This is a genomic window from Streptomyces sp. NRRL B-3229, assembly GCF_000719505.1.
GTDB classification, from domain to species: domain Bacteria; phylum Actinomycetota; class Actinomycetes; order Streptomycetales; family Streptomycetaceae; genus Streptomyces; species Streptomyces griseorubiginosus.
On sequence record NZ_JOGP01000021.1, the window covers coordinates 57,672 to 115,342 of the forward strand.

The following is a 57,671-nucleotide window of genomic DNA, read 5'->3' on the forward strand; positions in this document are numbered from 1 at the left end:
GACCGCACGCTGAAGATCAACGACGACGCCGGTCCGGCGATCATGTTCCCGATGCTCGAGAAGGTCGAGACCCCGGACGCCAAGACCGTCGTCTTCAAGCTCAACACCCCGGACGCCACCTTCCCCAGCAAGATCGCCTCCGGCGCCGGCTCGATCGTCGACCACACCCAGTACGAGGCCGACGGCCTGCGCAAGGACGGCAAGGCGGTCGGCTCCGGCCCGTACAAGCTCGACTCGTTCGACGACGATGAGGCCGTCTTCTCCGTCAACGAGAACTACAAGGGCACCGCCGAGACCCACAACTCCGGCGTCACCCTGAAGTTCTTCCACGGCGACCAGGCCGCCCTGAAGACCGCGCTGACCGACAAGAAGGTCGACCTCGCCTACCGCGGTCTGACCGCCGGCGACATCACCGACATCGAGAACGCCTCACCCGACTCCGGGGTCGAGGTCGTCGAGGGCACCAGCGCCGAGGTCCAGCACCTCGTCTTCAACATGAAGGACCCGGTCGCCGGCAAGGTCGGCGTCCGCAAGGCGATCGCCTACCTCCTCGACCGCGAAGCCCTCATCCACGACGTCTACCAGGGCACCGCCACCCCGCTCTACTCGATCATCCCGGCCGGTATCGCGGGCCACAACACGGCCTTCTTCGACACCTACGGCGCCGAGCCCTCCCGGGCCAAGGCCGCCACCGCCCTCGCCGACGACAACGTCACCGGCAAGGTCAAGCTGACCCTGTGGTCCACGCCCTCCCGCTACGGCCCGGCCACCGACCAGGAACTCAAGACCATCGCCAAGCAGCTCAACGCCAGCGGGCTGTTCGACGCCAGCGTGAAGTCCGTGGCCTTCGGCCAGTACGAGAAGGACATCGCCGCCGGCAAGTACGGCGTGTACGTCAAGGGCTGGGTCCCCGACTACCCGGACGCCGACAACTTCACGGCGCCCTTCTTCGGCAAGGGCAACGTGCTGGACAACAACTACAGCAACAGCAAGATCACCGGCACGCTCATCCCCGAGACCGCCGCCCAGCCGGACCGCTCCGCCACGGACGACCACTTCGGCACCCTCCAGGACATCGTCGCCGACGACGTCCCCGTCCTGCCGGTCTGGCAGGCCAAGCAGTACGCCGTCGTCCGCGACGACGTCTACGGCCTGGAGTACTGCCTCGACGCCTCGACCGTCTTCCGCTTCTGGGAGCTCAGCAAGGGCTGAACCGGCCCTGTGGACACGAAGAGGGCGCCCCCGGTCAGGGAGAGGGCGCCCTCTTCGCTCACCATGCCTACTGCGCGCCGGGGCGCACCAGCCCGCTCTCGTACGCGTACACCGCGGCCTGCACCCGGTCCCGCAGGCCCAGTTTCGTCAGGACATGACCCACATGGGTCTTCACGGTGGTCTCGCTGACGAACAGATCCGCGGCGATCTCCGCGTTGGACAGCCCGCGCGCCACCAGCTTCAGCACCTCGACCTCGCGGTCCGTGAGCGTGTGCAGGGTGTCCGGCACCGGCTCGTCACCGGACGGCAGATGCGTGGCGTACTTGTCGAGCAGGCGGCGCGTGATGCTCGGCGCCAGCATCGCCTCACCCGCGGCCACCACCCGGATTGCCTGCACGAGCTCATTGGCCGGAGCGTCCTTCAGCAGGAACCCGCTGGCCCCCGCCCGCAACGCCTCCACCACGTACTCGTCGAGATCGAACGTGGTCAGCACCAGCACCTTCGCCGGACCGTCCCGGCCGGGGCCGGTGATCTGCCGGGTCGCCTCCACACCGTCCATCCGCGGCATACGGATGTCCATCAGGACCACATCGGGCTGGAGCGCCCGCACCTGGTCCAGAGCCTGAAGGCCGTCTCCGGCCTCGCCCACGACCGCGATGTCCTGCTCGGCCTCCAGAATCATCCGGAAGCCGGTTCGCAGCAGCGGCTGGTCGTCGACCAGTAGGACGCGGATGGCCACGTAAGTCTCCTTCGCTAGTCCGGCCCCATTCTGCCCTGCGCATCCGCCGCCGACCCGGCCGCCCTCACCGGCAGCGGATACGGCGGGGGAGTACCGCCGAACTCCGGGCAGTGCTCCTGGTGGTCGCACCAGCCGCAGAGCTTGGTCGGGCGGGGCCGCCAGTCACCCGTCTCCGTGGCCTGCCGGATCGCCTCCCACAGCGCCAGCAGCTTGCGCTCGACCCGCTCCAGGTCGGCGAGGACGGGGTCGTACGTCAGAACGTCACCGCTGCCGAGGTACACCAGCTGGAGCCGGCGCGGGATCACGTTCTTCAGCCGCCACACCACCAGGGCGTAGAACTTCATCTGGAACAGCGCGCCCTCGGCGTACTCCGGCCGGGGCGCCTTGCCCGTCTTGTAGTCGACGATCCGCACCTCGCCGGTCGGCGCCACGTCGACCCGGTCGATGATCCCGCGCAGCGTCAGCCCCGACTCCAGCCGCGTCTCGACGAACAGCTCGCGCTCGGCGGGCTCGAGCCGGGTGGGGTCCTCCAGCGTGAACCAGCGCTCCACGAGCCGCTCCGCCTCACCGAGCCAGCGCGCGAGCCGCTCGCCGTCCGGATCGTCGGCGAACAGCTCGACCACCTCGGGGCGGCTCTCCCGCAGCCGGTCCCACTGACCCGGGATCAACGACTTGGCGGCGGGCGCGGTCCGCTCACCCGCCGGGGCGTCGAAGAGCCGCTCCAGCACCGCGTGCACGAGGGTGCCCCGCGTGGCGGCCTCGCTCGGCTTCTCGGGCAGCCGGTCGATCACCCGGAACCGGTACAGCAACGGGCACTGCATGAAGTCACCGGCACGCGAGGGGGACAGGGAGGCGGGCGCGGCGGGGAGTGCCCTGGCGGGTGCCGCGCCCGGGACGGGGCCGGAGGCGACCGGCTCGACGTCGGCGGGGATCATCGGTTCCACGACGCCGCCGGGGTCGAGCGGGAGTGCCTCCTCCGGTGCTGTTCCGGGAGAGGGCAGGGGTGCCGAGGGTGCGGGGGAGGCCTGGACCCTCCCCGGGGCAGTCGCGACCTGTTCCGCCGCCTCCGGATCGGCCGCTTCCGGATGGGCCACTTCCGATCGCTCGCTCGCGCCGCGGTCGGCCGCGTTGGGGGCCTCGACTGCGGCAGGGTCGGCCGTGGGTGCGTCGGCCACTACGGGCTCGGCTCTGGCCGCGTCAGCCGCCACAGGCTCAGCGGTGGCCGCGTCGGCCGCTCCAGGCTTTGCCGGGGCCGCGTCGGCCGCTCCAGGCTCAGCCGTGGCTACGCCGGCCGATTCGGGCTCGTGCGCACCCGGATGGGCCGCCGCCGGCTCGGCTGCTTCGGGCTCGGCCGCTTCGGGCTCGGGCGTGAGACCCTCGGTCACCCCGAGGCCGGTCGTGTCCCGGGGCTCGGCTGTCCGGGGCTGCCTCGCGACCGGTGGGGCCGCCGCCTCCGGGGGCTCGACCGGGGCTTCGGGCGCCGACTCGGCCACGCCCTCCGTGCTCGTCTCCATGACCACAGACCATACGGCCCGCCACTGACAGTCACCCAGCCGCGACCGTCACGGCTGCGACGCCTGAGGAAACACAGGGGGTGCCGGGGCGGAACGCGCCGCGACCGCCGCATACCATCGACCCGAGACCGTTCCGCACGGCAGGCGCGGAAGACGCTTCGCAAGACGTTTCGAACGAGGGGACATCGTGGACGAGAGCGGCGGGAGCGGGCAGCCGCGATCCGGTACGGACGGTTCGGCCGAGCCCCACGCAGGGCCCCCGGCCCGGGCCACCGACCCCACGCCCCCCGACCCCCACGACAACGGGACCCGGCCGACGTCCGACCAACCGGCCGAGACCACCGACGGCGTCGCCGCACCACAGCCGGCTGCAAAGCGCGACCCCGTCCAGGGCGCCACGCCACCCGCCGAGGCCGGCGACCCCAGCACCTCTGTACCCACTGGCGCCGACCCCCACGAACAACCGGCCGAACCCCCTGCCCCGGAAGCCGCCGAGCCCGCCGGGACCGCCGAGCCGGCCGAGACCGCCGAGCCGGCCGGGACCGCCGAGCCCGCCGGGACCGCCGAGCCGGCCGACGCGGCACCGCAAGCCGGTCACTCCCACACGGCCCACGACCGGTTCCAGCCCCCCGCAGGCCCGGCCAAGCCCGAAGGCACCCCCGAACACGGCACGCCCGAACACGGCACGCCCGAGCGCGGCACGCCCGAACACGGCACGCCCGAACACGGCACCCCCGAACACGGCACGCCCGAGCGCGGCACCCCCGGGCACGGCACGCCCGAACGCGGCACTCTTGACCACGACGTCCCCGACCACCACCGCACCCTCGCCCACTCCGGCCCCAACCCCAAGAACCCGCCGCCGCAGTCCCCCCAGCCCCGCGGCGGCCTCCTGATGGGCCGGCCCTTCGGCGTGCCCGTCTACGTCGCCCCCAGCTGGTTCCTCGTCGCCGCGCTCATCACCTGGGTGTTCGGCGGCCAACTGGACCGCGTCCTGCCGGAACTCGGCGCCGCCCGCTATCTCGTCTCCCTCTTCTTCGCGGTCGCCTTCTACGCCTCGGTGCTGGTCCACGAACTGGCCCACACCGTCGCCGCCCTCCGCTTCAAGCTCCCCGTCCGCCGTATCCAGCTCCAGTTCTTCGGCGGTGTCTCCGAGATCGAGAAAGAGGCCGAGACCCCCGGCCGGGAGTTCGTGCTGGCATTCGTCGGCCCGCTGCTCTCCCTGGTCCTCGCCGGCGTCTTCTACCTCGCGATGCAGCCCGTCGAACCCGGCACGGTCCCCGGCGTCCTGCTCGCCGGCCTGATGATCTCCAACCTCATCGTGGCCGCCTTCAACCTCCTGCCCGGCCTCCCGCTCGACGGCGGCCGCATGCTCCGCGCGGTCGTCTGGAAGATCACCGGCAGGCCCATGAGCGGCACCATCGCCGCCGCCTGGGTCGGCCGCGCCCTCGCCGTCTGCGTCCTCATCGGCCTCCCGCTGCTCACCCAGTCCGGCGCCCTCGGCTCCTCGGCCGAGGACAACGTCGGCATGGACACCGTGATGGACGCCCTGCTCGCCGCGATCCTCGCCGCCATCATCTGGACCGGCGCCGGCAACAGCCTCCGCATGGCACGCCTGCGCGAACACCTCCCCGACCTGCGCGCCCGCACCCTCACGCGCCGCGCGGTCCCCGTCGAGACCGACACCCCCCTCTCCGAGGCCCTGCGCCGCGCCAACGACGCCGGTGCCCGCGCCCTGGTCGTCGTCGACGCCGAGGGCACCCCGCTCTCCCTCGTCCGCGAGGCCGCCATCGTCGGCGTACCGGAACACCGCCGCCCCTGGGTCGCCGTCAGCGGCCTCGCCCAGGACCTCACCGACGGCATGCGCGTCTCCGCCGAACTCGCCGGGGAGGACCTCCTGGACGCCCTGCGCGCGACCCCCGCGACCGAGTACCTGGTCGTCGAGGAGACCGGCGAGATCTACGGCGTCCTCTCCGCGGCCGACGTCGAGCGCGCGTTCGTGAAGGCCATGGCCAGGCCGTCCTAGTGGTCGGCGGCCCCTCCCGGGACCGGTAGGCTGTTCACATGTCCGAACCGACCGGTGCCGCCCGCAGGCGCGGGCCCTTCAAGGTCGGGGACCAGGTTCAGCTGACCGACCCCAAGGGCCGCCACTACACGTTCACGCTCGAAGAGGGAAAGAACTTCCATACCCACAAGGGTTCCTTCCCGCACGACGAGCTGATCGGCGCACCCGAGGGCAGCGTTGTCCGCACCACCGGTAACGTCGCCTACCTCGCGCTGCGCCCCCTGCTCCCCGACTACGTCCTGTCCATGCCCCGCGGCGCCGCCGTGGTCTACCCCAAGGACGCGGGGCAGATCCTCGCCTTCGCCGACATCTTCACCGGCGCCCGCGTCGTCGAGGCAGGCGTCGGCTCCGGCTCGCTCAGCAGCTTCCTGCTGCGCGCCATCGGCGACCAGGGCATGCTGCACAGCTACGAGCGCCGCGAGGACTTCGCCGACATCGCCCGGCAGAACGTGGAGCGCTACTTCGGCGGCCCGCACCCCGCCTGGCAGCTCACCGTCGGCGACCTCCAGGACAACCTGTCCGACACCGACGTCGACCGCGTCATCCTCGACATGCTCGCCCCCTGGGAGTGCCTGGAAGCCGTCTCCAAGGCGCTCGTCCCCGGCGGCATCCTGTGCTGCTACGTCGCCACCACCACCCAGCTCGCCCGGACCGTGGAGTCCATCCGCGAGATCGGCTCCTTCAACGAGCCGACGGCCTGGGAGACGATGATCCGCAACTGGCACATCGAGGGCCTGGCCGTCCGCCCGGACCACCGGATGATCGGCCACACCGGCTTCCTGCTCACCGCCCGCCGCCTCGCCGACGGCGTCGAGCCCCCCATGCGCCGCCGCCGCCCCGCCAAGGGCGCCTACGGCGAGGACTACGCCGGCCCCAACGCCGACGGAGGCTCCGGCCGCTAGGGCGGCCCCGTGCCGCAGTCGACGTACGGGCGCCGGGGTGGAGTTCCCGCAGACCAGGGGAACTCCATCCCGGCGTCCTCATGTTGAGCGGGCGACAGGAGCCGGCGCGGCGCAACCCGGACAAGTACCCACCCCGCCGTTCCCCGGATCTGTGACGTGTGGCACCATGCTGGCCACCCCCCCACCGGCACAGCCCTCACAGGAGACGCTCCTAGTGCAGCAATCCGCCGTCCCGGAACTGGCACACACGCACACCCGTCCGATCCACTGGGTCGCCACCGCCACCGCCGTGGCGGCGGTCGTGGCCTTCTCCTCGGTCCTCCAGCCCAACCCCGCGACGGCGGCACAGGCGGCCGGCCCCGAAGCCAGACCCGCCCCGGTGGTCACCACCGCACCCGACCCCGCCCACGTGCACTTCCCGATCGACTGCGGCCCGGTCAAGGCGAAGGTGCAGAAGCGCGCCTCCGGAGACCTCGACGGCGACGGACGGCCGGAAACCGCCGTCGTGGTGCACTGCGACGCCGCCATGGGCACCCCGCCCGACGCCGTCTACGTCATCACACGCGCGAAGGACAGTGGCGAACCCCGAGTCGTCGCCACCCTGCTGAGCCCGAAGAGCCGCAACACCGTCACCGACTTCACGGTGAGCGACGAAGCGGTCGAAGCGACCCTGCTCGGCTATTCCACCTCGGACGTACCCAGTTGCTGCCCGGACGTGACGGACAAGGCGAAATGGCAGTGGAAGGACGGCGCGTTCGTCCGCTCGACCCCGGCGGGCACACACACCGTCTGACCGAAGCGATCACACTTGTGAGAAATCAGACAGCGCTCACACGGAGCACCCGAGCGGTCACTCCGCGTCCGGGCCGTAGACCTCGACGCTGTCCGAAACGCGCCGTACATGAATGCACTCACCCGGACACTCCTTCGCGGAGTCGACCACATCGGTGAGAAGCGGCAGCGGAACGGGCGTTGCGGCGCCCTTCTCCTGCAACAGCTCGTCGTCCGAGCCCTTCACATAGGCCAGACCGTCGATGTCCAGCTCGAACACCTCCGGCGCGTACTGCACGCAGATGCCGTCACCCGTACACAGGTCCTGATCGATCCAGACCTCCAGGGTCTCGCCACCGGCCCCGGCCTCCTGCTGCACGCCCATGTCTCCTGCCGTTTACGAGTCGAGCGGAACGGGAATCCGGCCAGCTCTGACGGGTGTTGAACGCTTCGACACTACCTCGGGCTGGGTTCCCGGCACGTTCGCTGGGTATTCCCCTGGCGTGAGGGAGAGCGCAAGGGTGAAGATCGGACACACCCCGACCGTCTTTGTGATCTAGGGGTTTCAATCGACACCCGCCCAGGTAGGGTCTGGAAGCGTCCAGCTCCCCTTGGAGGAGGTGAGGACCGTGGCAGCCCACGACGACGACATGAACCGCGGCATCCGCCCGGGACGAGGGTCCGACGACCCGTCCGGGCAGATTGCCTACCTTGAGCAGGAGATCGCCGTCCTGCGGCGCAAGCTCGCCGACTCTCCGCGACACACGAGGATTCTCGAAGAGCGGATCGTCGAGCTGCAGACCAACCTGGCCGGCGTATCCGCACAGAACGAACGACTCGCCAACACGCTCCGTGAGGCCCGCGACCAGATCGTGGCCCTCAAGGAGGAGGTCGACCGGCTCGCGCAGCCGCCGGCCGGCTTCGGTGTCTTCCTCGAAGCGAACGAGGACGGCACCGCGGACATCTTCACCGGCGGCCGCAAACTGCGGGTGAACGTCAGCCCCAGCGTCGAACTCGAAGAGCTCCGGCGCGGCCAGGAAGTGATGCTCAACGAGGCTCTCAACGTGGTCGAGGCCATGCAGTTCGAGAGCGTCGGCGACATCGTCACCCTCAAGGAGATCCTTGAGGACGGCGAGCGCGCCCTGGTGCAGGGGCACACCGACGAAGAGCGCGTGGTACGGCTCGCCGAACCGCTCCTCGACGTCACCATCCGCCCCGGCGACGCCCTGCTGCTCGAGCCGCGCTCCGGCTACGTCTACGAGGTCGTCCCCAAGAGCGAGGTCGAGGAACTCGTCCTCGAAGAGGTCCCCGACATCGGCTACGAGCAGATCGGCGGACTCGGCGGCCAGATCGAGGCCATCCGCGACGCGGTCGAGCTGCCGTACCTCTACCCGGACCTGTTCAAGGAGCACGAACTGCGCCCGCCCAAGGGCGTCCTGCTCTACGGGCCCCCCGGATGCGGAAAGACGCTCATCGCCAAGGCCGTCGCCAACTCGCTGGCCAAGAAGGTCGCCGAGGTCACCGGCCAGGCCCAGGGCAAGAGCTTCTTCCTCAACATCAAGGGCCCCGAGCTCCTCAACAAGTACGTCGGCGAGACCGAGCGGCAGATCCGCCTCGTCTTCCAGCGTGCTCGTGAGAAGGCCAGCGAGGGCACCCCCGTCATCGTCTTCTTCGACGAGATGGAATCCCTCTTCCGCACCCGCGGCTCCGGCGTCAGCTCGGACGTGGAGAACACCATCGTCCCGCAGCTCCTCGCCGAGATCGACGGTGTCGAAGGCCTCCAGAACGTGGTCGTCATCGGCGCCTCCAACCGCGAGGACATGATCGACCCCGCCATCCTGCGCCCCGGCCGACTCGACGTGAAGATCAAGATCGAGCGTCCCGACGCCGAGGCCGCCAAGGACATCTTCGGCAAGTACCTCACCGAGCGCCTCCCCCTGCACGCCGACGACCTCGGCGAGCACAGCGGCAGCAAGGCCACCACCGTCGCGAGCATGATCCAGACGGCCGTGGAACACATGTACGCCGAATCCGAGGAAAACCGCTTCCTGGAAGTCACCTACGCCAACGGAGACAAGGAAGTCCTTTACTTCAAGGACTTCAACTCCGGCGCCATGATCGAGAACATCGTCGGCCGCGCGAAGAAAATGGCGATCAAGGACTTCCTCGACCACAACCAGAAGGGCCTCCGCGTCTCCCACCTCCTCCAGGCCTGCGTGGACGAGTTCAAGGAGAACGAGGACCTGCCCAACACCACCAACCCGGACGACTGGGCCCGCATCTCCGGAAAGAAGGGCGAACGGATCGTCTACATCCGTACCCTCATCACCGGAAAGCAGGGCGCCGACACCGGACGCTCCATCGACACGGTGGCGAACACCGGTCAGTACCTGTAATCACAGGGCGGCTGCGGGTGCCCTCGACGGGGTACCCGCAGCCGACTGTTTTTCAGGCAACTAACCGGACCAAAGGCGAGCAAGGCAATGACGCAAATGATCTCCCCACCAGCGCGGAGCCGTTCTAGGCTCTTCGGTACCGCCGAGTCGCGCAGTGCGGGGACGGGCACCGCACACGCACCGGAGCGCCAGCGGTACTTGAGCGCCGCCCCCGACCGAGGGCGCCGCCGGGCAAGGAGGGCCGCATGACCGTACGGCGAGTAATGGGCATCGAGACGGAGTACGGGATCTCCGTCCCCGGCCACCCCAACGCCAATGCCATGCTCACCTCATCCCAGATCGTCAACGCCTACGCGGCGGCGATGCACCGGGCCCGCCGGGCCCGCTGGGACTTCGAGGAGGAAAACCCGCTGCGAGACGCACGGGGCTTCGACCTCGCCCGCGAGGCCGCAGACACCAGCCAGCTCACCGACGAGGACATCGGCCTCGCCAACGTCATCCTCACCAACGGTGCGCGCCTCTACGTCGACCACGCACACCCCGAATACAGCTCCCCAGAGGTCACCAACCCCCGCGACGCCGTCCTCTGGGACAAGGCCGGCGAACGCATCATGGCCGAGGCCGCCGAACGCGCCGCAGCGCTCCCCGGCGCCCAGCCCATCCACCTCTACAAGAACAACACCGACAACAAGGGCGCCTCCTACGGCACGCACGAGAACTACCTGATGAAGCGGGAAACCCCCTTCTCCGACATCGTGCGCCACCTCACGCCCTTCTTCGTCTCCCGTCAGGTCGTCACCGGCGCCGGCCGCGTCGGCATCGGCCAGGACGGCCACGAACACGGCTTCCAGCTCAGCCAGCGCGCGGACTACTTCGAAGTCGAGGTCGGCCTCGAGACCACCCTCAAGCGCCCCATCATCAACACCCGCGACGAACCCCACGCCGACGCCGAGAAGTACCGCCGCCTCCACGTGATCATCGGCGACGCGAACCTCTCCGAGATCTCCACCTACCTCAAGCTCGGCACCACGGCCCTGGTCCTGTCGATGATCGAGGACGGCTTCATCGCCGTCGACCTCGCCGTCGACCAGCCGGTACGCACCCTCCACCAGGTCTCCCACGACCCGACACTCCAACGCCTGGTCACGCTGCGCAGCGGCCGCACACTCACCGCCGTCCAGCTCCAGATGGAGTACTACGAGCTGGCCCGCAAGTACGTCGAGGAGCGCTACGGCGCCGACGCCGACGACCAGACCAAGGACGTCCTCACCCGCTGGGAAGACACCCTCAACCGACTCGAGAACGACCCCATGAGCCTCGCCGGCGAGCTGGACTGGGTCGCCAAGCGGGAGCTCATGGAGGGCTACCGGCGCCGTGACGGCCTCGACTGGGACGCCGCCAAGCTGCACCTCCTCGACCTCCAGTACGCCGACGTACGGGCCGACAAGGGCCTCTACAACCGTCTCGCGGCCCGCGGCCGCATCAAGCGCCTCCTCGACGAACAGGACGTCGACAGGGCCCGCACCAAGCCCCCGGAGGACACCCGCGCCTACTTCCGCGGCCGCTGCCTCGAGCAGTACGCCGACGACGTCGCCGCGGCCTCCTGGGACTCGGTCATCTTCGACCTCCCGGGCCGGGACTCGCTCCAGCGCGTCCCAACCCTCGAACCGCTTCGCGGAACGCGAAATCACGTCAAGGAGCTCCTGGACCGCTGCCGCACGGCAGAAGACCTGGTCAGGGTCCTGTCCGGCAGCTGAGCAGGTCCTTCGGCCGGGTGCTCCCGCAGGGTGGAAAACCCGGCCAGAGGGAATCATCGAGATGGCCCCCGTACGTTGTAGGAACTGCGGGGCCGATGTCAGTCCCTGCAAGTAGGGTCTGATCAAGAACGTCGAACCGAGCGGGGTGAGGGGTTATGGCGACCAAGGACACCGGCGGCGGACAGCAGAAGGCCACGCGCAACACCGAGGAGGTCGAGGAGCAGACCGCGGAGGCGCAGGGCTCCGAGGACCTCAAGGAGCGTCACGAGAAGCTGAGCGACGACGTGGACTCCGTCCTGGACGAAATCGATGATGTGCTCGAAGAAAATGCCGAGGACTTCGTGCGTTCCTTCGTGCAAAAAGGTGGCGAGTAAAGGTAAATTGGCTACTCTACCTTCGATGTGAAGGTTGCGGGGGATCTGAGTGGCCGAGGAACCGAGCGCCAAGGAATGCCGCAAATGCGGGCGGGATCTGTTGCTCGCGGCTTTCGCACTCGACAAGAACCGGCGTGACGGTCTCCAGGTGCACTGCCGGGAGTGCGTGGCGGAGTACAGCGCCGCGTACTACCGGCGGCGCCGGGAGGCTATGGGTAAGTCGGTTCGGGAGCACATAGACGTCCCGGATGGACACAAGCTCTGCCGCACGTGCGGAGAGGTCAAGCCGCGCAGCGAGTGGCATCGCAACGCGACCGCCTCCGACGGGTTGTCGACTCGTTGCAAGTCGTGCAGGGCGGCTCAGAGCCGGCGGGACCATCTGAAGCGTCAGTACGGCATCACCGAGGCGGAGCGCGACGAGTTGGTCGCCTCTCAAGGGGGCGTCTGCTGCATATGTTTGGCGGCCGTGCCGGAGCATGTGGATCACTGCCACAAGACGGGTAGGGTCCGAGGCGTACTGTGCTTCAGCTGCAATGCCGCACTGGGGCAGTTCAAGGATCGGCCCGATGCCATAAGGCGGGCTGCTGCTTACCTGGAAGGAATCGCGTGGAAGCCAACACTCGTAGCACCGGGCGTCTACCAGCTGCCTTCCTGACGCCTGGGTCGTCGTCCTTCATGGACTTCCTGTCCGAGCATCAGCCGGAGATGCTGCCGGGGAACCGGCAACTGCCGCCCACGCAGGGCGTGATCGAGGCGCCGCACGGGACGACCATCGTCGCCGTCACCTTCCCCGGAGGGGTCGTGCTGGCCGGTGACCGTCGCGCCACGATGGGCAATGTCATCGCCCAGCGGGACATCGAGAAGGTGTTCCCGGCCGACGAGTACTCGGCCGTCGGGATCGCCGGCACCGCCGGTCTCGCCGTGGAGATGGTGAAACTGTTCCAGCTGGAGCTGGAGCACTTCGAGAAGGTCGAGGGCGCCCAGCTGTCGCTGGAGGGCAAGGCGAACCGGCTGTCGACCATGATCCGGTCGAACCTCGGCATGGCGATGCAGGGTCTGGCCGTGGTGCCGCTGTTCGCGGGGTACGACGTGGACCGGGACAAGGGGCGGATCTTCTCCTACGACGTCACGGGCGGCCGGAGCGAGGAGCACAACTACGCGGCCACCGGTTCGGGCTCGATCTTCGCGCGGGGCGCGATGAAGAAGCTCTTCCGTGAAGACCTGACCGAGGAGCAGGCGACCACGCTCGTGGTGCAGGCCCTGTACGACGCGGCCGACGACGACTCGGCGACCGGTGGTCCCGATGTCGCCCGCCGGATCTACCCGATCGTCACCGTGATCACCGAGGACGGCTTCCGTCGGCTGACCGATGAGGAGTCCTCCGAGATCGCCCGTTCGATTCTCGAGCGCCGGCTGGAGCAGCCGGACGGCCCGCGGGCCGCGCTGCTGTAGCCGGCTCTGGTCTTGTTCGAGGTGATCGCAGTGACTTCCACAGAAAGGGACGGATAACCGGTGTCGACGCCGTTCTATGTTTCTCCCCAGCAGGCGATGGCCGACCGGGCCGAGTACGCCCGCAAGGGCATCGCCCGTGGTCGCAGCCTTGCCGTGCTCCAGTATGCCGATGGCATCGTGTTCGTCGGTGAGAACCCGTCCCGCGCGCTGCACAAGTTCAGCGAGATCTACGACCGGATCGGCTTCGCGGCCGCCGGCAAGTACAACGAGTACGAGAACCTGCGGATCGGCGGTGTCAGGTATGCCGATCTTCGTGGGTACACCTATGACCGCAACGACGTGACCGCGCGGGGTCTGGCGAACGTCTACGCGCAGACCCTGGGCACGATCTTCTCCTCGGGTGCTGAGAAGCCGTACGAGGTGGAGCTGGTCGTGGCGGAGGTCGGTGAGACGCCGGACGGTGACCAGATCTACCGGCTGCCGCACGACGGGTCGATCGTGGACGAGCACGGTTCGGTCGCGGTGGGTGGCAATGCCGAGCAGATCGGCAGCTATCTGGACCAGCGTCATCAGGACGGGATGAGTCTCGCGGAGGCGCTGAAGCTGGCCGTGCAGGCGCTGTCCCGTGACACCAACGGCACCGAGCGGGAGATTCCCGCGGAGCGGCTGGAGGTGGCGGTGCTGGACCGGACGCGTCCGCAGCAGCGGAAGTTCAAGCGGATCGTGGGTCGTCAGCTGTCCCGGCTGCTGGAGGCCGACGGGGCGTCGACCGAGGCGGAGAGTGCCGAGGAGGCGGAGGGTTCCGAGGAGGAGTAGTCGCTCCGGTTCCGTCCGGCATTCGCCGACGTTCACCCTTTCTGTGCCCCGGCCGTTCACTCGGCCGGGGCACAGGGCGTTCAGGGGGCGCTGGGTGGGGCCGTGGAGCCTCGTACGACCAGTTCGACGGGGATGTCCCCAGCGTCGGGTGTGCGGCCCTCCAGGACGGCCAGGAGGGCGCGCATGCCGTGTTCGCCGAAGAGTTCGGCGTCCAGTCGTACGGTCGTGAGCTCGGGGTCGATGGCGGTGGCGAGGGCGAGGTCGTCGAGGCCGGTGACGGAGATGTCGTGGGGGACGCGCAGGCCGAGGCGGCGTACGGCCTTGTAGGCGCCTGCGGCGAGTTTGTCGTCGTCGCAGATCAGGGCGGTGGGTCGGGGGCCGGGTGCGGCGAGGGCGGTTTCGGCGGCGGTGCGGGCGTCCTCGATGGTGATGGGTGCGTGGGCGGTGCGCAGGGAGGTGCCGGGGACGGCGGCGAGCTGTGCGGCGAGTTCGCGTGCGCGTACCTCGAAGGTCCAGGACGGGATGTCGGCGGCGAGGTGCAGGAAGCTGCGGTGGCCGAGGTCCAGGAGGTGGGCGGCGACCTGGCGGATGCCGTCGGCGATGTCGAGGTTGACGGTGGCGGCGCCGAGGTTGGCCGCGGGGTCGCTGTCGAGCATGACGAGGGGGAGCTGGTCGCCGCGGATGGCGGTGAGGGCGTCGGCGGCCATGGAGGAGGCGATGACGCCGTCGAGGGCGGCCTGGGCTGAGGCGAAGGGGTCGCGGGCGGGGCCGATGCCTTCGGGGGAGGGGTAGAGGACGACGCCGAAGCCGTGGTCGGCGGCGACGCGGGCGGCGCCGGTGTAGACGCCGGCGAAGAACTCCGTGGTCAGGGCGGGGACGACCAGGAGGACGGTGCGGGTGTGGCCGAGGCGGAGGTTGCGGGCGGCGAGGTTGGGGCGGTAGCCGAGGTCGCGGGCTGCCTCGCGGACGCGCTGGGCGGTGGCTTCGGAGACCCGGCCGCGCCATTTGTCGCCCAGGACGAGGGAGACGGCGGCCTGGGAGACTCCTGCCGCCTGGGCGACGTCACGGCTGGTGGGGCGCGTGCTGCTGGGTGCCACCGAGGGCGTGCTCCTTCTGCTGGTGCGGGCCTGTGGGCGTGGTCGGGGCCTTCGGCTCACTCCGGTCGTCTGGACGTCCGAACAGCGCACATGGTACGTATGGGAACGGACGTTATACGTATGACTTGGAGGCGGGGATGGCCGCGGGGTACCTGGAGATCCTCAGGGCGAGGCACGCGGCGCGCCTGCTGACGGGCACGCTGGTGGGCCGGCTGCCCAACGCGACCGCGGCGATCGCCATGGTGCTGTTCGTGCGCGCCGAGGGCGGCACCTACAGCCTGGCGGGCGGTCTCGCGGCGGTGTACGGCGTCGCCAACGCCGTGGGCCAGCCGGTCCTGGGCCGGCTGGTGGACCTGTACGGCCAGCCGCGTGTGCAGCTGCCGGCCGCCGTCCTGTCGGCGCTCGCGATGGCGGGCTTCGCGTTCTGCGGCATCGACCCGCTGGGGCTCGCCTACGCGTGTGTGGCGGCCGCCGGTCTGTTCACGCCGCCCCTGGAGGGCGGTCTGCGGGCGCTGTGGCCCTCGGTGCTGCGCCGGGAGGACCAGGTGCACCGGGCGTACGCGATGGACGCGGTGGCGCAGGAAGTGATGTTCACCGTGGGCCCGTTGCTGGTGACGCTGTGCGTGTCGCTGTGGTCGGAGCGGGCGGCCCTGCTGGTGCTGAACGCCCTGGGGGTGCTGGGCGCGCTCTGGGTGGCCGTGGCGCCGCCCGCGCGCGCGTGGCGGTCCGCGCCGCGTGAGGCGCACTGGCTGGGCGCCCTGCGCTCGCCGGGACTGCTGGCGATGCTGGGCGCGTTCCTGTTCGTCGGGATCGCGCTGGGGTCCATCACGGTGGCCTCCGTGTCGTACGCCGACGGTCACGGCGGGGACGCGGTGTACGGCTGGCTGATGGCCGGGATCGGTCTGGGCGCGCTGGTGGGCGGTCTGGCCTACGGGGCGCGGCAGTGGGCCGGTGAGCCGGCGCGGCGACTCCAGGTGCTGGTGGGCTTCCTGGCGGTGTGTTACCTGCCGCTGACGCTGATGCCGGGCGCGGTCGCCATGACGCTGCTGGCGGTGCTCGCCGGCGTGTTCCTGGCGCCGGTCATCGCGTGTGCCTTCGTCCTGGTCGACCGGCACGCGCCGGCCGGGACGGTCACCGAGGCCTTCTCCTGGCTGGTGACGACGTTCACCGTGGGTGCCTCGGTCGGAACGGGCCTGGCGGGCCCGGTCGTCGAGCGGGGCGGGGCCCTGTGGGGGTTCGCGGTGCCGGGGGCCGCGGGGGGTGTGTCGCTGCTGGTTCTGCTGGTCACGGGGCGCGTCCTGTCAGCGCCCGTGAAGCGGGCGGTAGTTGCGTCGTCGTCGGAAAATGATCCAAACCGTGCTGCCGAACCCCGTTTCAGCTCGGGGGATCGGGCGTAATGTTCAGTCATGGACCGCCGCATTTTCGGGCTGGAGAACGAGTACGGCGTCACGTGTACGTTCAGGGGACAGCGGCGCCTGTCTCCCGACGAGGTGGCGCGGTACCTCTTCCGCCGTGTCGTGTCATGGGGCCGCAGCAGCAATGTCTTTCTGCGAAACGGCGCACGCCTCTATCTCGACGTGGGCTCACATCCGGAATACGCGACACCCGAATGTGACAACGTGACCGAACTGGTCACCCACGACAAGGCCGGCGAGCGCATTCTCGAAGGACTCCTGGTGGACGCCGAACGACGCCTGCACGAGGAAGGAATCGCGGGCGACGTCTACCTCTTCAAGAACAACACCGACTCGGCCGGAAACTCCTACGGCTGCCACGAGAACTACCTCGTCGCACGCCATGGGGAGTTCTCCCGGCTCGCGGACATTCTCATTCCGTTCCTGGTCACCCGGCAGCTGCTGTGCGGCGCGGGCAAGGTGTTGCAGACCCCGCGGGGCGCGGTGTACTGCGTCAGCCAGCGGGCCGAGCACATCTGGGAGGGCGTCTCCTCGGCGACGACCCGTTCCCGGCCGATCATCAACACCCGCGACGAACCGCACGCCGACGCCGAGCGCTACCGCCGTCTGCACGTCATCGTGGGCGACTCGAACATGTCCGAGACGACCATGCTGCTCAAGGTCGGCGCGACCGACCTGGTGCTGCGCATGATCGAGGCGGGCACCGTGATGCGGGACCTGACCCTGGAGAACCCGATCCGGGCGATCCGCGAGGTCAGCCACGACATCACCGGCCGGCGCAAGGTGCGTCTGGCCAGCGGCCGGGAGGCCTCCGCGCTGGAGGTGCAGCGCGAGTACTACGAGAAGGCGGTGGACTTCGTCGAGCGGCGCGGGATCCGCACCGGCACGGTCGACCAGGTCCTGGAGCTGTGGGGCCGCACGCTGGACGCGATCGAGGCGGAGGACCTCGACCGGATCGGCACCGAGATCGACTGGGTCATGAAGTACAAGCTGATCGAGCGGTACCGGGCCAAGCACAACATGACCATGTCGCATCCGCGGGTCGCGCAGATAGACCTCGCTTATCACGACATTCACCGCCGTCGTGGTCTCTACTACCTTCTGGAGAGGAAGGGTCAAGCCGCCCGGATCTGCAACGACTTGAAGATCTTCGAGGGCAAGTCCGTTCCGCCGCAGACCACTCGGGCCCGGTTGCGCGGTGACTTCATCCGCAGGGCCCAGGAACAGCGCCGGGACTTCACCGTCGACTGGGTGCACCTGAAGCTCAACGACCAGGCGCAGCGCACGGTGTTGTGCAAGGACCCGTTCCGGTCGGTGGACGACCGGGTGGAGAAACTGATCGCCGGAATGTGAGCAGAGCGTTCCGAATCACCGTCGGAACGCAACACGGGCGCCGTACGTTTCCCGTACGGCGCCCTTCGCACGCCGTAGAGTTGCGCGCACGCCATCTACAAGATCGACCGATTACGAGGCCCCCACCGTGCGCCGACGCTCACTCATCATTGCCGTTCCCGCAGGACTGGCCACTCTCGCCGCATGCGGTGACGACAAGTCCGACTCGAGCAAGGCGAGCGACAGCACGTCACCCTCGGCGTCGTCCTCGGCCTCCTCGGCGCCACCGCCGAAGATCGTCGACGGTCCGCTGCCGGCGATCACCGCGGGCGCGAAGTTCGGTGAGAAGCCGACCGTGGCCAAGGGCAGCGGTTCCCCGTCCGACCAGCTCGCGGTCAAGACGCTGATCACGGGCAACGGCACCACGGTCGCCGAGGGCGACTACATCCAGGCCCACTACCTGGGCCAGATCTACTCCACCGCGAAGGTCTTCGACAACTCCTACGACCGCAAGACGCCGCTGGTCATTCAGCTCGCGCAGAGCAGCATCATCGACGGCTGGCGGTACGCCCTGCCGGGCAAGAAGGCCGGCAGCCGCGTCGAGTTCTCGGTGCCGCCCACCTGGGCGTACGGCAAGGAGGGCAACGCGCAGGCGGGCATCAAGGGCACCGACACGCTGGTGTTCGTCGTCGACATCCAGAACACGTTCAACGGCAAGAGCTCCGCCAAGGGCAAGAACGTCCCGCAGACCGACTCCGCGCTGCCCAAGGTCGGCACCAACACCGACGGCAAGGCCCCTTCCATCGAGGTGCCCAAGAAGGCCGCGCCCACCAAGCTGGTGTCGGAGTACGTCATCGAGGGCGACGGCGACGAGGTCGCTGCGGACAGCACCCTGCTCGTGCAGTACAAGGGCGTGGTGTGGGACTCCGGCAAGGAGTTCGACTCGACGTACAGCCGGGGGCAGCTGGCCTCGTTCTCGCTCCAGCAGGTCGTCAAGGGCTGGGCGCAGGGCCTGACCGGCAAGAAGGTGGGCAGCCGGGTGCTCATCTCCATCCCGCCGAAGCTGGGCTACGGCGACAAGCCGCCGGCCGGCAGCGGTATCGAGAAGGACTCCACGCTGGTCTTCACCGTGGACATCCTGGCGAAGATGTGACGCACGGGGGACATGCGCGCAGGTCCTTGGCGGGGATGTAAGACTGGTCCCTGTTGCCTTTCCGTGAACAAGCAGGAGCGAGTGACGTGAGCATCGACAAGCCCGAGATCGACTTCCCTGAGGGCGCGCCCCCGGCGGACCTGGAGATCAAGGACATCTGGGAGGGCGACGGCGAGGTTGCGCAGGCCGGCCAGACCGTCACCGTCCACTACGTGGGCGTCTCCTTCAGCACCGGCGAGGAGTTCGACGCCAGCTGGAACCGCGGTCAGCCCTTCCGCTTCCCGCTGGGCGGCGGCCGGGTCATCAAGGGCTGGGACCAGGGCGTGCAGGGCATGAAGGTCGGTGGCCGTCGCCAGCTGACCATTCCGGCCCACCTCGCCTACGGCAACCAGAGCCCCACCCCGGCGATCAAGCCCGGTGAGACCCTGATCTTCGTGGTCGACCTCATCGCCGTCTGATCGTCGTACCGCGGCATCAGAACAGTCGTAAAGGATCGCGTCCCGGTCGGATCGTCGTACGACATCCGACCGGACCCGATCGACCAGGGTCCATGCCTGTCCGTGCATGGGCCCTCGGCTTTTCCCTTGCTCCTTCGGGGCGGTACGGTCATCGTCCGTAAGCACCATAGGGAGGCGAAGGGCGTCGATGGCCATTGCCAAGGCCGAGCGGCTGATGAATCTGGCGCTGTGTCTGCTCGGGACGCGACGGCCGCTCAGCAAGCGGGAGCTCCGGGAGTCCATCGAGGCCTACCTGGAAGCCAATTCCGACGACTCCTTCAACCGGATGTTCGAGCGCGACAAGGACGATCTGCGCGAACTCGGCCTTGTGATCGAGACCGTTGAGAATCTCGACGGCGAAGTCGGCTATCTCGCCCGGCGGGACAGCAACCGGCTGCCGCCCATCACCCTCGACGCCGAGGAGGCCGCGGCCCTGGGGCTCGCCGCCAAGGTGTGGCAGCAGGCCCGGCTCGCGGGCGCGGCCAGCGGCGCGTTGCAGAAGCTGCGCGCGGCGGGGCTGCCCGAGGACGTCGACCCGTACGAGGCGCACGGCGCCCTGGAGCCGCGCATCCCGGTGCACGAGGCCTCCTTCGAGCCCCTGATGCTCGCCTGCCGCGACCGCCGCCCGGTCGTCTTCGACTACCGCAAGGCCACGGCCGCCCACCCCGAGCCCCGCCATGTGGAGCCGTGGGCGCTGGAGTGCTGGCGCGGACACTGGTACCTGGCCGGCTTCGACCGCGACCGGGGTGCCGAGCGGGTGTTCCGGCTCTCCCGGATCACCGGCAAGGTCCGCTCGCGCGGGACGCGCTTCACCGCCCCGGTCCCCGACGTCGTCACCGTCCGCGAGACCGTGGCGGGCTGGGCGGGGGAGACCGCCGACCGCAGCGCGCTGATCCGGCTGCGCACGGGCGCCGGGTACCCCTTGCGGGCGAAGGCCACCGCGGTGCGGGAACTCGGCGACGGCTGGGACGAGTTGGAGATTCCGTACGGCCACGGCTTGGACGCCTGGCTGGTGGAGTTCGGCCCCGACGTGGTGGTCCTGGAGCCCGCCGAACTGCGGGCCGACGTGGTGGACCGGCTGCGTGCCGTGGCCAAGGGCTGAGGGGGAGCGGAAGAGATCATGGCAGGCAAACCGGTCAGGCCGACGAACGCCATCGACCAGACCCGGCGGATGCTCTCCCTGGTGACCTATCTCAAGGAGCGCCCCGGGGCGCGGGTCGAGGACGTGGCCCGGGCCTTCGGGATCACCGAGGACGAGCTGGTCTCCGACCTCGACGTGCTGCCCATGTGCGGCACCAGCTTCCGCGGCGGCGACCTGCTCGACATCGACACCGACGGCGAGCGGATCTGGTGGCACAACCCCGCCGCGCTGGGCGAGGAGACGGCCGAGCCGCTCCGGCTCGCCGCCGACGAGGCGACCGCGCTCCTGGTGGCCGCCCGCGCGGTCTCCACGCTGCCGGGCCTCCGGGAGAGCGACCGGCAGGCGCTGCTGCGGGCCACCGCCAAGGTGGAGACCGCGGCCGGGGAACAGGCGGGCGCGAGCTCCCGGCTGTCGGTGACCTTCGAGTCCGAGGGCGGGGTCTTCGCGGACGTGGACCGGGCCATCTCCGAGCGGCGCCGGCTGTGGATCCGCTACTACTCACCGGCCCGCGACGAGGTCACCGAACGCGAGATCGACCCGATCCGCCTGGTGAGTGTCGGTCACACCTATGTCGAGGCCTGGTGCCGGCGCTCCGAGGCGCGGCGCACCTTCCGGCTCGACCGGGTCGCCGAGATCAAGATCCTCGACGAGCCGTCGGCGCCCCCGGAGATCGAGCTCAGGGACCTGTCCGAGGGGCTCGTGCAGCCCGCCGCCGAGGACCCCGAGGTCGTCGTCGAGGTCGGTCCCGGCGGTCGCTGGGTCGCCGAGTACTACCCGCACGACAGTGCGGATGAGCTTTCCGACGGCGGGCTGCGTATTACCCTGCGCACCCCCGACCCGGCGTCGCTGCGGCGCCTGGCGCTCCGGCTCGGCCGCGACGGCCGCATCGTCTCGCCGCGCGATCTCGCCGACAGCGCGCGTGAGGCGGCGCGCGAGGCGCTGGCGGCCTACGACGGGGTCGAGGCGCACGGCGCCCACGGGGCGGGCGCGGGGCGCGAGGGGCGGCGCGACGGGCAGGACGACAGGCGGGAGCAGGGGCTTTGAGCGAGTCGGCGACGTCCGGTGCGGGGATGACGGTGGCTGCCGCCTTCGCGGGGATGAGAAGCGCGGCGCCGGTGACCTTCAAGGCCGGCTGCCCGGACTGCCGGGAGCGGTTCGAGCTGGCCGCGAGCGCCCTGCGCCTGGCCATCGGCGCCTCCAGCCGCACCACCTTCTACTCCTTCACCTGCCCCGAGTGCGGCGCCGCCGTCCGCAAGCCCGCCGGTGAACGGATCGTGGAGCTGCTGACCGGTGGCGGGGTGCAGACGCTGCGGCTGCACTCCACCCTCTAGGCTCGGTGCCATGTTCTGGCCGATGTTCGCGGTAGCTCTGGGTTTCACGGGTCTCGCCGTCCTGGGCGTGCTCGCCGTCCGGGTCTTCCTGGAGGCGCAACGCCTCGCCCGCCAGGTCACGGAGTCCACGCGGCGCATCAACCGGGCCGCCGAGGACCTGGAGCGGGCGGCGGTCAGCACGGCCCGTTCCGCGAACTCACTGTGAGTGCGGCTGAGAGTCGGGTGTGAGTCGAGCGCCGGAAGCGTTTTGGGGCACTTCGCCCTGTCACCGGGCCGGGGTCGGCAGGTACGCTGCTGGTCGCGGTCCGGATAACGAGGCTCGGTCGCGAACCGGGAGTACGCACAGGGATTGCCAGGCGTTCACCCCTGAGCGTTACGATCGCTGCCAGCACGGCTGGTCGGACAGGTGTCCGACCGGTCGGACAGCACCCCACAAGCCGCCTCGGTGAGAAGGTAAAGACTTATGTTCGGAAGGCTCGGCGCCCCCGAGATCATTCTCATCCTCGTCGTCGTCATCCTGCTGTTCGGCGCGAAGAAGCTTCCCGACATGGCGCGCTCCCTCGGCAAGTCCGCCCGCATCCTCAAGAGCGAGGCGAAGGCGATGAAGGAAGAGGGCAGCGGCAGCACGACCACCCCTGCCGGCCCGCCCAGCACCGACGAGCAGGCCTCTCAGCGCACCATCCAGGCTTCCCCGGGCGACGTGACCAGCTCGCGCCCGGTCACCGAGCCGACGGACACGACCAAGCGCTGACGCGGGGCCGGTGACCTCCGGCCCGCCTGCACGAGATGGGAACGTGGGTTGCTCAAGTCTGCCCGCAAAGAGGAGAAGGATCCCGAGGGGCGGATGCCTCTCGCGGATCACCTTCGTGAGCTCCGCAACCGGCTCGCGAAGGCGATGCTGGCCATCATCGTCGTCACGGTGATCGCCGCCTTCTTCTACAACGACATCATCAACTTGATCACCAGGCCGATCCTCGACGCGGTCGGCTGTGACAAGTCCTTCGCGGAACTGGCCCGGTCGACGAAGTCGACCAAGCCGTGCGCCGAGATCACCATCAACGGCCTCCTGACGCCCTTCACCCTCGCGCTGAAGGTGTCCCTGATGGCCGGTGTCGTCGCGGCATCGCCGGTCTGGCTCTACCAGCTGTGGGCCTTCGTCGCCCCCGGTCTGCACCGCCACGAGAAGAAGTACGCCTACGCGTTCGTCGGCACCGGTGCCCCGCTCTTCCTCGTCGGCGCCTACTTCGCCTACTCGGTCCTGCCGACCACGGCCCAGGTGCTGATCGGTTTCACCCCGGGCGGCACCTCCAACCTGCTGCCCCTGGACGATCTGCTCGACCTCGTCCTGCGCATGGTGCTGGTCTTCGGCCTCTCCTTCGAGCTGCCGCTGCTGCTGGTCTTCCTCAACCTCACCGGGCTGATCACCGGCAAGCGCATGCTCGGCTGGTGGCGCGGCATGATCATGGCCATCACCGTGTTCGCGGCCGTCGCCACGCCGAGCACCGACCCCCTGACGATGCTGGCGCTCGCCGCGCCGATCTGGGTGCTGTACTTCGGTGCGACCGTCTTCTCCCTGCTCAACGACCGCCGCAAGCGCCGCCGCGAGGCCGAGGGCCCCGCCGACGACGAGGCGTCCGAGCTGGACCTGACCCCCGAGGCCATAGGCGAGGTCGAGACCGTCTCCGCGAGCCGGGCGCTGCCCGAGCAGTCGGCGACGGACCGGGTCAACGGTTATGACGACGTGACCTGACGACCGGGGCCCAGCTCATAAGGTCACTTCCGTGACCTGCGAGATCACCCTCTTCGTCAACCCCACCGCGGGCCGCGGCCGGGGCGCCCGAGCGGCGCGGCCGGCCGCTTCCGCGTTGCGGGCGGCCGGCTTCTCGGTGCGGACCGTCCTCGGCGAGAACGCCCCCGACGCCCTCGCACGCGCGCGTGCCGCCGTGCGGGACGGCACCGGAGCCCTCATCGCCGTCGGCGGCGACGGCATGGCCAACCTCGCCCTCCAGGCCGTCGCCGGCACCCGCACCCCCTTCGGCCTGATCGCCGTCGGCACCGGCAACGACCTCGCCCGCACCCTCGGCCTGCCGGTGCGCGACCCCGCCGCAGCGGCCCGGCTGATCGCCGAGGCACTCAAGGACGGCCGCCTGAACGACATCGACCTCGGCCGGGTCGGCGACCACTGGTTCGGCACCGTCCTCGCCTCCGGCCTGGACTCCCGCGTCAACGACCGCGGCAACCGCATGAGATGGCCCCTCGGCCGCTTCAAGTACGACCTCGCCCTGCTCGCCGAACTCGCCGCCTTCCGGCCCGTCCCCTACCGGATCACGCTCGACGACGGCCAGGTGCGCGAGGTCGAGGCGACCCTGGTGGCCGTCGGCAACGGCTCCTCGTACGGCGGCGGCATGCGGATCTGCCCGGGCGCGGACCTCACCGACGGGCTCTTCGACGTCACGGTGGTCGGCGACTGCACCCGGACGACGCTGCTGCGGGTGTTCCCGCGCGTGTACCGCGGCACCCACGTCGAGCATCCCAAGGTCAGCGTCGTGCGGGCGGCGAAGGTCGAGATCGCCGCACACGACGTGACCGGGTACGCGGACGGCGAACCGCTCGGGCCGCTGCCGCTCACCGCGCGGTGCGTCCGCGCGGCCGTGTCCGTCATAGGTCCGTGAACTGCGTGAAGAGCAGGTTTCACGGGATCCGATCCGGATAATGATCGTCCTGTTGTCAGTGGGGCCCGGTACGCTCGAAAGCACGATGACAGAGGACCTCTCACCGGCCGAGCGGTACGCGGCAGCCCGCCTGCGGGCAGCCGAGCAGGCCACCGCGCTCGCGGGCTTCCGCGAGATGTACGACTTCGGTCTCGACCCCTTCCAGATCGAGGCCTGCAAGGCTCTCGAGGCCGGCAAGGGCGTGCTGGTCGCCGCCCCCACCGGCTCCGGCAAGACGATCGTCGGCGAGTTCGCCGTCCACCTCGCCCTGAAACAGGGCAAGAAGTGCTTCTACACCACCCCCATCAAGGCGCTGTCCAACCAGAAGTACGCGGACCTCAGCCGCCGTTACGGCGCCGACAAGGTCGGCCTGCTCACCGGCGACAACAGCGTCAACTCCGACGCCCCCGTGGTCGTGATGACCACCGAGGTGCTGCGGAACATGCTGTACGCGGGCTCGCAGACCCTCCTCGGCCTCGGCTACGTGGTCATGGACGAGGTGCACTACCTCTCCGACCGCTTCCGGGGCGCCGTGTGGGAAGAGGTGATCATCCACCTGCCCGAGTCGGTGACCCTGGTGTCCCTGTCGGCGACCGTGTCCAACGCCGAGGAGTTCGGCGACTGGCTCGACACCGTCCGCGGTGACACCCAGGTGATCGTCTCCGAGCACCGGCCCGTGCCGCTGTTCCAGCACGTGCTCGCCGGACGGCGGATGTACGACCTGTTCGAGGAGGGCGAGGGCAACAAGAAGGCCGTCAACCCCGACCTCGTCCGGCTGGCCCGGATGGAGGCCCAGCGGCCGTCGTACCAGGACCGCAGGCGCGGCCGCGCCATGCGCGAGGCCGACCGGGAGCGGGAGCGCCGGCAGCGCTCCCGGGTGTGGACACCGAGCCGGCCCGAGGTCATCGAGCGGCTCGACGCCGAGGGGCTGCTGCCCGCCATCACGTTCATCTTCAGCCGCGCCGCCTGCGAGGCGGCCGTACAGCAGTGCCTGTACGCCGGTCTGCGGCTGAACGACGACGAGGCGCGCGCGAAGGTGCGCGCGCTCGTCGAGGAGCGCACCGCGTCGATCCCGACCGAGGACCTCCACGTCCTCGGGTACTACGAATGGCTGGAGGGCCTGGAGCGCGGTATCGCGGCCCACCACGCCGGCATGCTGCCGACCTTCAAGGAGGTCGTCGAGGAGCTGTTCGTCCGCGGACTGGTCAAGGCCGTGTTCGCGACCGAGACCCTCGCCCTGGGCATCAACATGCCCGCGCGGTCGGTGGTCCTGGAGAAGCTCGTCAAGTGGAACGGCGAGCAGCACGCCGACATCACGCCCGGCGAGTACACCCAGCTGACGGGGCGTGCGGGGCGGCGCGGCATCGACGTCGAGGGCCACGCGGTGGTGCTGTGGCAGCGCGGCAGCAGCCCCGAGCACCTCGCGGGTCTCGCGGGCACGCGCACGTACCCGCTGCGGTCCAGCTTCAAGCCGTCGTACAACATGGCGGTCAACCTCGTGGAGCAGTTCGGGCGGCACCGCTCGCGCGAGCTCCTGGAGACCTCCTTCGCGCAGTTCCAGGCCGACAAGTCGGTCGTCGGGATCTCCCGGCAGGTGCAGCGCAACGAGGAGGGCCTGGACGGCTACAAGGCCTCCATGACCTGCCACCTCGGCGACTTCGAGGAGTACGCGCGACTGCGGCGGGAGCTGAAGGACCGGGAGACCGAGCTGGCCCGGCAGGGAGCGAGCGAGCGACGGGCCGAGGCGGCCGTGGCGCTGGAGAAGCTCAAGCCGGGTGATGTCATCCATGTGCCGACCGGCAAGTACGCCGGTCTCGCCCTGGTCCTCGACCCGGGGCTGCCCGCCGGGCGGTCCAACGGCCACCGCGGCTTCGAGCAGCACGACGGTCCGCGGCCGCTGGTGCTCACCGCCGAACGGCAGGTCAAGCGGCTCGCGTCGATGGACTTCCCGGTGCCCGTCGAGGCGTTGGAGCGGATGCGGATCCCGAAGACCTTCAACCCGCGCTCACCGCAGTCCCGTCGGGACCTCGCCTCCGCGCTGCGCAGCAAGGCCGGGCACATTCCGCCGGAGCGGGCCCGCAAGAAGCGGTCCCAGGCCGCCGACGACCGGGAGATCGCCCGGCTGCGCACCGCGATCCGGGCGCACCCCTGCCACGGGTGCAACGACCGGGAGGACCACGCCCGTTGGGCCGAGCGCTACCACCGGCTGCTGCGGGACACCACACAGCTGGAGCGGCGGATCGAGGGCCGCACCAACACCATCGCGCGCACCTTCGACCGGATCGTGGCCCTGCTGACCGAGCTGGACTACCTGCGCGCTGACGAGGTCACCGAGCACGGCAAGCGGCTGGCCCGGCTGTACGGCGAGCTCGACCTGCTCGCCAGTGAGTGTCTGCGGGAAGGGGTCTGGGAGGGGCTCGGCCCCGCCGAACTCGCCGCGTGCGTCTCGGCGCTGGTGTACGAGTCACGGGTCGGCGACGACGCGATGGCTCCCAAGCTGCCGTCCGGGAAGGCCAAGGCCGCGCTCGGTGAGATGGTGCGGATCTGGGGACGCCTCGACGCCCTGGAGGAGGACTTCCGCATCAACCAGACCGAGGGGGTCGGGCAGCGGGAGCCCGATCTCGGGTTCGCCTGGTCCGCGTACATGTGGGCTTCCGGGAAGGGGCTCGACGAGGTGCTGCGGGAGGCGGAGATGCCGGCCGGGGACTTCGTGCGGTGGTGCAAGCAGGTGATCGATGTGCTGGGGCAGATCTCGGCGGCGGCGCCGGTGTCCGGGGGTGAGGGGTCGTCCTCCGTCGCGAAGAACGCGCGTAAGGCGGTTGATCTGTTGCTGAGAGGGGTTGTGGCCTACTCGTCGGTGGGGTGATCTTTCGTCGGCGGGCGCGGGTTGTCTGTGGCTGGTCGCGCAGTTCCCCGCGCCCCTGGGGTGGCAGACCTACTCGGCGTTCAGATAGGACCGCCAGCCACCGTGTGCCGTGATGTCCGCCGCGTTCACGAGGGCCGACGGCTCGCAGAGAAAGCCAGGGACCAGGCTGCCGTCCGCCAACTGCACCTTGCCCAAGGTCATTGGGCGGGGGAGGAGCGTCAGGAGGCGGCCCAGGCCCTCTGCCGGGAGGTGCCAGATCTCTGTCTCGATCTGCGCGCCGCCCTCGCCCACGTGCACCAGGCCCGGCTTCGGGGGGTCCGTGCGCAGGGCGTGCAGGCGGTACAGCGGGGCCGTGGTCGTCGTGCGGTCGTAGCGGGCGCCCAGGGAAAGGAGTTGGGGGTTCAGGGGCTGGCCCGTCAGGTGGGCGCCGACCACCGCCAGCCTGGTCTCCGGCTGGAGCAGGGCCGCGATCCTTGCCAGGCGCTCGTCCGTGTGGGCCGGCCCGATCAGCATCACGCCGAAGGGGAGGCCGTTCACCTCGCCCGCAGGGGCCGCGACCGCGGCGAGGTCGAACAGGTTCGTGGAGTTGGTGAAGCGGCCCAGGCGGGCGTTGGCGCCCAGCGGGTCGGCCGCCACCTCGGCGAGGGTCGGATGGCCGGGGGCGGTGGGCAGCAGGAGAGCGTCGGCGTCGGACAGCTCGGCCAGAGCCCGGGTCCGGAGGGCGGACAGACGGTCCAGGTCGGCGTAGAGCTGGTGGGCCGGGAGATCGCGGGCCCGGGTGATGATGGCAGCGACCGTCGGGTCCAGGGAGTCGTCGTTCGCCGCTGTCGCCTTGTCGATGAACGCACCCACCGCTGTGTAGCGCTCGGCGACGAACGCTCCCTCGTAGAGCATCGCCGCCGCCTCGGTGAAGGGCGTGAGGTCGAGTGCGCGGATCGCGGCGCCCGCCGCGCTGAGCTGGGCCACCGCCTCCTCGTACGCCTGTGCCCAGCCCTCGTCCAGTTCGCCGAGCTGCTCGAGCGGGGGGACCGCGATCCGCCAGGGGCCGGGGCGGCGGCCGGGGAGGGACGGGGCGGTGCCCGTCGTCATGTGCGCGAGGGCCTGTTCGGCCTCCGGGAGGGTGCGGGCGAAGACCGTCACGCAGTCGATCGAGGCGCAGGCCGGGACGACCCCGGTGGTGGGGACCAGGCCCCGGGTCGGCTTGAGGCCCACGATGCCGTTGAAGGCGGCCGGGACCCGGCCCGAGCCCGCGGTGTCGGTGCCGAGGGCGAAGTCCACGATGCCCAGGGCCACGGCGACCGCCGAGCCGGAGCTGGAGCCTCCGCTGATGCGCGACGGGTCGTGGGCGTTGCGGACCGCGCCGTGCGGGGAGCGGGTGCCGACCAGACCCGTCGCGAACTGGTCCAGGTTCGTGGTGCCGAGCACGAGCGCGCCCGCCGCGCGCAGGGCGGCGACCACCGGGGCATCCGCCCCGGGGTGGTAGGCGTACGACGGACAGCCCGCCGTCGTGGGCAGTCCGGCCACGTCGATGTTGCCCTTGACGGCGAACAGGCGGCCCGCGAGGGGCAGTTGCTCGCCCACCGACAGTCGTTCGTCGATCGCCGCGGCCTCCCGTTCGACCTCCTCCCGCGGGCGCAGGGCGATCCAGATCTCGGGGCGGTCCACGGCCTCGACGCGGTCGTAGGCGGCCCGTACCCGGGTGACGGTGATGGACATGGTGCGCTCCTCTTTCACTGTGCGGGCGGGGCCAGGACGAGCAGTGCCGTCCCCGCCTCCACCTGGTCGCCCGGCCTGGCCAGGATCTCCGCGACCACGCCGTCGGCGGGCGCGTGCACCCTGGACTCCATCTTCATCGCCTCCAGGGCGAGGAGCGGCTGCCCGGCCGTCACCTCGTCGCCCGGCTCGACGTTCAACTGCCATACGGAGGCTGCGAACTCGGCCTCGATCAGCCGGCCTCCCGCAGGCACGGCGATGTCGGCGGGGGCGGCCGCGGGGGCGGCCGCCGACTCGGCCCGGGCGAACTCGCCCGCCGCCTCCCACGCGTCCCGCTCGGCGCCGAAGGCCGCCTGCTGACGGGTCCTGAACTCCTCGATGGACCGGGCGTGTTCGGCCAGGAAGTCCTGGTACTCGGCGAGCGAGAAGGTGCCCTCCTCGATACGGGGCACGAAGCGGCCGGACGTGATGTCGGCGCGCAGCTCCAGGAGTTCGTCCGCCTCCACCGGATACCACTTGATCCGGTCGAAGAAGCGCAGCAGCCAGGGCGAGCCCGGCTCGAAGGCGCCGCGCTGCTGCCAGGGCGACCACACCTGGGTCGTCCGGCCCACGAACTGGTAGCCGCCGGGGCCCTCCATGCCGTAGATGCAGAGGTACGCGCCGCCGATGCCGACCGAGTTCTCGGCGGTCCAGGTGCGGGCCGGGTTGTACTTCGTGGTCACCAGGCGGTGGCGCGGGTCGAGGGGGGTGGCCACCGGGGCGCCCAGGTAGACGTCTCCCAGGCCCAGGACGAGGTACTCGGCGTCGAAGACCGTGCGGTACACGTCGTCCACCGAGTCCAGGCCGTTGACGCGGCGGATGAACTCGATGTTCCAGGGGCACCAGGGGGCGTCGTCGCGGACGCCCGCCATGTAGCGGGCGATCGCCTCGCGGGTGGCGGGGTCGTCCCAGGAGAGGGGGAGATGCACTGTGCGCGAGGGCACGACCAGTTGGTCGGACGGGGGGAGCGAGGCGGTGATCTCCCGTACCGCGGTGAGGAGTTGCTCCTGCGGGAGGCGGCCCGGGTCCGTCTGGATCTGGAGGGAGCGGATGCCGGGCGTGAGGTCGGTGATGCCGTCGGGGCCGCGCTCGGCCACCGCCTCCATGAGGGCGTGGACGCGCATGCGGAGGGCCAGGTCCAGCTGCATGGGGCCGAACTCGACCAGCAGGTTGTCGTCGCCGCTGCGGCGGTAGGTCACATCGCCGTCGCGGGCCAGGATGCCGCCGTCCACGATGACCGGGCGTGGCGAGCCGTCCGTGTTCACGGGCACGAAGCGCACGGTGTCGCCCGGGCGCAGCTGGCCCAGTTTCCAGCGCTCGGTGCTGAGCACGGTCGCCGGGCAGACGAAGCCGCCCAGGGACGGCCCGTCGGGGCCGAGCAGGACCGGCATGTCACCGGTGTAGTCGACCGCTCCGACCGAGTAGGGGGTGTCGTGGATGTTGGACGGGTGCAGGCCCGCCTCGCCGCCGTCGGTGCGGGCCCAGCGGGGTTTGGGGCCGACCAGACGGACGCCGGTGCGGGCCGAGTTGAAGTGGACCTTCCAGTCGGCGGCGTAGAAGTCGCGGATGTCGTCCTCGGTGAAGAACTCCGGTGCGGCGTGGGGGCCTTCGACGGCGGCGATGTGCCAGGTGGAGGTGTAGGAGGGGCGGTCGAGGGCCGGGGTGGTGGCCGCGGTCGCGTGGTTGCCGGCCTTCCGGGGCGTGCCCGTTGCCTGGAGCGTGCCCGAGGTGTCGATGCCGCTGTGCAGCACGTCTCCCGTGCGCAGGGCCCGTCCGCCGTGGCCGCCGAAGCGGCCCAGGGTGAAGGTGCTCGCGCTGCCGAGGAAGGCGGGGACGTCGAGACCGCCGGCGAAGAGGACGTAGGTGCGCAGGCCGTGCTCGGCGGGTGCGCCCACCTCCAGGGTGCCGCCCGCCGGTACCCGGACCGGCTCCCACTGTGCGACCGGGGTGCCGTCCACGGTGACCGCGGCCGGGGCGCCCGTCACACAGACGGTTGTGGGGCGGGTGAACCTCAACGCCGGTCCCTGCAAGGTGCATTCGAGGCCGGGAGCGCCTTCCGGGTTGCCGAGTGCCTGGTTGCCGAGCCGGAAGGAGCGGTCGTCCATGGGGCCGCTCGGCGGCACGCCGACCTGCCAGTAGCCGGTACGGCCCGGCCAGTCCTGGACCGTGGTGAGGGTGCCGGCGGTGACGACCTCAATGCGCGGGGTCGGGTCGGTCACGCGGGCCAGGGTCGCCGTCGAGTGGGCCGCGGCCAGGAACGCGCTGTCGGACAGTGCCGCCCGGACCAGGCCCAGGTTGGTCTCGATGCCGTCCACGCGGGTGCGGGCCAGCGCCTCGTCCAGCCTGCGCAGAGCGTGTGCGCGGTCGGGGCCGTAGGCGATGATCTTCGCGAGCATCGGGTCGTACGACGTCGTCACCTCGGTGCCGGTCTCCACCCAGCCGTCGACGCGAACCCCGGTGGGGAACTCGACCCGGGTCAACAGACCTGCGCTGGGCCGGTGTTCGCGGGACGGGTCCTCGGCGTAGAGGCGGGCCTCGACGGCGTGGCCGCGCGGGGAGCCGGGTTCGCGCACCACGTCCCGCTCGCCGCGGGCCAGGCGGAGCATCCAGGCGACCAGGTCGACGCCGTAGATCTCCTCGGTGACCGGATGCTCCACCTGGAGGCGGGTGTTGACCTCCAGGAAGTAGGCCTCCTCGCGGGCCGCGTCGTACACGAACTCGACGGTTCCCGCGGAGCGGTAGCCGACCGAGGCACACAAGTCACGTGCACTGGAGGCGAGTTGTGCCCGGACGTGGTCGGGAAGATCGGGCGCCGGTGCCTCCTCCAGGACCTTCTGGTTGCGGCGCTGAAGGGAGCAGTCGCGGTCGCCGAAGGTGACGACCGTGCCCTCGCCGTCGCCGAAGACCTGCACCTCGACATGGCGGGCCCGCTCGACGAGCCGCTCCAGGAAGACCCCGGCGGAGGAGAAGGACGCGGCGGCGACGCGCTGCACCCGGTCCCAGGCGTCGGTCAGTTCGGCGGCGGAGCGGCAGGCCGACATGCCGATGCCACCGCCCCCGCCGGTGGCCTTCAGCATCACGGGATAGCCGATGGCCTCCGCCGCTTCCAGGGCGTCCTCGTCCGACGACAGCAGGTCCGTACCCGGTGCCAGCGGCACTCCCGCGGCCTGTGCCGCCGCCCGTGCCGTGTGCTTGGCGCCGAACAGCTCCAGCTGCCGGGGCGTGGGGCCGACGAACACGATCCCCGCCGCTTCGCACCGGCGCGCGAACTCGGCGTCCTCGGACAGGAATCCGTAGCCGGGGTGGACGGCGCCCGCGCCGGAGTCCTTGGCCGCCTTCAGGACGAGGTCGGCGTCGAGGTACGACTCCTTCGCGGGGGCCGGGCCCAGGCGTACGGCCGTGTCGGCGAGGCGGACGTGGGGGGCGGAGCGGTCGGCGTCGGAGTACACCGCGACGGTTCTCAGGCCGAGTTGGCGGGCGGTGCGGATGATGCGGACCGCTATCTCGCCCCGGTTGGCGACGAGGAGGGTGTCGAAGGTCATGCGCCGGCCCCGATCGCGGTCTGGGCGGCGCCGGTTGTGGTGCCGGCGGCGCCGGTGGTGGCACCCGCGGCGCTGGTGACGGCCCCCGCGGCTGCGATCGTCATCTCCACCGGCGTCGGGTCGAAGCCGTTGCAAGGGTTGTTGATCTGGGGGCAGTTGGAGACGAGGACGAGGACGTCGCGTTCCGCGCGCAGGGTCAGGGACAGGCCGGGGGCGGAGATGCCGTCGACGATGCCGAGGGTGCCGTCCTGCTCGACGGGCACGTTCATGTACCAGTTGATGTTGGAGACGAGGTCGCGCTTGCCCAGGCCGTGCTTCGCGCCCTCCGCGAGGAAGTTGTCCACACAGGCGTGCTGCGACCAGGTGTGGTGGCCGTAGCGCAGGGTGTTGGACTCCTTGGAGCAGGCGCCGCCGACCGTGTCGTGGCGGCCCACGTCGTCGGCGGTGACCGTCATCAGCGGGGTGTGCTCGTTGGACATCAGCACGCTGCCGGTGGTGAGGAAGATGCCGCCCTGTGCCTGGATGGTGTCGGGGGCGCTGTAGCGGACGGCCGTGTCGTGGGCGTCGTAGACGAGGAAGTCGACGGCCTGGTTGCCGCGCAGGTCGGTGACGGTGAGCGACTCGCCCTCGCGGATGACGGCGGACCAGGCGGCGCGGGCCGGGACGACCGCCCTCCTGAGCGGTGCTTCGGCCTTCGGGAGGGTCTCCTCGGGCTTCGAGAGTGTCTCCTCGGGCTTCATGCGCGTCCCTTCGAGGCGAGGAAGTCGGCGGTGTTGAGGAAGGCGCGGCGGCCTTCGGGGGTGGCGTCCCAGAGCGGGTCGCCGGGGCAGGTGGGCTCGGCGCGCCAGGCGAGCACTTCGAGGGGAGTGCTGACGTAGTCGGGTCGCGGGTCGGCGGGGTGCGGGACGTTCGCGATCAGCACGGTCACGTCCTGCTCGGCGCGGAGGGTGACGCCGGCGCCGGGGCCCGCCGAGCCGGTGAAGTCCAGCGTGCCGTCCTCGCGGATTCGTACGCCCTGGAAGAAGGAGAGGGAGGGCGGCAGGTCACGGGGTTCGAGGCCGTTCTTCGCCGCCGCCAGCTTGAAGAGTTCGCGGCCGGCGGGGGAGGGGCTCTGCGGGGTGCCGTCGCCGTAGCGCTCGGTGTTGCGGGCCAGGGTGGAGGTGCCGCACAGGGCGTCGTGCCGACCGGAGGTGTCCTGGGTGACGCTCGCGAGGACGCGGCCCTGGTCGGACAGCAGGAGCAGGCCCTCGCCGAGGTAGGCGTTCCACTGGACCTTGACCGTGTCGGCGACGTTGAGGCGCTCCCAGGGGCGGCCGTCCGCGTACAGCAGGAGGTGTGCGCAGGCGTCCCCGCGGAGGTCGGTGAGGCGGAGTTCGGTGCCGCGGGCCAGGACGCGGTGGGTGTAGTTGCCGCCCGCGACGGTCTCCGCCCACACCAGGTGGCCCGCCGCGCAGGGAGGGTCCGGCCAGGCCGCGGCAGGGACGACGGGCATGGCTTCGGCGCGGGTGCCGTCCTGTGCGCGGGCGTGGTCTCGCGCTCCGTAGGTGGTCTCTGTGGCCATGGCGGGACCTCCGGCTGCGGGGGATTTCTGTCGCTTGACAGAAATTAGGCGTGGGGCGGGTCGGGGCGGTTGCTCGGGTGTTGCCGGTTGGTTACCGGGGGCTCACGGGGGTGCGGGGTGCGGGGTTCGGATCGGGGGCGGGCCTTGCGCGCCGGGGGCGTGGCGTGCCGGAGTTCCCCGACCGGGGCTGCTGCCCTCCGGAACCGTGCCGGCGTGCTCCGGCCCCGTGGCGTGCTCCGGGCCCGTGCGTGGCGTGCTCCGGAACCGTGCCGGCGTGCTCCGGACCCGCGCCGGAGTCCTTCGGACCCGTGTCGGCGGGCTCCAGACCCGTGCGTGGCGTGCTCCGGCCCCGTGTCGGAACTGTGCGAAGGCCGGTCGGAGATCGTCGCGCGCCCCATGTGCGAGGATCGAACGCATGGGTACGACGGGTGGTGCGGCGGAGTCGGGGCGGCGGGTCGGGAGGCCGCGTGCTGCTCGACGGCCGGAGAGCGGGCTCGCGCCGCGTGCGGAACTCCTCGTCGCCGCCGCCGAGTTGTTCACCACCCTCGGTTACGCCGCCACCAGCACCCGCGCCGTCGCCGAGCGGGCCGGCATGCGGCAGGCGTCCATGTACCACTACGTCTCCGGCAAGGAGGAACTCCTCGCCGAGCTCCTGGAGTCCACCGTCACGCCCTCGCTGGCGTACGCCCGCGAACTGCTCGCCGACGACACGGTCCTGCCCGAGCGCCGGCTGTGGGAGCTGTGCCGCGCGGACGTCGAGGTGCTGTGCGGGGGCCCGTACAACCTCGGCGGCCTCTATCTGCTGCCGGAGGTGCGCACGGAGCGGTTCGCCGGCTTCCACGCCGTGCGCGCCGAACTCAAGGACGCCTACCGCCAGTCGATCGCGGCGACGGCCGCGGGCGGTGCCCTCGCCAAGAGCGAACTCGATCTCCGTACGGACCTGGTGTTCGGCCTGATCGAGGGCGTGATCCTCGTCCACCGCTCCGATCCCGAGCGCCCGGTCTCCGTCTTCGCGGAAGCCACCGCGGACGCCGCGCTGCGGATCGCCGGGGTCTGAGGCCGCCGGAAGACATCCGAAGGCACCCCGAAGGCGTTCTTCACCCACCACGGTGAGCGCGTTTCGCACGCCCGTCCATCATGACTCACCGTGTGCGAGCGATGCCTGAGCGTGTAAATGAGCCGAGGGTACTCCAGTCCGGATGTCCGTTTCAGGCGCTTGCTGAATATGACACGGCGATGATCCGGTCGGACTAAGCTCGCCCGCAGCGCACCGAGTTGATGTGTATTCGTGCGCTTGTTCCCTATATGTGCGACTCCCCGTCGATACGTCTCAGAGGGCCCACATGGTGAGTGTTCAGTCCCCCCCAGGACGCCGTGAACTGCCGTATGCGCGCGTGCTGTTGCTCCCCGCCATAGTCATGGCCGCGGCGACCGGGGCCGCCGTCGCGGCAGTGCAGCAGTCCGCGCGGGTTGCCGTGGGCGGCTGCGGTGCCGTCGCCACGCTGCTGGTGATCGCGGTGGCGGCCGAAGCCGTCCGGCGCGGTCGTGAACTGCGCGAGCAGCGCATCGAGCACGACCGCCGCGTCGCCTCGCTCCAGCAGCGCATCGCCGACCACGACCGGGAGCAGATCCGGTTCGCGAAGGAGATCGCTCCGGCGGCACTGGACCGGATGCGGCGCGGAAGTTCCCCCGGAGAGGTGATTCGCCGGCTCGGGGAGATCGACCCCTCGTGGGCCGACCTCCCCGACGCGCAGATCCGCCTTCTCAAGACGGTGCTCCACATCGTGGACACCGAGGACATCATGCGGGACGCCGCCCAGCGCTCCTTCGTGAACATCGCCCGCCGCGTCCAGGCCATCGTGCACCAACAGGCCAACGAACTGCGGGAGATGGAGGAGGACCACGGCCGCAACCCCGAGGTCTTCGACGACCTGCTGCGCATCGACCACGGCACCGCCCTGATCGGCCGGCTCGCCGACTCCATCTCCGTCCTCGGCGGCGGCCGCCCCGGCCGGCAGTGGCCCGAGCCCGTCGCGCTCTACAGCGTGCTGCGCGGCGCCATGTCCCGGATCCTGGAGTACCGGCGCATCGACCTGACCTCGATCGCCAAGGTCAACGTCAAGGGCACCGCGGTGGAGCCCGTGATCCACGCGGCCGCCGAACTCCTCGACAACGCCACGCGCTACTCGCCGCCGCAGAGCAAGGTCCACGTGACCGCCACCGAGGTGCAGACCGGCGTCTGCATCGAGATCGAGGACGCCGGCGTCAGCCTCAGCGAGGAGGCCCGCCTCAGGGCCGAGGGCATGCTGGAACGCGCCAAGGCGGGCGTGGACTTCCAGGACCTCGGGGAGTCGCCGCGCCTCGGCCTCGCCGTCGTGGGCCGGCTCTGCGCGGCGTACGACATGCAGGTCTCGCTGCGTGCCTCCGCGTACGGCGGTGTCCGCGCGATCCTCGTCGTGCCCAGCGTCATGCTCACCGACGAGCCCGGTGTCGGACTCGCGCACGGCATCGGCGCCACCGCCGTGCCCAAGGCCGAACTCGGTGCGCTGCCCGGGCCGAAGCGCACGATCAAGAAGCGCCGGCCCACCAGCCCCAAGTTCACGACACCCGTGTCCATGGAGGACGACGTCCCCGAGGTCACCGAGTGGACCGCCAACGGGCTTCCGCAGCGCCGCAGTCGGGTCAAGGCCTCGTTCACGCAGCGGTACGCCGAGCAGGCCGAGATCGAACGCGCCGAGCGGGAAGGCCGCCCGACCATCTGGTCGACGGCCCGGCGCGAGCCCGAACCCGAGCCGAAGCCGGACGACACCCCGCCGGGCCTGTGGGTCCAGGCGTTCATGGACGGCCTCAAGCGCCCCACCTCTTCCGCAGTCACCCAAGCGACCGACGAACCGGCCCGTACCGAGGCCGAAGACGAGGGGAACCTCAAGTGATCCAGCAGCGAGGCAACTTCGACTGGATGCTCCAGGACCTCGCCAAAGGCGTACCGGGCATCCAGATGATCGTGGTGCTCTCCGCCGACGGCCTGCGCATCGCCCGGCACGGCGGCGACCCGGACACCGCCGACCGCGTCGCGGCCGCCTGCGCGGGCCTCCAGAGCCTGGCGGGGGCCGTCGCGGGTGAGATCCCGGGCAGCGACGGCAAGATGAAGATGGTCCTCATCGAGATCCACGGCGGCTACTTCTACCTGATGGCCGCGGGCCCCAACGCCTATCTGGCGGTGCTCTCCGACATCATCACCGAGCCCGGCCACATGAGCGCCCGCATGAGCGACCTGGTCGTCCGGATCGGCGCGCACCTCACCAGTCCGCCCCGACGCAACGGGCAGACCGTATGACTCCTCCGCAACGCCGACGGCGATTCCCCGCGACCAGTCCGGAACCGGCACCGCAACCCCCGCAGGAGGGCCAGGACACCCCCGAGGGACCCAAGAAGAACCCCGAGCGGCTGTACGTCATCACCGGCCCCGACGGGACCGAGCGCTCGGAACTCGACCTGGTCACCTTAATCGTGGCGCACGCCGACCCACCGCCCTCCGCCACGCCTGAGCAGGCGGCGCTGCTCAGGCTCTGCACGGCCCCCTTGTCCGTGGCCGAGCTGTCCGCCTATCTCAGCCTGCCGTTCAGCGTGGTGACCGTCCTGCTCACCGAGCTGCTGACGGCCGAACTGGTCACGGCCCGCGCTCCTGTGATCCGCCAGGCGCTGGCCGACCGTTCCCTCCTCGAAGCGGTGATGCATGGACTTCAACGGCTCTGACACCATCCCTGGTCCACGAACCGAGGACCACCTGCCCCACACCGCCCAGGCAGCGGTGAAGATCGTCATCGTCGGCGGTTTCGGCGTCGGCAAGACGACCATGGTCGGCTCGGTCAGCGAGATCAAACCGCTGACCACCGAGGAGACCATGACCCAGGCCGGCATCGGCGTCGACGACAACTACGGTTCCGAGACCAAGACGGCGACCACCGTGGCCATGGACTTCGGCCGCATCAGCATCACCGAGCAACTGGTGCTCTACCTCTTCGGCACCCCCGGCCAGGAACGCTTCTGGTTCCTCTGGAACGGTCTGTTCGAAGGCGCACTCGGCGCGGTGGTCCTGGTGGACACGCGGCGGCTCGAGGTCAGTTTCGATGTGATGGGCCGGCTGGAGGAACGCGGCGTTCCGTTCGTCGTGGCCGTCAACACGTTCCCGGACGGCCCACGGCACGACATCGAGGAACTGCGCATCGCGCTCGACCTGAGCCCGGAGATCCCGATCGTCGAATGCGACGCACGCCGGCGGGCGTCCAGCCGGGACGTGCTGATGACGCTGTTGCGGTTCCTGCACTCACTGACGACGGAGAAAGCTCCCGTGTGAGCCGGACCCGGTCAGCCCTTTGTTCCCTCCTTACTTCCCCCACCCCGGATCGACCTCAGTTTCGGAGCGACCATCGTGACTCCTGAACCCCATTCCCCGGCCGGCACCTACAACCCGACGACCGCCCCGCCCCCTGGCTGCCCCGCGCACGGCATCGGTCCCGGTGGGCTGCGGCGGTTGTACGGTCCCGGTGCGGAGGACCTTGGCGTCGTGTACGAGGAGCTCCGCTCCACCCACGGGACCGTGGCACCCGCGATGCTTCACGATGACGTGCCCATCTGGGTGGTGCTCGGCCACAGCGAGAACATGCACATGGTGCGCACCCCCTCCCACTTCAGCCGTGACACCCGGCTGTGGGGGCCCATGCAGGACGGCACGGTCAAGCCGGATCATCCGATGATGCCGCACCTCGCCTGGCAGCCGCTGTGCTCGCATGCCGAGGGCGACGAGCACCTGCGCCTGCGGGGAGCGGTCAACGGCGCGATCTCGACCATCAACCACCGAGGTATCCGGCGTCACATCAACCGAGCGACCCAGCACCTCGTCAACAAGTTCTGTGAGAAGGGCAGCGCCGACCTGGTCAGCCAGTTCGCGGAACGGCTACCGATGATGGTCATGTGCGAGATCTTCGGCATGCCGGACGAGTACAACGACCAGCTCGTGCATGCCGCCCGCGACCTGCCCAAGGGCACCGAGACGGCCATCGAGAGCAACGCCTACATCATGGACGTCCTCACACGCCTCACCCTCCGCCGCAGGGCCGCACCCGAGGACGACTTCACCAGCCACCTCATCAACCACCCGGCCAAGCTCACGGACGAGGAGGTCAGTCAGCACCTGCGCCTGATTCTGATCGTCGCCTACGAGAGCACCGCCAATCTCCTCGCCAACGTGCTGCGGGTGGTGCTCACCGACCCGAGGTTCCGCGCCCAGCTCAACGGCGGCCAGATGACGGTGCCACAGGCGGTCGAGCAGTCCATGTGGGACGAGCCGCCGTTCAGCGCCGTCTTGGGGTACTTCGCCAAACAGGACACGGAGTTGGGAGGACAACACATTCGGAAGGGCGACGGTCTCCTGATGGGCATCGCGCCGGGCAACGTCGACCCGCGGGTCCGCCCCGACCCCAAGGCGCACATGCACGGCAACCGCTCCCACCTCGCCTTCAGCGGCGGCCCTCACGAGTGCCCGGGCCAGGACATCGGCCGTGCCATTGCCGACGTCGGCGTCGACGCGCTGCTGACCCGCCTGCCCGACGCGGAACTGGCCTGCGACGAGGACGATCTCCAATGGGAGGAGACCCTGTCGAACCGGCATCTGGTGGATCTGCCGGTGAAGTTCGCGCCCAAGCCGCAGCAGGACGTCATGGAGCGTCCGTCGCACCCGGTGCCGTCGCAGCGCCCCAGTAACTGGCAGGTCAGCACACCTCTCCCGCAAGCAGCTCCTCCGGAGCCGGTCGTGTCGGCGCCGACGCCCGAACCCGTGCCCGAACCGGTCGTCCGGCTTGGCGCGTGGCAGCGGCTCTTGCGGTGGTGGCGTGGCGAGTGAGTCGGCCCGTGGCGTCAGATGTCCGGGGAAGCCCACTTTCCGTACGACACCCATGCCTTCAGCGCGCGCCGGCTGACGAACCGGTGCTCGCACCCCGTGACCGGGTCGGTGAACTCCAGTACCCGCGCCAGCAGTTGGAGCGGACACCGGAAGTCGCCGACCGGCACGGGGTCGGTGACCACCGGGTAGAGGGGGTCTCCCAGGATCGGCACACCCAAGGCGCTCATGTGCACCCGCAGTTGGTGAGTCTGTCCCGTACTCGGCGTCAGGCGGTACCGGCCGAGACCGCCCCGGTGCTCCAGCAACTCGACCCGGCTGACGGCGTTGGGCTCACCCTCGACCTCGCAGGCAGCCAGGACCCCCCGCTCCTTGACGATCCGGCTGCGCACGGTGCGCGGAAGGGGCAGCGTCGGGTCGTACGGGGCCACCGCCTCGTACTCCTTGGTCACCCTCCGGTCCCGGAACAGCGACTGGTACGCGCCGCGCTCCTCGGGCCGCACGGTGAACATCACCAGGCCCGCCGTCAGCCGGTCCAGGCGGTGCGCGGCGCCGAGCGTGGGGATGTCCAGCTCGCGCCGCAGCCGGGCCAGGGCCGTTTCGGCGATGTGGCTGCCGCGTGGGGTGGTGGCGAGGAAGTGCGGCTTGTCGGCCACCACCAGGTGGTCGTCCCGGTGAATGACGTCGATCGTGAACGGGACCCGCTCCTCCTCGGGCAGTTCCCGGTGGAACCAGACGAACATTCCCGGCACGTAGACGCTGTCCCGTCTCACCGGCCGCCCGTCGGCGTCCACGATCCGCCCCGCCTCCAGCATCCCGTCGACCACCTCGGCCCCGACGGGAAGCCGCGCCACGAGATGATCCCGCACGGTCGCCCAGCCGTCCCCGGGCGGCAAACGCACTCGCACCGGATCGACCCCGTCGCGCTGTGGGAGGGGCGAGGGGGGCGGCGGGGTACGTCGTCTCATCACGATCAAGCCTACGACGGGAAGGTGAGCAGGCGATGCCGACGGCCTTCCCGGGCCTCGGCGGCCCTCACGGGATCGCTTCTGCTCCGTTCCGACCGGAGAACAGTGTGCTTCTGCTCCGCACGGCTGAGGCGCACGCGAGTGCGAGCCGCTGGAGTCCGGTCACGTCGAAGTGGGCATCCCAGCGGCCGCGCAGCCAGCCGCCCACGATGGTCGAACTGTCGGCGTAGAGCCGGTCGAGTCCAGGACCGATGTCGACGACATCGGCCTGATCGGTGCAAGCGCACTCCTCCCGGAAAAACCGGTCGGCCAGATGCGGCGCGTACGTCCACTCCACGCTCGGGCGGAGTCTCCTGCGTACGACGGTCTCGGTGCCGTCATGCACACGCTCCCTCCCGCCTCGCGCGTACAGGCAGGTGCCCACCACGAAACCTGCGACGACGCGCTGCCATTGCTCGCCCCCGATCGCACAGCTATGGCTCAGGCAGACCTCAAGGATGTCCCAGAGCTGTTCCCGGTCAGGCAGTCGCAGGGCCAGGTTGTTGCGGTTGCCGTTGTCGGCGTCACGGCCCTGGTCGATCAGGTCATGAGCGAGCACGGCCACCATCGTGGCCTCGTCGACGAGCTCCCGGAACCGCTCCGATTGATCGTCCTGGACGGTGTAGATGTGCACTCCGATGTCGGCGCCCCTGATCCGGATGTACTCCGAGGGACTGAAGAGATCCGGCAGCTGAAGGATGCCGGTCAGATTGTCCACAAGCTGGACCGCCCCGCACTCCACCTGCGCGGCGACAACCAGCTCGCCCTCGCGGCCGTGCAACCGTACGCATTCCCGGGACGCCGTAACGGCCTCCTGCGCGAGGTGGCGGATATCCGATACCTGCGGGGTGGTTCCCGCGTAGTACTCGCTGATTCCGGCCAGAACTCCCCAGAAGAACGTGGTCTTCGCTTCGAGCGCGGAACTCGATTCAGGTGCGGTGCACAAAGCGGTGAAGAGGCCGGCCATCTCCATCGCGAACGAGTAGTGAGCCGTGTGTCCCAGAGCCCGTCGGCACCACTGCTGAGCCCGGTCGACGGAGAGTTCCCCCCGTACAGCGATCAGCGGCGGAGTCTTTGAACTGCGCGTCAACCGGTCACATGCGACAGTCAAGAGGCCGCCGGTGTCCCTGCCGAGCAGGGTCTGCCAGTTCACCTCACCGTGCTCGCGGCGCAACAGGGCGCGTACGGCTTGCAGGCCCGAGGTGCGTACCGCACCGAGGTGCGAGCTGGGAGCCCTGAGCACGGAGCGACTGGCGTTGGTGGTCTCCGCCTTGATGGCAAGGCACAGCATTCCGGCCAAGGCCATGGCGTCAGGGTCGGCGAGAAGGGAGTCAACCGAATTCCGCCACTCTGCGGGTTCAGTCATCGGCTGGTCCTCACCAGGAATTCCGGGGCTTACTGCGCCCGGCAGGCTTGCCAGATCACTCATCCCCAACTCCCCTCGATCGGGGACTTCCTCCTGTGGCGCGCGCCTTTTTCGGAATCACCCCGCGCGGCAAAAGTCCAGAAAGAAACCCCCGAGCTGTGCGTCCACGGGTAAGATGTCGGGGACGAGGTTATGCGCATCGTGCTGATCTCCCGTCACATATTCAAGGTCTGGTGCGAACAGTCCTTTTCGGGTCATTCAGCTGAGGTAGAGCACGGAATCGGCAGCGCGAAGCATGATTCCCTCCGAGTGGCGGAGCCGACCAAGTCCATGAACTACGCGTGGTGTTCCACACGCTGCGATCACAGCGTGGCTGAACTCGTGCACGAAACAGGCCTTGCGCGCCGGGCGGTGTCGTCGGCCGGGGCCTTCGCGGCGGCAGCCGGGCGGTGCGGGAATCGGTGGCCACCACCGCCACGACAGCGTTGTCGGTGGCGAGGACGTGGATCATCCCTACCTTCCGCTGCCACCACAGGTTTCGTCAACTGCCCGACGTGGCCCGGAGCCGGTGCCCGGGGGGCTGTGGTGGGGGGCCGGGAGGGCGCGGCCGGAGGTGGTCGGGCCCGGGTTCTCGGGGGGATGCCGTAGAGCCCGGCGGCGGGGACGCGGTCGGCCTCGGTTGGCGGATTCGCACCCGTGCACCACCACTGCGACGCCGGCGGGGCCCGGCGCCGAGCACCGGCCGCAGGCGCACCGGCTTGCATCCCAGGCATCAGGCCACCACCCTCACGGGCTCAGGTGCGACACCGCTCATGCTCGCAATTGCCCTGACAGCCCACCACTTCGCACCATGCGACGATTTCCGGCCGGACAACAGGGGGCGCAGCCCCGGCGCACGGTGCGGAGTCCCTGGCCGCCGGATGCACGGCCGCGCATTTCAGCCCGCCGGTGCGCTGCGGGTACCACCCCCGTTTGCGGCAGTTGGGGAGCAAGGTGACTCCGGAGGCGGGACGTCCGCATCCAACGGCCTTGATCTGAAGCGTGGTTGGCCGGGCGAGGGTCAGTGGGGGTCGACGGTCCTCTTCCGTCGGCGGAAAAACCTTTGGGGCGGGCTCCGCGTGGTTGGCAGGATGCTGGCCATGCCGTATCTCACCGCACCGGTCCTGCTCCCCGGCACCCTCTCCGCCACCCTCCAGCCCACCCTCCCCACCGACGACGGGCTGCTCCTGCGTCCCTGGCGTCCCGAGGACGCGCCCGCCGTCCACGCCGCGTTCCAGGACCCGGCGATGCACCAGTGGCACGCCCGTGCCGCCGACTCCGTGGAAGAGGTCGGCGGCTGGATCGAGGAGTGGACGGCGGCCTGGGCCGGGGAGACGGCGGCCCAGTGGGCCGTCGTGGAATCCGGCACCGATCTGCTGCTCGGCCGGGTGGCCCTGCGGGAGATCCGTCTCGCCGACGGACAGGCCGAGATGGCGTACTGGACGACCGCCGGGGCCCGCGGACGCGGTGTCGCGGCTCGCGCCACCGCCGTGCTCGCCCGCTGGGCCCTCGACGGCATCGGGTTCCACCGTCTCGAGCTGCTCCACGCCGTCCGCAACGAGGCCTCCTGCCGCGTCGCCGCCAAGACCGGCTTCGCGCTGGAAGGGACCAAGCGCAGCGCGGTGCTGCATCCCGACGGCTGGCACGACATGCATCTCCACGCCCGCGTGAGCGACGACCCGAGGGGGCCGCGAGCGGGGGAGCACTAGGCCGGCGTACGCCTGCGCAGTGCTCGCCAGGCCACTCCCGCCGCCAGTGTCGCGGCCAGGAACAGCACCGTGAACCACTGGAAGTACCAGTGGCCGCCCGCCGGGTCGTACACCTCCGCCCTGGGCCAGGCCAGGTTGACGGTCATGAGGAGGCCGTAGAGGAGGGCCAGGGCGTTGACCGGTGCGCCCCAGCGGCCCAGGGAGAACAGGCGGGCGCCGGTCTCGTCCGTGCCCGACGAGGTGAACTCGCCCTTCACGCGGCGGACCAGCAGGGGGCCCGTGACCATCGCGTACGCCAGGTACAGCATCACGATGCAGGTCGTGCCGATCGCGAGGAACGCCTCGGGCGAGGCGAAGTTGAGGAGGAGCAGCGCGGCCGCCAGGGCGCCGACCACCAGGGCGGGCGCGGTGGGCATGCCGGTGCGGGGGTTCACCCGGGCCAGGCGCGCCGCGAAGGGCAGTTGGCCGTCGCGGGCCATCGAGAAGAGCATCCGGCAGGCCGCCGTCTGGATGGCCAGGGTCGCCACGGCGATCGCCACCACCACGTCGGCCAGCAGGAGTTTGCCCACCCCGTCGCCGAGGCTGCTCGTCAGGACGTAACTGAGGCCGTCGACCCCCAGGCGGCCGTCCGTGAGGCTGGGTGCGGCGAGGAGGCCGCCCAGGACGATCAGGCCGCCCAGCAGGCCCGCCGCGCCCAGGGCGGTGAGGATCGTGCGCGGTGCCGTCCTGCGGGGGTTGTGGGTCTCCTCGCTCATCTCGCCCGCGCTGTCGAAGCCGATCATCACGTACGCCGCCGTGAACGAACCGATGAGCAGGGCGCCGAACAGACCGTTCTGCGGGATGCCCTCGGTGTGGAAGGTGATGCCCGGCGTGCGCTCGGAGTGGGTCAGCAGCAGCACGATGATCAGTACCGCGCCGATGATCTCGGCGGTCACGCCGACCCGGTTGATCAGGGACATCACCCGGTTGTCCACGACGTTCACGAGGGTCGTCAGGACCAGGAGGAGCACGCCCAGGACGGCCGCGTTCGCCGCCCCGTCCGCCGAGGTCGGCGCCGGGTCGGTGCCGACCAGCTGGAAGCCGGACCAGATCGCCGGCAGCACCATCTGCAACGCCAGTGCGGCCGCCGCGACGACCACGACCTGCCCGATCACCATGATCCAGCCGGCGAACCAGCCGAACGTGGGGGTCGAGAGGCGGGACGACCACTGGTAGATCGCGCCCGAGATCGGGTAGCGCGCCGCGAGTTCCGCGAAGCAGGCCGCCACCAGCAGCTGGCCGACCAGTACCGCCGGCCAGGCCCAGAAGAAGACCGGGCCGCCGAAGGAGTACCCGAAGGCGAAGAACTGGAAGACGGTCGTCAGGACCGAGATGAAGGAGAACCCTGCGGCGAAGGACGCATACCGGCCCAGGCTGCGGTGCAGCTCCTGGTGGTAGCCGAACTCGGCGAGGGACCGGTCGTCGGAGGAGGGGGAGGGGGAGTGGGGCGGATCGGGGCGGACATCGGAGGGACTGGTCGTCGTCACGGCGGCACCTGCCTTCGGCGGGCGAATTCCTGTCGGGCGACAGAAATTAGGTAGGCGCTGTTTCGGGTGCGTGACGCGATCGTGTCGGAGGTGGGCCCAAGTCCTCACGGCCCTGTGGAGCGGGGGCGAACGGGATGCGGTGCCCCCCCGCCGGCGCGGGAGACGGGGGGTAGGGGTGCCTGCGGCGCGATCCCCGGGCACGGCAAAGCGGCGCCACGGCAAAGCGGCGGCACCTCGGAGATGCCGCCGCCTGGGAAACCGTGACGCCGAAGCCGAAGCCGAAGCCGAAGCCGCCGTACGCCTAAGCCGCCGGTGCCGTCCCCTCCTGCTCCGCCTCGATGCGCGCGTTCCACTCCCGCTTGGAGGCCTGCCAGCCGTCCTCGTTGTGGCCCAGGCGCCAGTAGCCGGAGATCGAGAGGTCCTCGCGCGGGATCTCGCGCTCGACCCGCAGCAGATGGCGCAGCTGCTTCACGAAGTGCGCCTCGCCGTGCACGAACGCGCACAGCCGGCCCTCCGGGAACTCCAGTGCGCGTACGGCCTCCACCAGCCGCTCGCCGACCGGGCGGGAGCCGCGGTGCAGCCAGGCGACCTCCACGTCGGAGTCGATCTTCTGCTCCTCCTCGGGGCCTGCGACTTCGATGAAAGCGTGCGCGCGGGCGCCGTCGGGCAGCGACTCCAGGGAGCGGGCGATCGCGGGCAGCGCGCTCTCGTCGCCCACGAGCAGGTGCCAGTCGGCGTCCGGGTTCGGGCTGTAGGCGCCGCCCGGGCCCATGAAATGCACGGTCGCGCCGGGCTGGACGCGGGTCGCCCAGGGGCCGGCGAGACCCTCGTCGCCGTGGATCACGAAGTCCAGGGTGAGTTCGCGGTGTTCGGCGTCCCAGTGGCGCACGGTGTAGGTGCGGGTCACGGGCCACTGCTCGCGCGGGAACTCCTCGCGGATGCGCTCCATGTCGAAGGGTTCGGGGTAGGTGGCGCCCCCGGCCGGGAAAAGGATCTTGACGTAGTGGTCGGTGCAGGTGTCCGCCGCGAAGTCGGCGAGTCCGTCGCCGCCGAGCACCACGCGCTGCATGTGCGGGGTGAGGCGTTCGGTGCGGACCACCTGTGCGGAGCGAGGTTTCCGCGGCTTGCGTCCCGGTCCTTCTGCCATGGTGGCCTCCCAGTCCATATGCTTAGGCTTGCCTAAGTTAGCATCAACCCCCCTGGCGACGGCGTGTCACTCGTGGAAAGCGAGGGCAATATTTACGCGCCCGAAGCCACCGCCTGTCCCGGATTCACGCGCCCGGAGCCACCATCGGCCCCGGTAACACCCGCCCAGCGTCGTCATCCGCCCCCGTCCCCGCGTCACGCGCCGAGCGTCGCCACCAGCCGGTGCAGCGACCCGCCCAGCCCCCACCGGCTCCCCAGCGCGTCCAGCATCTCGGGATCGCGGGGCGCGCGCGGCAGCGCGGTCTCGACCTGCGGCAGCGGGACGTCACCGGCCACCCGCACGACCTTCGGCGCCACGGCCACGTACGGCCGCGACTCGTCCAGCCGCTTGCGCTGCGACGGCGTGAGCTTGGCCTTGGGATCCTCGACCGCGGCCATGATCCCCGCCAGGTCCCCGAACTCGGCGAGCAGTTTGGCCGCCGTCTTCTCGCCGATCCCGGGGACGCCCGGCAGGCCGTCGCTCGGGTCGCCGCGCAGCAGCGCCAGGTCCGCGTACCCACGGCCGTCGACGCCATACTTCTCGCGCAGCCACGTCTCGTCGGTCAACTGGAGCGTGCCGACGCCCTTGAGGGGGTACAGCACGCGCACCTCGCGCTCGTCGTCGACCAGCTGGTACAGGTCGCGGTCGCCGGTGACGATGTCGACCGGGCCCTTCGCCAGTGCGGTGAACGTGCCGATCACGTCGTCCGCCTCGTAGCCGGCCACGCCCACGCGCGCGATGCCGAGCGCGTCCAGGACGGCCTCGATGATCGGGACCTGCGGGGAGAGGGTGTCCGGCACCTCCTCCTCGTCCGGGCCGGCCTCGTGCTCCTCGGCGACGCGGTGTGCCTTGTAGGACGGGATCAGGTCGACCCGCCACTGCGGGCGCCAGTCGGCGTCCATGCAGGCCACCAGGGCGTCGGGATGGTGGTCCTTGACCAGGCGGTCGATGAATTCGAGGAGGCCGCGCACGGCGTTCACCGGCGTGCCGTCCGGCGCCTTCACCGACTCCGGCACGCCGAAGTAGGCACGGAAGTAGAGCGAGGCGGTGTCGAGGAGCATCAGTCGTCCGGTCACGCCTCGCATCATGCCGTACGCCACCGACAGCGGCTGTCTCTGCCGTTCGGCACCGACAGCGGCTGTCTGCCGTACGGCACCCACAGCGGCTGTCTCTGCCGTACGCCACCGACAGCGGCCGCCGCCGCGTAACTCGTCCGGCGGGTGCGCGACGCCGGGGCATGTGTGTGCGTCCTGTGAACCACGACATCGGCGTGTTTGGCCGAAAGGCATATGGGCAGGCGCGGCCTCGGAGCGAGGCAGGTTGCATCTTCAACTGTTCGCGGCCTCTCGTCTCCCGCCCAGTGGTCCAGAGTCAAGAGGTACGCGTGTCATCACGGCTTGAGGCAGAGCAGCTGTACAAGGTCTTCGGAAGACGGCCCCAGGAGGCCGTCGAGCGGCTCCGTGAGGGCGCCGACCGGGAGAGCCTGCGCGCCGAGGGCATCACCGCCGCGGTCGTCGACGCCTCCTTCACCGTGGACCCGGGCGAGATCTTCGTCGTCATGGGCCTGTCCGGCTCCGGCAAGTCCACCCTGCTGCGCATGCTCAACGGCCTCCTGGAGCCGACCGCGGGCCACGTCCGCTTCGACGGCCAGGACCTCACCGCACTCACCGACCGCGAACTGCGGGCCGTACGCGCCCAGAAGATCAGCATGGTCTTCCAGCACTTCGCGCTCTTCCCGCACCGCAGCGTCCTGGAGAACGCCGCCTACGGCCTCGCCGTCCAGGGCGTCGCCAAGGCCGAGCGCCTCGAACGGGCCACCGAAGCCCTGGAGCTGTGCGGGCTCAAGGGCTGGGAGCAGTCCTGGCCCGACGAGCTGTCCGGCGGCATGCAGCAGCGCGTGGGCCTGGCCCGCGCCCTCGCCACCGACGCCGACCTGCTCCTCATGGACGAGTCCTTCAGCGCGCTCGACCCGCTGATCCGCCGGGACATGCAGGACCAGCTGCTCCAGCTCCAGAAGACCCTGAAGAAGACCATCGTCTTCATCACCCACGACCTCAACGAGGCCATGCGGCTCGGTGACCGCGTCGCCGTCATGCGTGACGGCCGGATCGTCCAGACCGGCAGCGCGGAGGACATCCTGGTGCGGCCCGCCGACGACTACGTGGCCTCGTTCACCAAGGACGTCGACCGCTCCCGCGTGCTCACCGCGGCCGCGGTCATGGACACCGACCTGGGCGGCGTCGAGGCCGGCTGCGACTGCGCGGACGACTGCGAGACCGCGACGCCCGACACGCCGTTCACCGAACTCTGCGCGATCAGCGCGCGCTCCACGCACCCGGTGGCAGTCCTCGACGACGAGCGCCGGCTCGTCGGGGTCGTGCCCCAGCAGCGTCTGGTGGGCTTCCTCGGGGACGAGGAGGCGGCCCATGCCTAGGATCCCGCTCGGCGACTGGGTCAACGACACCGTCGACTGGCTGCTCGACCACGTGGCCTGGCTCTTCGACTTCTTCAAGACCGTCTTCACCGGCACCTACGACGGCATCGACGCCGTCCTCCAGGCGCCCCAGCCCCTGCTCCTCGCGGGCATCCTCGCCGTGATCGCCTTCTGGCTGCGCGGCACCCTCGCCGGCCTCCTCACCTTCGCGGGATTCGCCTTCATCGACTCCCTCGACCTGTGGGAGGACGCGATGACGACCCTCTCGCTGGTCCTCGTCGCCACGATCATCGCGCTGGTCATAGCCGTGCCCGTGGGCATCTTGGCGGCCCGCTCGGACCGGGTCAGCGGGCTGGTCCGGCCGGTCCTGGACTTCATGCAGACGCTGCCCGCGATGATCTACCTCATCCCGGCGATCCTGTTCTTCGGCACCGGCGCCTCCGCGGGCATCGTCGCGACCCTGATCTTCGCGCTCGCCCCCGGTGTCCGCATGACCGAGCTCGGCATCCGCCAGGTCGACAAGGAGCTCGTCGAGGCCGCCGAGGCGTTCGGCACCACACCCCGCGACACCCTCCTGCGCGTCCAGCTGCCGTTGGCCCTGCCCACCGTGATGGCCGGCGTCAACCAGGTCATCATGCTCGGCCTGTCCATGGCCGCGATCGCCGGCATGGTCGGCACCGGCGGCCTCGGCGGTGACGTCAACGAGGCCATCGGCCAGCTCAACGTCGGCCTCGGCTCCGAGGCCGGTGTCGCCATCGTGATCCTCGCGATCTACCTCGACCGCATGACGAGCGCGCTCGGCACCCAGGTCTCCCCGCTGGGCCGCCGCGCCGCCGCCAAGGCCCGCGCGACCCAGGGCCTCAGGATCTGGTCCTACCGGCCCAGCCCCCAGATCGCCGTGGTCGGTGTCGTCGTCCTCGCCCTCGTGGCGGGCGGCATGGGCATCTTCGGCAGCACCTCCGGTGAGGCCACGGCCGTCTCCGACGGCAAGGACGTCGGCCAGGGCAAGAAGATCAGCATCGGCTACGTCCCCTGGGACGACGGAGTCGCCTCCACCTTCCTCTGGAAGGAGATCCTGGAGGAGCGCGGCTACCAGGTCGACGCCGAGCAGTTCGACGCCGGACCGCTCTACACCTCCGTCGCCTCCGGCAACGTCGACTTCATGACCGGCGCCTGGCTGCCCACGACCCACGAGCAGTACTGGAAGAAGTACGGCCACAAGCTCGACGACCTCGGCGCCTGGTACGACAAGACGTCTCTCGAGCTGACCGTCCCGTCGTACATGAAGGACGTCAACTCCCTCGCCGATCTCAAGGGCAAGGCCTCGAGGTTCGGCGGGAAGATCACCGGCATCGAGTCCAGCGCCGGTGAGACATCCCTGCTCAAGAGCAAGGTCCTCAAGGCGTACGGCCTCGACAAGGAGTACGAGGTCGTCGACAGTTCCACGCCCGCCATGCTGGCCGAGCTGAAGCGGGCGTACGCCAAGAAGGCCCCGATCGTCGTCCCGCTCTGGTCGCCGCACTGGGCGTACAACGACTACGACCTGAAGAAGCTCAAGGACCCCAAGGGCGCCTGGGGCTCGGGCGACGGCATCCACACCGTGGCCCGCAAGGGCTTCGCCGAGGACGACCCCGTCGTCGGGCGGTGGCTGAAGAACTTCAAGCTGGACGAGAAGCAGCTCACCGGGCTGGAAGCCGAGATCAACAAGGCCGGCAAGGGGCGGCAGCAGGACGCCGTCCGAGCCTGGCTCAAGCAGCACCCCGGCCTGGTCGACAAGCTGGCTCCCGTCCAGAAGACGGCGGCGGAGACCAAGCGCCCGGTGAACGTGGCCTGGTTCCCCTGGGACGAGGACATCGCCGTCACCTACCTGTGGAAGAACGTCCTCGAGAAGCGCGGCTACCGGCTCGACCTCAAGCAGATGGACGTCGGCCCGGTCTACACCGGCCTCGCCTCCGGGGACCTGGACCTCAACTTCGACGCCTGGCTGCCGTACGCGCAGAAGAACTACTGGGACCAGAGCAAGGACAGCCTCAAGGACCTCGGCACCTGGTACCGGCCGACGTCCCTGGAGGTCGCCGTGCCCTCGTACGTCAAGGGCGTGAAGTCGTACGAGGACCTCAAGGGCAAGGCGGACCTCTTCGGCGGGAAGATCATCGGGATCGAGCCCGGCACCGGCGAGATGAACCTCCTCAAGACCAAGGTCCTGCCGGGCTACGGCCTGGACAAGGAGTACGAGGTCGTCGACGGCTCCACGCCCGCGATGCTGGCCGAGCTGAAGCGGGCGTACGCCAAGAAGCAGCCCGTCGCCGTCGTCCTGTGGTCGCCGCACTGGGCGTACAGCCAGTACGACCTGACCAAGTTGGAGGACGACAAGAAGCTCTTCGGTGAGGGCAACACCATCCGGACCATCTCGAACGAGGACTTCCCCTCGCGCTACCCGCAGCTCACCAGGTGGATCAAGGGCTTCCATATGAGCGAGGCCGAGCTCGGCAGCCTGGAGGCCGAGATCAACAAGCGCGGCCAGGGTCACGAGGAGCAGGCGGTCGCCGCCTGGCTCCAGGAGCACCCGGAGATGGTCGGGCGGATGACACCGTCATGACCGCTCCCCGAGCACGGTAAGGATCCGGCCAACCACATAGAGCTACGCCTTCGCCCGAACTCTGGTGCCGACTAGGGGACTTGGCGGGCCGAGGGCGGGCGCGTGACCGAAACCCGGCCCCCTGGAACACTTCCAGGGGGCCGTTCGGCTGGCGCGAAGTGTGAGGTACGGTCACCCGCCGTATGACATCGATGTGAAGGCCGCATGAAACAGTTTGCCGAACATGCGTAGGGTGCAGACAACTCATCAGGGGACGGGCCACGGGACCGACGAGCGAAGGAGGGAGCCGGAGCCATGGGCGACCACAAAGAACAGCCCCTTCGGGTCGGCGCGGCCGTGCGCCGCAGGCGCCGCGCGCTGGAGCTCACCCTCGCCGTCGTCGCCGAGCGCAGCGGCCTCTCGGTGCCCTTCCTGAGCCAGATCGAGAACGAACGCGCCCGCCCCAGCCGAGGCTCCCTGGAGAAGGTCGCCGACGCCCTGCGCACCACGGCCGTCGAACTCCTCGCCGCCGCCGACCCGGCGTGCAGCGTCGACGTCGTGCACGCCGACGGGCCCGAGCCGGACGGCCGGCCCCGGATGCGTTCCCTGGTGCGCGGACACCACCAGATGCACGCCCAGGAGTTCACCGGCGACCATGACGCCGGGCGCGAATTCCAGTACCGCAACGACCAGTTGATGTACGTCGCCGACGGCGCGGTGGACGTCGAGGCCGAGGGCCGCGCCTACCGTCTGGGCCGCGGCGACACCCTGTACCTGACCGGCGGGGTGCGGCACCGCTGGCGGGCGACCGTGGCCGACACCCGGGTGGTCGTCGTCGCCGTCGCCGAGCACATCGAGGCGGTCCAGGACCGGCCCCGGCAGTGAGAGTCGTCTCCCTCGTCCCCTCGCTCACCGAGGCCGTCGCCGCCTCGGCACCCGGCGCCCTGGTCGGCGCCACCGACTGGTGCACCCATCCGGCCGACCTCGACGTCACCCGGATCGGCGGCACCAAGAACCCGAAGCTGGAGCGGATCGTCTCCCTCGCTCCCGATCTCGTGATCGCCAACGAGGAGGAGAACCGGGCGCCGGACCTTGCCGCGCTGCGGGAAGCGGGCCTGGAGGTCCTGGTCACAGAGGTGCGGGACGTCCCGGGGGCCTTCCGGGAACTGGCGAGGGTGGTCGAGGCGTGCGGAGTCCCCGTACGGCCGCGCTGGCTGGACGAGGCCGAGGAGGCCTGGTCCACCCAGGCGCCTCCCGCGCCCCGGGTGTCGGCGGTCGTGCCGATCTGGCGCCGGCCCTGGATGGTCCTCGGCCGGGACACCTTCGCGGGTGACGTCCTGTCCCGCCTGGGCGTGGACCACCTGTACGCCGACCACGAGGACCGCTATCCGAAGGTTCCGCTGGAGGAACTGCGGGCAGCGGCACCCGACGTGGTCGTGCTGCCCGACGAGCCCTACCGCTTCACCCCCGACGACGGTCCGGAGGCCTTCCCCGGCCTGCCCTGCGCCCTCGTCAGCGGACGGCACCTGACGTGGTACGGGCCGTCACTGGCCGAAGCACCACGGGCGCTGGGCGAGGCCCTGCGAGCAGCGCTCCGCTGAGCAGGCCCCGCGCGGTGTGCAGGGCGGCCGTGCCCCAGGCGGCCACGAGGACGCCGTACAGCCCGACGGCCAGCCACTCGTAGACGGCGAGTCCCGTGTGCCGGGCGAGCGTCTCGGCGCCCGTGACGCAGGTGCCGACCGGGAAGGTGAACGCCCACCAGGTCATCGAGAACCGCATCCCGAGCCGCCGCGCCCGGACGACGTGCGTGGCGGCGAGCGCCAGCCACAGCAGCGCGAACCCCATGACCGGGACGCCGTACAGGACCGCGAGGGCGCCGAATCCCTGGCTGTAGGTGTCCGGTACGACACCTGGGGCCACCTCGGCGAACTTGCCGACGGCGGTGGTGGACTGGCCGAGCGGGCCGAGGACCAGGAAGAGCGTCGGGGTGAGCGCGAGCGGGAGCGACCCGCCGGTGACGACCCGGGCGAAGACGAGCGGCAGCATGAGCAGGGTCGCGAGGAGGCTGAGCCCGAACATCGCCAGGCAGGCGAGGAGCAGGGTCTCGCGGAGCTGCCCGGCCGGCAGATGCGGCACGAGGAGCGGCCCGAGCGCGGCGGACACCATGGGCGCGACGAGCGGCAGCAGCCACACAGGAGTGGCCTCTCGCGGGTCCGCTCCGTGGTGTACGGCCATGAGGTACGGCACGACGAGGGCGGCCGCGAGCCCCAGGGCCGTACCGGCGGTGAACAGTACGGCGTCGAGCGCGACCGCGGCTGAAGTCCCGATCCAGTACCGGCCGACGGTGAGGGCACCGCCGCCGACCGCCAGGAGGGCCATCGCGAGGCAGCCGTAGAAGGGGGCCGTGGCGGGGTCGAGGAGGTGGGCGCGGGCCTGGTCGGCGTGGTGGCGCCAGTGCAGGGCGCGGGCGCCGAGGAGGGTGAGCAGGAGGGCGAGGGACAGCAGCCAGACGGCGGCGCAGATCGTGCGGGCGCCGGGGAGGTGCACGGGGAGCGCGACGCCGGCGGTGGCGACGATCGCGGTGCCCATGACGGTGGCGTACCAGTTCGGCCCGAGATGACGGACGGCGGTGACCATGTCTCCACGGTGCCGCCGGGGGAGGTCCGCCACCAGGGAGGACGGCTCTATGAGGGCATAAGCTGGTCTTATGAGCGGTGGCGGTGACGGCAGGGACGAGGGGCTGCGGCCGGCAGTGGGCGGGATGCTGGCGCACCGGGTGCCCGATCTCGGCGCGCTGGAGCTGCTGCTGGCCGTGGCGCGGCTGGGCAGCCTGGGCGGGGCGGCACGGGAGCTGGGCATCACGCAGCCCGCCGCGAGCAGCCGGATCCGCTCGATGGAACGGCAGCTGGGAGTCGCCCTGGTCGACCGTTCGCCCCGCGGGTCCCGGCTCACCGACGCGGGCGCGCTGGTGACCGACTGGGCCCGGCGGATCGTCGAGGCGGCGGAGGCCTTCGACGCGGGGGCGCAGGCGCTGCGGGACCGCCGGGACTCCCGGCTGCGGGTGGCGGCGAGCATGACGATCGCGGAGTACCTGCTGCCGGGGTGGCTGCTCGCGCTGCGCGCCGGGCGTCCCGACACGGCGGTGTCGCTGCACGCGGGCAACTCGGCGACGGTGGCGGAGCGGTTGCTGTCGGACGAGGCGGACCTGGGATTCGTGGAGGGCCTGACCGTCCCCTCCGGTCTCGACTCGGTGGTCATAGCCCACGACCACCTGATCGTGGTGACGTCCCCGGCCCACCCCTGGGCCCGCCGCCGGCGCCCCCTGGAGGCCGGCGAGCTGGCCGCGACCCCGCTGATCCTCCGCGAGAAGGGCTCGGGCACCCGCCAGGTCCTGGACGCCGCCCTGGGCGGCCTGGCCCGTCCCCTCATCGAGCTCTCGTCCACCACGGCGGTCAAGGCCGCGGCGGTCGGCGGGGCGGGACCCGCGGTCCTGAGCGAACTCGCGGTCGGGGAGGAACTGGCGATGCGGCGCCTGGTCGCGGTTCCCGTGGCGGGCGTCTCCCTGGCCCGGGACCTGCGCGCGGTATGGCCCACGGGCCACCGCCCGGTGGGCCCGGCGAGGGACCTGCTGTCGCTGACGCGGGCCTAGCGCCGGGATGGAGGGTCGTCCGGTCCGGACCGGACAGGAGAGCCGGTGTCGTTGACGCAGGTCAGGACCGGCCCGGGAGCCGCTGACCTTGGCGCCGGTCAGGACCGGCCCGGGAGCCGCTGTCCTCGACGCAGGTCAGGGCCGGGTCGCCGCCGACACCAACGCCTGCATCACCCGCAGGTCCCCGCCCATCTCCGGGTGCCACTGCACCCCCAGCACCCAGGGCGGGCCCGGGAGTTCGACGGCCTCCACCGTGCCGTCCGCGGCCTGTGCCGACACCGTGAGGCCGGTTCCCAGGCGGTCCACGGCCTGGTGGTGGTAGGTCGGTACGGCGGTCTCCTCCGGGACGACGGTGCCGTACAGCGTGCCCGGCACGGGCTTGACGGTGTGGTGGCCGAAGACGCCCGGCACCTGCGCGTGGCCGTCGATGTGCTGGACGAGGGTGCCGCCGAGGGCGACGTTCAGGAGCTGCATGCCCCGGCAGATGCCGAGGAGCGGCAGGCCGGCCGACAGGGCCTCCTTGATCAGCGCCAGTTCCCAGGCGTCCCGGGCGCGGGCGGGCGGACCCGTGCGCGGGTCGGGTGTGGCGCCGTAGTGGACCGGCTCCACGTCCGGGCCGCCCGCGATGACCAGGCCGTCCAGGCGGGCCACCGCCGCCGCCGCGTGCTCGGGGGCGTCCGGCGGAAGCATCGCGGCCAGGCCCCCCGCGCGCTGCACGAGCCGCGGATACCCGGCCGGCAGCAGCGCCGCCTCCAGCTCCCACAGGCCCCAGCGCGTCCCGGCCTCCAGGTAGGTGCTGACGCCGATCAGCGGTCGTACGGTCACTCGGCCCTCCCAGGCTTGCAATGGCCCACGGTCATACCTTTGTGCCTCGGTGGGGCCGGAAGCAAGGTCACGCCAGAAATCCCCGCAGCAGCGCCGCCGTGCCCGCGCAGTGCTCCCGCATCATCTCCCGCGCCCCGTCCGCGTCCCCGTCCAGGACCGCCTCGACCAGCGCCGCGTGCTGGCGTTGGGAGTGCTCCAGGTTGCGGACCAGCAGCGGGATGCAGTCCAGGAGGTCGTTCACCGAGGCCCGTACCGCCGCGTACTGGGCGGTCAGCGTGGGCGATCCGCACAGCTCCGCCAGGGTGAGGTGCAGCAGCGTGTCCAGGCGGCGGTAGTCGGTCAGCGGGGCCTCCTGGGTGGCGGCCAGCGCCTCCCGCAGCCGCCGCGCCTGCTCGTCGGTGAGGCCGTGCGTCGCGCACAGGCCGGCCGCGCCCACCTCCAGGACCTCACGGAAGCGCAGCACGTCCTCGATGTCCGACTCCGCTATCCGGCGCCGCAGTTCCTCCTCGCCGCCCGCGTCCGGCGTACGAGGCAGCACGAAGGTGCCGCCGTACCGCCCGCGCCTCGACTCCACGAGCCCCTGGTCCTGGAGCACCTTCAGCACCTCGCGCAGCGTCACCCGGCTGATCCCGAGCCGCTCCGCGAGCTCCCGCTCGGCGGGCAGCCGCTCGCCCCCCGGCACCAGCCCGAGCCGCACCACCTGGAGGATCTGCTCCAGCGCCTCCTCGAAGCCGTTGCCCGCCCTGACCGGCCGCAGCACCGGAGTCAACCGGTCGTCCGGCCCGCCGTCAGCGTCCACCGACATCTGGCCGACCCCCCTTCCCAAGCAATGGTCGTGAGCAATACCTTATGGCTCCCGGCCCGGTCGGAAAAACGCAGTAGCCGAAGGAGTTCTCCCGTGGCAGACCGCACACCCCCGCTCAGCGTCGAGGAGCTGCACGCCTTCGTCGCGAGCGGTGAGATCGACACTGTCGTCCTGGCCTTCCCCGACATGCAAGGCCGTCTCCAGGGCAAGCGGTTCGCCGCCCGTTTCTTCCTCGACGAGGTGCTCCACCAC

The 57,671-nt window shown here is 70.5% G+C and carries 51 protein-coding genes and 1 pseudogene (2 of these 52 cut by a window edge); 35 read left to right on the forward strand and 17 right to left on the reverse strand.

Annotated elements, in window-relative coordinates:
• A protein-coding gene (locus IF54_RS0129900) for an ABC transporter substrate-binding protein (RefSeq protein WP_030324343.1) crosses the window boundary here: on the forward strand, positions 1-1,212 show its 3' portion. Its footprint begins 369 nt before the window's first position; 1,212 of the gene's 1,581 nt are visible here — the last part of the coding sequence; its start codon lies off the left edge, out of view; the stop codon is at positions 1,210-1,212.
• A 67-nt stretch (positions 1,213-1,279) separates the two neighbouring features.
• On the opposite strand, the gene IF54_RS0129905 is transcribed toward IF54_RS0129900, so the two are convergent.
• The 3 genes and pseudogenes from IF54_RS0129905 to IF54_RS44225 form a co-directional block, all read right to left on the reverse strand.
• Positions 1,280-1,951, reverse strand: a complete 672-nt coding sequence (locus tag IF54_RS0129905) for a response regulator (protein WP_020141342.1) — start codon at positions 1,949-1,951, stop codon at positions 1,280-1,282.
• Positions 1,952-1,965: 14 nt separating this feature from the next.
• Positions 1,966-2,886: a RecB family exonuclease gene (locus IF54_RS0129910; RefSeq protein ID WP_051735589.1), complete on the reverse strand. Its 921-nt coding sequence runs from the start codon at positions 2,884-2,886 to the stop codon at positions 1,966-1,968.
• A 446-nt stretch (positions 2,887-3,332) separates the two neighbouring features.
• A pseudogene (locus IF54_RS44225) lies at positions 3,333-4,208 on the reverse strand (hypothetical protein); the annotation flags it as partial.
• 152 nt (positions 4,209-4,360) lie between these two features.
• Between IF54_RS44225 and IF54_RS44230 the strand changes: the two are divergent.
• The 3 genes from IF54_RS44230 (at position 4,361) to IF54_RS0129925 (ending at position 7,225) form a co-directional block, all read left to right on the forward strand.
• Positions 4,361-5,491: a site-2 protease family protein gene (locus IF54_RS44230; protein ID WP_420790672.1), complete on the forward strand. Its 1,131-nt coding sequence runs from the start codon at positions 4,361-4,363 to the stop codon at positions 5,489-5,491.
• 38 nt (positions 5,492-5,529) lie between these two features.
• Positions 5,530-6,432 (forward strand): tRNA (adenine-N1)-methyltransferase, encoded by a 903-nt coding sequence (locus IF54_RS0129920; RefSeq protein ID WP_020141345.1) that lies wholly within the window; start codon positions 5,530-5,532, stop codon positions 6,430-6,432.
• Positions 6,433-6,646: 214 nt separating this feature from the next.
• A complete protein-coding gene (locus tag IF54_RS0129925; protein WP_030324350.1) occupies positions 6,647-7,225 on the forward strand; it encodes a hypothetical protein in 579 nt (192 codons plus the stop codon).
• Positions 7,226-7,282: 57 nt separating this feature from the next.
• Here the strand turns inward: IF54_RS0129925 and IF54_RS0129930 are convergent, their stop codons facing one another.
• Positions 7,283-7,588: a ferredoxin gene (locus tag IF54_RS0129930; protein ID WP_030324352.1), complete on the reverse strand. Its 306-nt coding sequence runs from the start codon at positions 7,586-7,588 to the stop codon at positions 7,283-7,285.
• A gap of 244 nt (positions 7,589-7,832) precedes the next feature.
• Here IF54_RS0129930 and arc point away from each other — a divergent pair, with 244 nt between their 5' ends.
• The 6 genes from arc (at position 7,833) to prcA (ending at position 13,998) form a co-directional block, all read left to right on the forward strand.
• Positions 7,833-9,599, forward strand: coding sequence for a proteasome ATPase (gene arc / locus IF54_RS0129935; protein WP_030324355.1), 1,767 nt, complete (start codon positions 7,833-7,835; stop codon positions 9,597-9,599).
• Between the two features lie 245 nt (positions 9,600-9,844).
• The gene (gene dop / locus IF54_RS0129940) at positions 9,845-11,356 is read left to right on the forward strand and encodes a depupylase/deamidase Dop (RefSeq protein WP_199821263.1); all 1,512 of its coding nucleotides are present in this window, start codon (positions 9,845-9,847) and stop codon (positions 11,354-11,356) included.
• 155 nt (positions 11,357-11,511) lie between these two features.
• Entirely contained in the window at positions 11,512-11,730 is a 219-nt protein-coding gene (locus IF54_RS0129945) for a ubiquitin-like protein Pup (protein WP_020141350.1), read from the forward strand.
• Positions 11,731-11,779: 49 nt separating this feature from the next.
• Entirely contained in the window at positions 11,780-12,385 is a 606-nt protein-coding gene (locus IF54_RS0129950; protein WP_030324361.1) for an endonuclease VII domain-containing protein, read from the forward strand.
• On the forward strand, positions 12,337-13,182 hold the full coding sequence (gene prcB / locus IF54_RS0129955) for a proteasome subunit beta (protein WP_037820795.1): 846 nt from the start codon (positions 12,337-12,339) through the stop codon (positions 13,180-13,182). Before IF54_RS0129950 ends, prcB begins: the two co-directional genes overlap by 49 nt.
• Before the next feature lie 60 nt (positions 13,183-13,242).
• Positions 13,243-13,998, forward strand: a complete 756-nt coding sequence (gene prcA / locus IF54_RS0129960) for a proteasome subunit alpha (protein WP_028810249.1) — start codon at positions 13,243-13,245, stop codon at positions 13,996-13,998.
• Positions 13,999-14,078: 80 nt separating this feature from the next.
• On the opposite strand, the gene IF54_RS0129965 is transcribed toward prcA, so the two are convergent.
• Entirely contained in the window at positions 14,079-15,095 is a 1,017-nt protein-coding gene (locus IF54_RS0129965) for a LacI family DNA-binding transcriptional regulator (RefSeq protein ID WP_030324367.1), read from the reverse strand.
• Between the two features lie 137 nt (positions 15,096-15,232).
• Between IF54_RS0129965 and IF54_RS0129970 the strand changes: the two genes are divergently transcribed.
• From IF54_RS0129970 to IF54_RS0130025, 12 genes are all read left to right on the forward strand, one after another.
• On the forward strand, positions 15,233-16,492 hold the full coding sequence (locus IF54_RS0129970) for an MFS transporter (RefSeq protein WP_030324370.1): 1,260 nt from the start codon (positions 15,233-15,235) through the stop codon (positions 16,490-16,492).
• A gap of 9 nt (positions 16,493-16,501) precedes the next feature.
• Positions 16,502-17,863: a Pup--protein ligase gene (pafA, locus tag IF54_RS0129975; RefSeq protein ID WP_020117715.1), complete on the forward strand. Its 1,362-nt coding sequence runs from the start codon at positions 16,502-16,504 to the stop codon at positions 17,861-17,863.
• Positions 17,864-17,990: 127 nt separating this feature from the next.
• Positions 17,991-18,995 carry an FKBP-type peptidyl-prolyl cis-trans isomerase gene (locus IF54_RS0129980; protein WP_020141355.1) on the forward strand — a complete coding sequence of 335 codons (1,005 nt, stop codon included), beginning with the start codon at positions 17,991-17,993 and terminating at the stop codon, positions 18,993-18,995.
• An 86-nt stretch (positions 18,996-19,081) separates the two neighbouring features.
• Positions 19,082-19,453 carry an FKBP-type peptidyl-prolyl cis-trans isomerase gene (locus IF54_RS0129985; protein WP_020141356.1) on the forward strand — a complete coding sequence of 124 codons (372 nt, stop codon included), beginning with the start codon at positions 19,082-19,084 and terminating at the stop codon, positions 19,451-19,453.
• Positions 19,454-19,640: 187 nt separating this feature from the next.
• Complete coding sequence (locus IF54_RS0129990) at positions 19,641-20,594, forward strand: helix-turn-helix transcriptional regulator (RefSeq protein WP_020141357.1); 954 nt, start codon at positions 19,641-19,643, stop codon at positions 20,592-20,594.
• Between the two features lie 18 nt (positions 20,595-20,612).
• On the forward strand, positions 20,613-21,677 hold the full coding sequence (locus IF54_RS0129995; protein ID WP_030324374.1) for a helix-turn-helix transcriptional regulator: 1,065 nt from the start codon (positions 20,613-20,615) through the stop codon (positions 21,675-21,677).
• Complete coding sequence (locus IF54_RS0130000) at positions 21,674-21,964, forward strand: hypothetical protein (protein WP_030324375.1); 291 nt, start codon at positions 21,674-21,676, stop codon at positions 21,962-21,964. Before IF54_RS0129995 ends, IF54_RS0130000 begins: the two co-directional genes overlap by 4 nt.
• A 10-nt stretch (positions 21,965-21,974) precedes the next feature.
• Positions 21,975-22,169, forward strand: a complete 195-nt coding sequence (locus tag IF54_RS0130005) for a hypothetical protein (protein ID WP_030324376.1) — start codon at positions 21,975-21,977, stop codon at positions 22,167-22,169.
• Between the two features lie 258 nt (positions 22,170-22,427).
• Positions 22,428-22,715, forward strand: coding sequence for a Sec-independent protein translocase subunit TatA (gene tatA, locus IF54_RS0130010; RefSeq protein WP_030324381.1), 288 nt, complete (start codon positions 22,428-22,430; stop codon positions 22,713-22,715).
• Between the two features lie 48 nt (positions 22,716-22,763).
• Entirely contained in the window at positions 22,764-23,714 is a 951-nt protein-coding gene (tatC, locus tag IF54_RS0130015) for a twin-arginine translocase subunit TatC (RefSeq protein ID WP_030324384.1), read from the forward strand.
• Positions 23,715-23,745: 31 nt separating this feature from the next.
• The gene (locus IF54_RS0130020) at positions 23,746-24,636 is read left to right on the forward strand and encodes a diacylglycerol kinase (RefSeq protein WP_030324386.1); all 891 of its coding nucleotides are present in this window, start codon (positions 23,746-23,748) and stop codon (positions 24,634-24,636) included.
• A gap of 40 nt (positions 24,637-24,676) precedes the next feature.
• Positions 24,677-27,541 (forward strand): DEAD/DEAH box helicase, encoded by a 2,865-nt coding sequence (locus IF54_RS0130025; RefSeq protein WP_030324388.1) that lies wholly within the window; start codon positions 24,677-24,679, stop codon positions 27,539-27,541.
• A 69-nt stretch (positions 27,542-27,610) separates the two neighbouring features.
• On the opposite strand, the gene atzF is transcribed toward IF54_RS0130025, so the two are convergent.
• Genes atzF through IF54_RS0130045 form a run of 4 tightly spaced genes read right to left on the reverse strand, consistent with a single transcriptional unit; the run spans position 27,611 to position 34,396 of the window.
• Positions 27,611-29,257 carry an allophanate hydrolase gene (gene atzF / locus IF54_RS0130030; protein ID WP_030324390.1) on the reverse strand — a complete coding sequence of 549 codons (1,647 nt, stop codon included), beginning with the start codon at positions 29,255-29,257 and terminating at the stop codon, positions 27,611-27,613.
• A gap of 14 nt (positions 29,258-29,271) precedes the next feature.
• On the reverse strand, positions 29,272-32,835 hold the full coding sequence (locus IF54_RS0130035; protein ID WP_030324393.1) for a 5-oxoprolinase/urea amidolyase family protein: 3,564 nt from the start codon (positions 32,833-32,835) through the stop codon (positions 29,272-29,274).
• Positions 32,832-33,575: an urea amidolyase associated protein UAAP2 gene (locus IF54_RS39860; RefSeq protein ID WP_234439097.1), complete on the reverse strand. Its 744-nt coding sequence runs from the start codon at positions 33,573-33,575 to the stop codon at positions 32,832-32,834. Before IF54_RS39860 ends, IF54_RS0130035 begins: the two co-directional genes overlap by 4 nt.
• Complete coding sequence (locus IF54_RS0130045; protein ID WP_030324397.1) at positions 33,572-34,396, reverse strand: urea amidolyase associated protein UAAP1; 825 nt, start codon at positions 34,394-34,396, stop codon at positions 33,572-33,574. The genes IF54_RS39860 and IF54_RS0130045 overlap by 4 nt, the downstream gene beginning before the upstream one ends.
• 415 nt (positions 34,397-34,811) lie before the next feature.
• Here IF54_RS0130045 and IF54_RS0130050 point away from each other — a divergent pair, with 415 nt between their 5' ends.
• The 6 genes from IF54_RS0130050 (at position 34,812) to IF54_RS0130075 (ending at position 40,298) form a co-directional block, all read left to right on the forward strand.
• Positions 34,812-35,453 carry a TetR/AcrR family transcriptional regulator gene (locus IF54_RS0130050; protein ID WP_030324400.1) on the forward strand — a complete coding sequence of 214 codons (642 nt, stop codon included), beginning with the start codon at positions 34,812-34,814 and terminating at the stop codon, positions 35,451-35,453.
• A gap of 286 nt (positions 35,454-35,739) precedes the next feature.
• Entirely contained in the window at positions 35,740-37,329 is a 1,590-nt protein-coding gene (locus IF54_RS0130055; RefSeq protein ID WP_199821264.1) for an ATP-binding protein, read from the forward strand.
• Positions 37,326-37,733 carry a roadblock/LC7 domain-containing protein gene (locus IF54_RS0130060; RefSeq protein ID WP_007380839.1) on the forward strand — a complete coding sequence of 136 codons (408 nt, stop codon included), beginning with the start codon at positions 37,326-37,328 and terminating at the stop codon, positions 37,731-37,733. The genes IF54_RS0130055 and IF54_RS0130060 overlap by 4 nt, the downstream gene beginning before the upstream one ends.
• Entirely contained in the window at positions 37,730-38,152 is a 423-nt protein-coding gene (locus tag IF54_RS0130065; RefSeq protein ID WP_030324402.1) for a DUF742 domain-containing protein, read from the forward strand. The genes IF54_RS0130060 and IF54_RS0130065 overlap by 4 nt, the downstream gene beginning before the upstream one ends.
• On the forward strand, positions 38,133-38,753 hold the full coding sequence (locus tag IF54_RS0130070; protein ID WP_030324404.1) for a GTP-binding protein: 621 nt from the start codon (positions 38,133-38,135) through the stop codon (positions 38,751-38,753). The genes IF54_RS0130065 and IF54_RS0130070 overlap by 20 nt, the downstream gene beginning before the upstream one ends.
• A gap of 75 nt (positions 38,754-38,828) precedes the next feature.
• Positions 38,829-40,298 (forward strand): cytochrome P450, encoded by a 1,470-nt coding sequence (locus IF54_RS0130075; protein WP_030324407.1) that lies wholly within the window; start codon positions 38,829-38,831, stop codon positions 40,296-40,298.
• Positions 40,299-40,312: 14 nt separating this feature from the next.
• On the opposite strand, the gene IF54_RS0130080 is transcribed toward IF54_RS0130075, so the two are convergent.
• Positions 40,313-41,263 carry an RluA family pseudouridine synthase gene (locus IF54_RS0130080; protein WP_078852161.1) on the reverse strand — a complete coding sequence of 317 codons (951 nt, stop codon included), beginning with the start codon at positions 41,261-41,263 and terminating at the stop codon, positions 40,313-40,315.
• A gap of 67 nt (positions 41,264-41,330) precedes the next feature.
• On the reverse strand, positions 41,331-42,731 hold the full coding sequence (locus IF54_RS0130085; protein ID WP_030324415.1) for a hypothetical protein: 1,401 nt from the start codon (positions 42,729-42,731) through the stop codon (positions 41,331-41,333).
• 1,076 nt (positions 42,732-43,807) lie between these two features.
• Between IF54_RS0130085 and IF54_RS0130090 the strand changes: the two genes are divergently transcribed.
• On the forward strand, positions 43,808-44,416 hold the full coding sequence (locus tag IF54_RS0130090; RefSeq protein WP_037820797.1) for a GNAT family N-acetyltransferase: 609 nt from the start codon (positions 43,808-43,810) through the stop codon (positions 44,414-44,416).
• Here the strand turns inward: IF54_RS0130090 and IF54_RS0130095 are convergent.
• The 3 genes from IF54_RS0130095 to IF54_RS0130105 all read right to left on the reverse strand — a co-directional run bounded on the left by IF54_RS0130095 (position 44,413) and on the right by IF54_RS0130105 (position 48,213).
• Positions 44,413-45,942 (reverse strand): amino acid permease, encoded by a 1,530-nt coding sequence (locus tag IF54_RS0130095; protein WP_030324419.1) that lies wholly within the window; start codon positions 45,940-45,942, stop codon positions 44,413-44,415. The genes IF54_RS0130090 and IF54_RS0130095 overlap by 4 nt on opposite strands.
• Before the next feature lie 301 nt (positions 45,943-46,243).
• A complete protein-coding gene (locus IF54_RS0130100; protein WP_030324421.1) occupies positions 46,244-47,089 on the reverse strand; it encodes a siderophore-interacting protein in 846 nt (281 codons plus the stop codon).
• 194 nt (positions 47,090-47,283) lie between these two features.
• The gene (locus tag IF54_RS0130105) at positions 47,284-48,213 is read right to left on the reverse strand and encodes a 5'-3' exonuclease (protein WP_030324423.1); all 930 of its coding nucleotides are present in this window, start codon (positions 48,211-48,213) and stop codon (positions 47,284-47,286) included.
• Between the two features lie 299 nt (positions 48,214-48,512).
• Here IF54_RS0130105 and IF54_RS0130110 point away from each other — a divergent pair, with 299 nt between their 5' ends.
• The 4 genes from IF54_RS0130110 to IF54_RS0130125 all read left to right on the forward strand — a co-directional run bounded on the left by IF54_RS0130110 (position 48,513) and on the right by IF54_RS0130125 (position 53,741).
• Complete coding sequence (locus IF54_RS0130110) at positions 48,513-49,562, forward strand: quaternary amine ABC transporter ATP-binding protein (RefSeq protein ID WP_030324426.1); 1,050 nt, start codon at positions 48,513-48,515, stop codon at positions 49,560-49,562.
• A complete protein-coding gene (locus IF54_RS0130115; protein ID WP_030324428.1) occupies positions 49,555-52,161 on the forward strand; it encodes an ABC transporter permease/substrate binding protein in 2,607 nt (868 codons plus the stop codon). Before IF54_RS0130110 ends, IF54_RS0130115 begins: the two co-directional genes overlap by 8 nt.
• Positions 52,162-52,455: 294 nt before the next feature.
• Positions 52,456-53,025: a helix-turn-helix domain-containing protein gene (locus IF54_RS0130120; RefSeq protein ID WP_030324430.1), complete on the forward strand. Its 570-nt coding sequence runs from the start codon at positions 52,456-52,458 to the stop codon at positions 53,023-53,025.
• A complete protein-coding gene (locus IF54_RS0130125) occupies positions 53,022-53,741 on the forward strand; it encodes a helical backbone metal receptor (protein WP_030324433.1) in 720 nt (239 codons plus the stop codon). The genes IF54_RS0130120 and IF54_RS0130125 overlap by 4 nt, the downstream gene beginning before the upstream one ends.
• Here IF54_RS0130125 and IF54_RS0130130 read toward each other — a convergent pair.
• Positions 53,653-54,777, reverse strand: a complete 1,125-nt coding sequence (locus IF54_RS0130130; RefSeq protein WP_030324435.1) for a TDT family transporter — start codon at positions 54,775-54,777, stop codon at positions 53,653-53,655. The genes IF54_RS0130125 and IF54_RS0130130 overlap by 89 nt on opposite strands.
• A 70-nt stretch (positions 54,778-54,847) precedes the next feature.
• Here IF54_RS0130130 and IF54_RS0130135 point away from each other — a divergent pair, with 70 nt between their 5' ends.
• Positions 54,848-55,789 carry a LysR family transcriptional regulator gene (locus IF54_RS0130135; RefSeq protein WP_030324439.1) on the forward strand — a complete coding sequence of 314 codons (942 nt, stop codon included), beginning with the start codon at positions 54,848-54,850 and terminating at the stop codon, positions 55,787-55,789.
• 135 nt (positions 55,790-55,924) lie between these two features.
• On the opposite strand, the gene IF54_RS0130140 is transcribed toward IF54_RS0130135, so the two are convergent.
• Together IF54_RS0130140 and IF54_RS0130145 are read right to left on the reverse strand one after the other, a co-directional pair.
• Positions 55,925-56,614, reverse strand: a complete 690-nt coding sequence (locus tag IF54_RS0130140; protein WP_030324441.1) for a gamma-glutamyl-gamma-aminobutyrate hydrolase family protein — start codon at positions 56,612-56,614, stop codon at positions 55,925-55,927.
• Between the two features lie 67 nt (positions 56,615-56,681).
• On the reverse strand, positions 56,682-57,419 hold the full coding sequence (locus tag IF54_RS0130145; protein ID WP_030324443.1) for a FadR/GntR family transcriptional regulator: 738 nt from the start codon (positions 57,417-57,419) through the stop codon (positions 56,682-56,684).
• A gap of 93 nt (positions 57,420-57,512) precedes the next feature.
• Between IF54_RS0130145 and IF54_RS0130150 the strand changes: the two genes are divergently transcribed.
• A protein-coding gene (locus tag IF54_RS0130150; protein ID WP_020137970.1) for a glutamine synthetase family protein crosses the window boundary here: on the forward strand, positions 57,513-57,671 show its 5' end (the start). 1,200 nt of this gene lie beyond the right edge of the window; 159 of the gene's 1,359 nt are visible here — the first part of the coding sequence; the start codon lies at positions 57,513-57,515; the stop codon falls past the right edge of the window.

Coding starts and splice junctions, on each gene's coding strand:
- pafA (WP_020117715.1), top strand. CDS start 16,502: ATGGACCGCCGCATTTTCGGGCTGGAGAACGAGTACGGCGTCACGTGT.
- IF54_RS0129990 (WP_020141357.1), top strand. CDS start 19,641: ATGGCCATTGCCAAGGCCGAGCGGCTGATGAATCTGGCGCTGTGTCTG.
- IF54_RS39860 (WP_234439097.1), bottom strand. CDS start 33,575: ATGAAGCCCGAGGAGACACTCTCGAAGCCCGAGGAGACCCTCCCGAAG.
- IF54_RS0130145 (WP_030324443.1), bottom strand. CDS start 57,419: ATGTCGGTGGACGCTGACGGCGGGCCGGACGACCGGTTGACTCCGGTG.
- IF54_RS0129945 (WP_020141350.1), top strand. CDS start 11,512: ATGGCGACCAAGGACACCGGCGGCGGACAGCAGAAGGCCACGCGCAAC.
- IF54_RS0130085 (WP_030324415.1), bottom strand. CDS start 42,731: ATGAGTGATCTGGCAAGCCTGCCGGGCGCAGTAAGCCCCGGAATTCCT.
- IF54_RS0130100 (WP_030324421.1), bottom strand. CDS start 47,089: ATGGCAGAAGGACCGGGACGCAAGCCGCGGAAACCTCGCTCCGCACAG.
- IF54_RS0129910 (WP_051735589.1), bottom strand. CDS start 2,886: ATGATCCCCGCCGACGTCGAGCCGGTCGCCTCCGGCCCCGTCCCGGGC.
- IF54_RS0129920 (WP_020141345.1), top strand. CDS start 5,530: ATGTCCGAACCGACCGGTGCCGCCCGCAGGCGCGGGCCCTTCAAGGTC.
- IF54_RS0130055 (WP_199821264.1), top strand. CDS start 35,740: ATGGTGAGTGTTCAGTCCCCCCCAGGACGCCGTGAACTGCCGTATGCG.
- IF54_RS44230 (WP_420790672.1), top strand. CDS start 4,361: ATGGGCCGGCCCTTCGGCGTGCCCGTCTACGTCGCCCCCAGCTGGTTC.
- IF54_RS0129970 (WP_030324370.1), top strand. CDS start 15,233: ATGGCCGCGGGGTACCTGGAGATCCTCAGGGCGAGGCACGCGGCGCGC.
- IF54_RS0130035 (WP_030324393.1), bottom strand. CDS start 32,835: ATGACCTTCGACACCCTCCTCGTCGCCAACCGGGGCGAGATAGCGGTC.
- IF54_RS0130070 (WP_030324404.1), top strand. CDS start 38,133: ATGGACTTCAACGGCTCTGACACCATCCCTGGTCCACGAACCGAGGAC.
- IF54_RS0130080 (WP_078852161.1), bottom strand. CDS start 41,263: ATGAGACGACGTACCCCGCCGCCCCCCTCGCCCCTCCCACAGCGCGAC.
- IF54_RS0130050 (WP_030324400.1), top strand. CDS start 34,812: ATGGGTACGACGGGTGGTGCGGCGGAGTCGGGGCGGCGGGTCGGGAGG.
- IF54_RS0129930 (WP_030324352.1), bottom strand. CDS start 7,588: ATGGGCGTGCAGCAGGAGGCCGGGGCCGGTGGCGAGACCCTGGAGGTC.
- IF54_RS0129995 (WP_030324374.1), top strand. CDS start 20,613: ATGGCAGGCAAACCGGTCAGGCCGACGAACGCCATCGACCAGACCCGG.
- IF54_RS0130120 (WP_030324430.1), top strand. CDS start 52,456: ATGGGCGACCACAAAGAACAGCCCCTTCGGGTCGGCGCGGCCGTGCGC.
- IF54_RS0130005 (WP_030324376.1), top strand. CDS start 21,975: ATGTTCTGGCCGATGTTCGCGGTAGCTCTGGGTTTCACGGGTCTCGCC.
- atzF (WP_030324390.1), bottom strand. CDS start 29,257: ATGTCCATCACCGTCACCCGGGTACGGGCCGCCTACGACCGCGTCGAG.
- IF54_RS0130135 (WP_030324439.1), top strand. CDS start 54,848: ATGAGCGGTGGCGGTGACGGCAGGGACGAGGGGCTGCGGCCGGCAGTG.
- IF54_RS0130105 (WP_030324423.1), bottom strand. CDS start 48,213: ATGCGAGGCGTGACCGGACGACTGATGCTCCTCGACACCGCCTCGCTC.
- IF54_RS0130025 (WP_030324388.1), top strand. CDS start 24,677: ATGATCGTCCTGTTGTCAGTGGGGCCCGGTACGCTCGAAAGCACGATG.
- dop (WP_199821263.1), top strand. CDS start 9,845: ATGACCGTACGGCGAGTAATGGGCATCGAGACGGAGTACGGGATCTCC.
- IF54_RS0130090 (WP_037820797.1), top strand. CDS start 43,808: ATGCCGTATCTCACCGCACCGGTCCTGCTCCCCGGCACCCTCTCCGCC.
- IF54_RS0130065 (WP_030324402.1), top strand. CDS start 37,730: ATGACTCCTCCGCAACGCCGACGGCGATTCCCCGCGACCAGTCCGGAA.
- tatA (WP_030324381.1), top strand. CDS start 22,428: ATGTTCGGAAGGCTCGGCGCCCCCGAGATCATTCTCATCCTCGTCGTC.
- IF54_RS0130115 (WP_030324428.1), top strand. CDS start 49,555: ATGCCTAGGATCCCGCTCGGCGACTGGGTCAACGACACCGTCGACTGG.
- IF54_RS0130045 (WP_030324397.1), bottom strand. CDS start 34,396: ATGGCCACAGAGACCACCTACGGAGCGCGAGACCACGCCCGCGCACAG.
- IF54_RS0130130 (WP_030324435.1), bottom strand. CDS start 54,777: ATGGTCACCGCCGTCCGTCATCTCGGGCCGAACTGGTACGCCACCGTC.